Annotated in this window: 47 protein-coding genes and 1 pseudogene (2 of these 48 running past the window's edge); 26 read left to right on the forward strand and 22 right to left on the reverse strand. The window is 59.0% G+C overall.

Annotated elements, in window-relative coordinates:
• The 6 genes from JH25_RS08885 to JH25_RS08860 form a co-directional block, all read left to right on the forward strand.
• A protein-coding gene (locus JH25_RS08885) for a heme acquisition protein HasA (protein WP_032879376.1) crosses the window boundary here: on the forward strand, positions 1-107 show its end. 514 nt of this gene lie to the left of the window's left edge; only the last 107 of its 621 coding nucleotides appear in the window; the start codon falls outside the window, past its left edge; it ends in the stop codon at positions 105-107.
• 170 nt (positions 108-277) lie between these two features.
• Positions 278-2,026, forward strand: coding sequence for a type I secretion system permease/ATPase (locus JH25_RS08880; RefSeq protein ID WP_032879377.1), 1,749 nt, complete (start codon positions 278-280; stop codon positions 2,024-2,026).
• Entirely contained in the window at positions 2,023-3,348 is a 1,326-nt protein-coding gene (locus tag JH25_RS08875; protein WP_032879379.1) for an HlyD family type I secretion periplasmic adaptor subunit, read from the forward strand. Before JH25_RS08880 ends, JH25_RS08875 begins: the two co-directional genes overlap by 4 nt.
• Positions 3,345-4,673: a TolC family outer membrane protein gene (locus tag JH25_RS08870; RefSeq protein ID WP_032879381.1), complete on the forward strand. Its 1,329-nt coding sequence runs from the start codon at positions 3,345-3,347 to the stop codon at positions 4,671-4,673. Before JH25_RS08875 ends, JH25_RS08870 begins: the two co-directional genes overlap by 4 nt.
• A 135-nt stretch (positions 4,674-4,808) precedes the next feature.
• Positions 4,809-5,237, forward strand: a complete 429-nt coding sequence (locus JH25_RS08865; protein WP_032879383.1) for a DUF4160 domain-containing protein — start codon at positions 4,809-4,811, stop codon at positions 5,235-5,237.
• On the forward strand, positions 5,234-5,689 hold the full coding sequence (locus JH25_RS08860) for a DUF2442 domain-containing protein (protein ID WP_032879384.1): 456 nt from the start codon (positions 5,234-5,236) through the stop codon (positions 5,687-5,689). The genes JH25_RS08865 and JH25_RS08860 overlap by 4 nt, the downstream gene beginning before the upstream one ends.
• Positions 5,690-5,759: 70 nt before the next feature.
• On the opposite strand, the gene trmA is transcribed toward JH25_RS08860, so the two are convergent.
• Together trmA and JH25_RS08850 are read right to left on the reverse strand one after the other, a co-directional pair.
• A complete protein-coding gene (trmA, locus tag JH25_RS08855) occupies positions 5,760-6,839 on the reverse strand; it encodes a tRNA (uridine(54)-C5)-methyltransferase TrmA (protein ID WP_032879385.1) in 1,080 nt (359 codons plus the stop codon).
• Positions 6,836-8,131 (reverse strand): NCS2 family permease, encoded by a 1,296-nt coding sequence (locus JH25_RS08850; RefSeq protein WP_005791636.1) that lies wholly within the window; start codon positions 8,129-8,131, stop codon positions 6,836-6,838. The genes trmA and JH25_RS08850 overlap by 4 nt, the downstream gene beginning before the upstream one ends.
• A 188-nt stretch (positions 8,132-8,319) precedes the next feature.
• On the opposite strand from JH25_RS08850, the gene JH25_RS08845 reads away from it, so the two are divergent.
• From JH25_RS08845 to JH25_RS08830, 4 genes are all read left to right on the forward strand, one after another.
• The gene (locus JH25_RS08845) at positions 8,320-8,766 is read left to right on the forward strand and encodes a DUF4879 domain-containing protein (RefSeq protein ID WP_032881207.1); all 447 of its coding nucleotides are present in this window, start codon (positions 8,320-8,322) and stop codon (positions 8,764-8,766) included.
• Between the two features lie 96 nt (positions 8,767-8,862).
• Positions 8,863-9,387: a (2Fe-2S)-binding protein gene (locus JH25_RS08840; RefSeq protein WP_005791634.1), complete on the forward strand. Its 525-nt coding sequence runs from the start codon at positions 8,863-8,865 to the stop codon at positions 9,385-9,387.
• Complete coding sequence (locus JH25_RS08835) at positions 9,384-10,373, forward strand: FAD binding domain-containing protein (protein ID WP_032879387.1); 990 nt, start codon at positions 9,384-9,386, stop codon at positions 10,371-10,373. Before JH25_RS08840 ends, JH25_RS08835 begins: the two co-directional genes overlap by 4 nt.
• A complete protein-coding gene (locus JH25_RS08830; protein ID WP_032879389.1) occupies positions 10,370-12,553 on the forward strand; it encodes a xanthine dehydrogenase family protein molybdopterin-binding subunit in 2,184 nt (727 codons plus the stop codon). Before JH25_RS08835 ends, JH25_RS08830 begins: the two co-directional genes overlap by 4 nt.
• Before the next feature lie 137 nt (positions 12,554-12,690).
• On the opposite strand, the gene JH25_RS08825 is transcribed toward JH25_RS08830, so the two are convergent.
• Positions 12,691-13,929 carry an MFS transporter gene (locus JH25_RS08825; protein WP_005791631.1) on the reverse strand — a complete coding sequence of 413 codons (1,239 nt, stop codon included), beginning with the start codon at positions 13,927-13,929 and terminating at the stop codon, positions 12,691-12,693.
• Positions 13,930-14,245: 316 nt separating this feature from the next.
• Between JH25_RS08825 and JH25_RS08820 the strand changes: the two genes are divergently transcribed.
• Genes JH25_RS08820 through JH25_RS28205 form a run of 3 tightly spaced genes read left to right on the forward strand, consistent with a single transcriptional unit; the run spans position 14,246 to position 16,874 of the window.
• A complete protein-coding gene (locus JH25_RS08820; RefSeq protein ID WP_005791629.1) occupies positions 14,246-15,685 on the forward strand; it encodes a cytochrome ubiquinol oxidase subunit I in 1,440 nt (479 codons plus the stop codon).
• 1 nt (position 15,686) lies between these two features.
• A complete protein-coding gene (cydB, locus tag JH25_RS08815; protein ID WP_005791627.1) occupies positions 15,687-16,694 on the forward strand; it encodes a cytochrome d ubiquinol oxidase subunit II in 1,008 nt (335 codons plus the stop codon).
• A gap of 12 nt (positions 16,695-16,706) precedes the next feature.
• Positions 16,707-16,874, forward strand: coding sequence for a DUF2474 domain-containing protein (locus JH25_RS28205; RefSeq protein ID WP_078822377.1), 168 nt, complete (start codon positions 16,707-16,709; stop codon positions 16,872-16,874).
• 66 nt (positions 16,875-16,940) lie between these two features.
• Here JH25_RS28205 and JH25_RS08810 read toward each other — a convergent pair whose 3' ends face one another.
• Together JH25_RS08810 and JH25_RS08805 are read right to left on the reverse strand one after the other, a co-directional pair.
• A complete protein-coding gene (locus tag JH25_RS08810) occupies positions 16,941-18,065 on the reverse strand; it encodes a methyltransferase (RefSeq protein ID WP_032879391.1) in 1,125 nt (374 codons plus the stop codon).
• Between the two features lie 143 nt (positions 18,066-18,208).
• On the reverse strand, positions 18,209-18,919 hold the full coding sequence (locus JH25_RS08805; RefSeq protein ID WP_032879393.1) for a helix-turn-helix transcriptional regulator: 711 nt from the start codon (positions 18,917-18,919) through the stop codon (positions 18,209-18,211).
• Between the two features lie 458 nt (positions 18,920-19,377).
• On the opposite strand from JH25_RS08805, the gene JH25_RS08800 reads away from it, so the two are divergent.
• Positions 19,378-20,154 carry a ferredoxin--NADP reductase gene (locus tag JH25_RS08800; RefSeq protein ID WP_032879395.1) on the forward strand — a complete coding sequence of 259 codons (777 nt, stop codon included), beginning with the start codon at positions 19,378-19,380 and terminating at the stop codon, positions 20,152-20,154.
• Between the two features lie 40 nt (positions 20,155-20,194).
• Here JH25_RS08800 and mscL read toward each other — a convergent pair whose 3' ends face one another.
• Positions 20,195-20,614, reverse strand: a complete 420-nt coding sequence (gene mscL / locus JH25_RS08795) for a large-conductance mechanosensitive channel protein MscL (RefSeq protein ID WP_005791618.1) — start codon at positions 20,612-20,614, stop codon at positions 20,195-20,197.
• Between the two features lie 287 nt (positions 20,615-20,901).
• On the opposite strand from mscL, the gene katB reads away from it, so the two are divergent.
• Genes katB through radA form a run of 3 tightly spaced genes read left to right on the forward strand, consistent with a single transcriptional unit; the run spans position 20,902 to position 24,443 of the window.
• The gene (gene katB / locus JH25_RS08790) at positions 20,902-22,443 is read left to right on the forward strand and encodes a catalase KatB (protein ID WP_032879397.1); all 1,542 of its coding nucleotides are present in this window, start codon (positions 20,902-20,904) and stop codon (positions 22,441-22,443) included.
• 57 nt (positions 22,444-22,500) lie between these two features.
• Positions 22,501-23,040 (forward strand): ankyrin repeat domain-containing protein, encoded by a 540-nt coding sequence (locus JH25_RS08785; RefSeq protein WP_032879399.1) that lies wholly within the window; start codon positions 22,501-22,503, stop codon positions 23,038-23,040.
• A gap of 35 nt (positions 23,041-23,075) precedes the next feature.
• Positions 23,076-24,443 carry a DNA repair protein RadA gene (gene radA / locus JH25_RS08780; RefSeq protein WP_005791613.1) on the forward strand — a complete coding sequence of 456 codons (1,368 nt, stop codon included), beginning with the start codon at positions 23,076-23,078 and terminating at the stop codon, positions 24,441-24,443.
• An 82-nt stretch (positions 24,444-24,525) separates the two neighbouring features.
• On the opposite strand, the gene JH25_RS08775 is transcribed toward radA, so the two are convergent.
• A complete protein-coding gene (locus JH25_RS08775) occupies positions 24,526-24,894 on the reverse strand; it encodes a PilZ domain-containing protein (RefSeq protein ID WP_032879401.1) in 369 nt (122 codons plus the stop codon).
• 173 nt (positions 24,895-25,067) lie between these two features.
• On the opposite strand from JH25_RS08775, the gene JH25_RS08770 reads away from it, so the two are divergent.
• From JH25_RS08770 to yjiA, 3 genes are all read left to right on the forward strand, one after another.
• The gene (locus JH25_RS08770; protein WP_005791609.1) at positions 25,068-27,134 is read left to right on the forward strand and encodes a carbon starvation CstA family protein; all 2,067 of its coding nucleotides are present in this window, start codon (positions 25,068-25,070) and stop codon (positions 27,132-27,134) included.
• 15 nt (positions 27,135-27,149) lie between these two features.
• Complete coding sequence (locus JH25_RS08765) at positions 27,150-27,347, forward strand: YbdD/YjiX family protein (protein ID WP_003194308.1); 198 nt, start codon at positions 27,150-27,152, stop codon at positions 27,345-27,347.
• A 189-nt stretch (positions 27,348-27,536) separates the two neighbouring features.
• Positions 27,537-28,496, forward strand: a complete 960-nt coding sequence (yjiA, locus tag JH25_RS08760) for a GTPase (protein WP_032879403.1) — start codon at positions 27,537-27,539, stop codon at positions 28,494-28,496.
• A gap of 177 nt (positions 28,497-28,673) precedes the next feature.
• Here the strand turns inward: yjiA and glyA are convergent, their stop codons facing one another.
• Both glyA and JH25_RS08750 read right to left on the reverse strand, forming a co-directional pair.
• Positions 28,674-29,927, reverse strand: a complete 1,254-nt coding sequence (gene glyA, locus JH25_RS08755) for a serine hydroxymethyltransferase (protein WP_005791605.1) — start codon at positions 29,925-29,927, stop codon at positions 28,674-28,676.
• A 230-nt stretch (positions 29,928-30,157) separates the two neighbouring features.
• The gene (locus JH25_RS08750) at positions 30,158-34,009 is read right to left on the reverse strand and encodes a sensor domain-containing protein (RefSeq protein WP_032881208.1); all 3,852 of its coding nucleotides are present in this window, start codon (positions 34,007-34,009) and stop codon (positions 30,158-30,160) included.
• Positions 34,010-34,293: 284 nt separating this feature from the next.
• Between JH25_RS08750 and ettA the strand changes: the two genes are divergently transcribed.
• Positions 34,294-35,958 (forward strand): energy-dependent translational throttle protein EttA, encoded by a 1,665-nt coding sequence (ettA, locus tag JH25_RS08745; RefSeq protein ID WP_005791601.1) that lies wholly within the window; start codon positions 34,294-34,296, stop codon positions 35,956-35,958.
• Positions 35,959-36,306: 348 nt separating this feature from the next.
• A complete protein-coding gene (gene gdhA, locus JH25_RS08740; RefSeq protein ID WP_032879406.1) occupies positions 36,307-37,644 on the forward strand; it encodes an NADP-specific glutamate dehydrogenase in 1,338 nt (445 codons plus the stop codon).
• On the opposite strand, the gene JH25_RS08735 is transcribed toward gdhA, so the two are convergent.
• From JH25_RS08735 to JH25_RS08715, 5 genes are all read right to left on the reverse strand, one after another.
• The gene (locus tag JH25_RS08735; protein WP_032879409.1) at positions 37,641-38,138 is read right to left on the reverse strand and encodes a GreA/GreB family elongation factor; all 498 of its coding nucleotides are present in this window, start codon (positions 38,136-38,138) and stop codon (positions 37,641-37,643) included. The genes gdhA and JH25_RS08735 overlap by 4 nt on opposite strands.
• A gap of 70 nt (positions 38,139-38,208) precedes the next feature.
• The gene (locus tag JH25_RS08730; protein ID WP_032879410.1) at positions 38,209-38,565 is read right to left on the reverse strand and encodes a hypothetical protein; all 357 of its coding nucleotides are present in this window, start codon (positions 38,563-38,565) and stop codon (positions 38,209-38,211) included.
• A gap of 92 nt (positions 38,566-38,657) precedes the next feature.
• The gene (locus JH25_RS08725; protein WP_032879411.1) at positions 38,658-38,963 is read right to left on the reverse strand and encodes a chorismate mutase; all 306 of its coding nucleotides are present in this window, start codon (positions 38,961-38,963) and stop codon (positions 38,658-38,660) included.
• 169 nt (positions 38,964-39,132) lie between these two features.
• Positions 39,133-40,986 (reverse strand): Lnb N-terminal periplasmic domain-containing protein, encoded by a 1,854-nt coding sequence (locus tag JH25_RS08720; RefSeq protein ID WP_032879412.1) that lies wholly within the window; start codon positions 40,984-40,986, stop codon positions 39,133-39,135.
• A 92-nt stretch (positions 40,987-41,078) separates the two neighbouring features.
• Positions 41,079-41,567, reverse strand: a complete 489-nt coding sequence (locus JH25_RS08715; protein WP_003194274.1) for a DUF3015 domain-containing protein — start codon at positions 41,565-41,567, stop codon at positions 41,079-41,081.
• A 265-nt stretch (positions 41,568-41,832) separates the two neighbouring features.
• Between JH25_RS08715 and JH25_RS08710 the strand changes: the two genes are divergently transcribed.
• Positions 41,833-44,271, forward strand: coding sequence for a Lon protease family protein (locus JH25_RS08710; RefSeq protein ID WP_032879413.1), 2,439 nt, complete (start codon positions 41,833-41,835; stop codon positions 44,269-44,271).
• A gap of 314 nt (positions 44,272-44,585) precedes the next feature.
• A complete protein-coding gene (locus tag JH25_RS08705) occupies positions 44,586-44,903 on the forward strand; it encodes a PA4575 family protein (RefSeq protein WP_005791586.1) in 318 nt (105 codons plus the stop codon).
• Positions 44,904-44,909: 6 nt separating this feature from the next.
• Here the strand turns inward: JH25_RS08705 and JH25_RS08700 are convergent, their stop codons facing one another.
• Entirely contained in the window at positions 44,910-46,733 is a 1,824-nt protein-coding gene (locus tag JH25_RS08700; protein WP_081883321.1) for a hypothetical protein, read from the reverse strand.
• Between the two features lie 162 nt (positions 46,734-46,895).
• Between JH25_RS08700 and JH25_RS08695 the strand changes: the two genes are divergently transcribed.
• Positions 46,896-47,384: a TIGR00645 family protein gene (locus JH25_RS08695; protein ID WP_005791582.1), complete on the forward strand. Its 489-nt coding sequence runs from the start codon at positions 46,896-46,898 to the stop codon at positions 47,382-47,384.
• A gap of 15 nt (positions 47,385-47,399) precedes the next feature.
• Here the strand turns inward: JH25_RS08695 and JH25_RS08690 are convergent, their stop codons facing one another.
• From JH25_RS08690 to JH25_RS08675, 4 genes are all read right to left on the reverse strand, one after another.
• Entirely contained in the window at positions 47,400-48,833 is a 1,434-nt protein-coding gene (locus JH25_RS08690) for an ArnT family glycosyltransferase (RefSeq protein WP_032879414.1), read from the reverse strand.
• A 116-nt stretch (positions 48,834-48,949) separates the two neighbouring features.
• Positions 48,950-49,975 (reverse strand): hypothetical protein, encoded by a 1,026-nt coding sequence (locus JH25_RS08685; RefSeq protein WP_032879415.1) that lies wholly within the window; start codon positions 49,973-49,975, stop codon positions 48,950-48,952.
• 106 nt (positions 49,976-50,081) lie between these two features.
• Positions 50,082-50,336, reverse strand: coding sequence for a DUF6124 family protein (locus JH25_RS08680; RefSeq protein ID WP_032879416.1), 255 nt, complete (start codon positions 50,334-50,336; stop codon positions 50,082-50,084).
• 348 nt (positions 50,337-50,684) lie between these two features.
• Positions 50,685-51,203 carry an isochorismatase family protein gene (locus JH25_RS08675; protein ID WP_032879417.1) on the reverse strand — a complete coding sequence of 173 codons (519 nt, stop codon included), beginning with the start codon at positions 51,201-51,203 and terminating at the stop codon, positions 50,685-50,687.
• A 378-nt stretch (positions 51,204-51,581) separates the two neighbouring features.
• Here JH25_RS08675 and JH25_RS08670 point away from each other — a divergent pair, with 378 nt between their 5' ends.
• Positions 51,582-52,385, forward strand: a complete 804-nt coding sequence (locus JH25_RS08670) for an HNH endonuclease (protein ID WP_032879418.1) — start codon at positions 51,582-51,584, stop codon at positions 52,383-52,385.
• Positions 52,386-52,797: 412 nt separating this feature from the next.
• Here the strand turns inward: JH25_RS08670 and JH25_RS08665 are convergent.
• From JH25_RS08665 to JH25_RS0127275, 3 genes and pseudogenes are all read right to left on the reverse strand, one after another.
• Positions 52,798-53,939, reverse strand: a protein-coding gene (locus JH25_RS08665) for an IS3 family transposase (RefSeq protein ID WP_164699530.1) whose coding sequence is annotated in 2 segments (ribosomal slippage) — positions 52,798-53,690 and positions 53,690-53,939 — 1,143 coding nt in all. Because the reading frame shifts where the segments join, the coding sequence is not laid out codon by codon here.
• 131 nt (positions 53,940-54,070) lie between these two features.
• Entirely contained in the window at positions 54,071-57,220 is a 3,150-nt protein-coding gene (locus tag JH25_RS08655) for a type ISP restriction/modification enzyme (RefSeq protein WP_081883322.1), read from the reverse strand.
• A gap of 169 nt (positions 57,221-57,389) precedes the next feature.
• Positions 57,390-57,671, reverse strand: a pseudogene (locus JH25_RS0127275) (integrase domain-containing protein) (it continues 952 nt past the right edge of the window).

Genomic DNA, 57,671 nt, shown 5'->3' on the forward strand with positions numbered 1-57,671 from the left:
TGGCCGCCGCCGGTGTGGCGCATCAGGATTCGGCTGCGTTCGCCGCTGCCGATGTGGGCCTGGTCGGGATTCAGGACGCGCCGCAAGACTTCGCCCTGGCCGCCTGATGCAAAAAAGCCGATGAAAGCTCACGCCTTCACCGGCCTGGTTGAAACCCCGTCGCCGCCCGAGTTTTCGAAGGCCAGTGCGGCGGCGGGGGCAAATTCTGTGGGTGCGCCGCAGGTGCTGTCAACGCACCGGGCGAGCCCTTGCTTGACTCTTCAATGGGACAACCTCCATGACTCGGCCCGGTGCCAAGCGCGCGAATGAGATGCTGGCTGCACTCACGGCCTATAAAAGCGCCTTCTTCAACATCGGCCTGTTCTCAGCGGTGATCAACCTGCTGATGCTGGCCCCGGCGCTGTACATGCTGCAGGTGTACGACCGGGTATTGGCTTCCGGCAACCAGATGACCCTGCTGATGCTGACGCTGATGATCCTCGGCCTGTTCGCCTTGATGGGGGCGTTGGAGTGGGTGCGCAGCCAAGTGGTGATTCGCCTCGGCACGCAGATGGACATGCGTTTGAACCAGCGGGTGTTCGACGCCGCTTATGAAGCGCAACTCAAGGGCGGCAGCCAGGCCGCGGGCCAGGCCCTGCACGACCTGACCACCTTGCGCCAGTTCGCCACCGGCCAGGCGCTGTTCGCCTTTTTCGATGCGCCGTGGTTTCCGGTGTACCTGCTGGTGATCTTCCTGTTCCACCCTTGGCTGGGCCTGCTGGCGCTGGGTGGTGCGCTGCTGCTGATCGCGCTGGCGTGGGCCAACCACCATGTCAGCCAGGCGCCGATGGCCCTGGCCAGCCAACTGTCGATCAGTGCCAGTCAGCAGGCCACGGCCAACCTGCGCAATGCCGACACCATCGAGGCCATGGGTATGCTCGCCACACTGCGCGGGCGCTGGTTCAGCCAGCACCAGGCGTTTCTGGTGCAGCAGAACCTGGCCAGTGAAAAGACTGCGGTGGTCACAGCCTGGTCCAAGGGCGTACGCCTGGCCCTGCAATCGCTGGTGCTGGGTTTGGGCGCCTGGTTGGCGGTCAACGGCGACATTACGCCGGGGATGATGATTGCCGGGTCGATCCTGATGGGGCGCGTGCTCAGCCCCATCGACCAGTTGATCGGCGTGTGGAAGCAGTGGGGTTCGGCGCGCCTGGCCTATGAGCGTTTGTCGTTGATGCTGCAGGATAACCCGGCGCGACCGGCACGCATGAGCCTGCCAGTGCCCAAGGGCCAGGTAAGCCTGGAGCAGATCAGCGCCTGCGCCCCCGGGAGCCGCCGGCCCGCGCTGGCCAACCTGGGCTTCAGCCTGCCGGCGGGTGACGTGCTCGGTGTGATCGGCCCCTCGGGCTGCGGCAAGTCCACCCTGGCGCGGGTGCTGGTGGGGGCCTGGGCACCGCTGGCCGGCAAGGTGCGCCTGGATGGCGCCGACCTGGCCGTGTGGGACAAACAGCAACTGGGCCCGCATATCGGTTACTTGCCCCAGGACATCCAGCTGTTCGCGGGCAGCATTGCGCAAAACATCGCGCGTTTTGAAACGGTGGAGGCCGACAAAGTCCTCGCTGCGGCGCAAATGGCCGGCGTGCACGAGCTGATCCTGCAACTGCCGCAAGGCTACGACACGCAACTGGGCGAGGGCGGCGCAGGCTTGTCCGGCGGGCAAAAACAACGGGTGGCCCTGGCGCGTGCGCTGTACGGCCTGCCGGCGCTGATTGTGCTGGATGAGCCCAATGCCAACCTCGACGAAGTGGGCGAGCAGGCACTGCTGCAAGCCATCGCCCTGCTCAAGCAACAGCGCCGCACCCTGATTCTGATCACCCACAAACCCAATGTGCTGAGCCTGACCGACCAGTTGCTGATCCTCAAGGACGGCCAGATGCAGGCGTTCGGCCCGACGGCGCGGGTGTTGGAGGCGCGGCAAAAACCTGTGGCCAGCAAGCCGGTGTCGAGCATGAGCATGAGCTACCGCTTCGGTGAAGGAAAACCCGCATGAGCCAGAGCAAAGCTGCATGGGTCAGCGACCAGCCACACAACGTGCTGGCGCTGGATGACAAAAAATATTCGCGCCTGGGGTGGTGGCTGGTGCTTGGAGGCTTTGCCGGCTTTCTTGGCTGGGCGGCGCTGGCACCGTTGGACAAGGGCGTGGCGGTGCCGGGCAAGGTCATGGTGTCGGGGCATCGCAAGACGGTGCAACACCCGGCGGGCGGGATCGTCGAGCGTATCGAAGTGCGTGACGGTGACCGGGTACGCGCAGGCCAGGTGTTGTTGCGCCTGAAAGAAACACCGTTGCGCGGGCAGATGCAGTCACTGCGCAGCCAATACCTGGCGTCGCTGGCCAGCGAAGCGCGCTTGAGTGCCGAGAGCGAAGGCTTGCCGGCCATTGCATTTGGCCCCGAGTTGCTGGCCGATCCCGACGTCGCAAACACCCTGACCCTGCAACGCCAGTTATTCCAGAGCCGTGCCCAGGCCCTGGCCACCGAACAGGCGGGCCTGCGCGAAACCATCGCCGGCTTTGAGGCGCAGTTGCGCGGCACGCGGGCCTCCCAAGCGAGCAAAGTGCAACAGCGGGCGGCGTTGAATGAGCAGCTTCAGGGCCTGCGCGAACTGGCACGCGACGGCTACATCCCTCGCAATCGCCTGCTCGACAGCGAGCGGCTGTATGCGCAGATCGACGGCGCCATCGCCGAGGATTTCGGGCGTATCGGCCAGTTGCAGCGCCAGGTGTTGGAGTTGCGTTTGCGCATCCGCCAGTTGGGCGAAGACTTCCAGAAAGACCTGCGCACCCAGTTAGCCGAGACCCGCACCCGCAGCGAGGACTTGCGCAATCGCCTGGACTCCGCCGAGTTCGAACTGGCCAACAGCCTGGTGCGTGCACCGGCATCCGGCGTGGTGGTGGGGTTGCAGGTGTACACCGAGGGCGGCGTGATCAAGCCCGGTGAGGCCCTGATGGACATCGTGCCCCAGGACGAGCCGTTGTGGGTGGAGGCGCGGGTGCCGGTACAGATGATCGATAAGGTGCACCCGGGCTTGCCGGTCGAGTTGATGTTTTCGGCATTCAACCAATCCACCACGCCACGGGTGGCGGGCGAGGTCACGTTGGTCTCGGCCGACCGTCAGGTCGATGAGCGCACCGATGAGCCGTATTACACGCTGCGGGCCCAGGTCAGCGCAGCGGGTATGCAGCAACTGGACGGCGTGCAGATCCGTCCGGGGATGCCGGTGGAAACCTTCGTCAAGACCGGCGAGCGCTCGATGCTCAACTACCTGTTCAAACCCTTGCTGGACCGTACCCATATGGCCCTGGTGGAAGAATGAAGGCGTTGTTGTTCACCCTCTGTTTAAGTTGCACGCCAGCGGCAAACGCCCTGGGTTTGTTGGATGTGTATGATTTGGCGCTACGCAACGACCCGACCTTTCAGGCGGCGATCCAGGAGCGTGAGGCCGGTGAAGAAAACCGCGTGATTGGTCGAGCCGCGTTGCTGCCGAACCTGTCATGGAGCTACAACAACTCGCGCAATGAGTCCGAAGTCACCCAGAGTACGGCGGTGGGTAATGTCACCAGCGACCGCAATTACCGCAGCTATGCCTCGGCCCTGACCTTGCAGCAACCGCTGCTCGATTACGAAGCCTATGCGCGTTTTCGCCAAGGTACTGCCCAGGCGTTGATGGCCGACGAGCGCTTTCGCGGCAAGAGCCAGGAGCTGGCCGTGCGGGTACTGGGCGCCTACAGCCAGGCATTGCTGGCACAAGAGCGCATCGAGTTGAGCCGTGCGCAGAAGCGTACGTTTGCCGAGCGCCTGCAACTCAATGACCGCCTGCTCAAAGGCGGTGAGGGCACGCGTACCGATGTGCTTGAAACCCAGGCGCGCCTGAGCCTGGCCCAGGCCGAAGAGATCGAAGCCGTGGATGCCCAGGACAGCGCTTTGCGTGAGTTGGAAGCCATTGTCGGCCAGCCGCTGCACATCGAAGAACTGGCACCCCTGGCCCGCTCATTCGAGATCGCGCCGCTTGAGCCCAACCGTTTCGAAACCTGGCGTGAACTGGCCATGGCCAACAACCCCGAACTCAAGTCCCAGCACCACGCGCTCGACGTGGCCTCTTATGAAGTGGAGCGCAAGCGCGCCGGGCATTTGCCCAAGGTCAGCCTGTACGCGACCAGTCGCAAGACCAGTTCCGACTCAGAAAGCAGTTACAACCAGAAGTACGACACCAACAGCGTCGGCATTCAGATCAGCCTGCCGCTGTTTGCCGGTGGCTCGGTCTCAGCCTCTACCCGTCAGGCGGCCAACCAATTGTCCCAGGCTCAATACGAGCTGGACGCGCAAACCGCCGCAACCTTGGTGGAGTTGCGCAAGCAATTCAACCTCAACACCAGCGGCGCGGCCAAGGTGCGGGCCTATGAAATGGCAGTGAGTTCCGCCACGGCGCTGGTGAGCGCCACGAAGAAAAGCGTCAGTGGCGGCGAGCGGGTCAACCTTGATGTACTCGACGCCGAACAACAACTGTTCACCGCCCGCCGTGACCTGGCCAATGCACGCCACGCGTACCTGCTGGCGCGCATTCAGTTGAAGTATTACGCGGGGTTGCTGAGCGAGCAGGACTTGCGGGCGTTGGCCGGGTATTTCCGGCCCTCGGCATGAGTGGTTACAACCCGGCATTCGCCGGGTTTTTTGTGGTTACTAGTCTGTGAAACAGCTTCGGGAATCAGGAGCCGGTTGTCGGGTGGCAGAGGGAAATTGTTACCTGGCGGAAAATAACCTAACGGATGGGTTACGATGAGAGTAGGTGCTTACAAAGGCTACGTGATTTCAGTGTTTATCAGGGATGAGCATTGCCCGCCCCATGTGCATGTCAGGGGCAAGGGATGGGATGCACGCTTTCGCTTCAGTTTTTTGGGTGGGGATGTTGAGTTGTGGGACGTAGAGCCTGAACGGAGGCGGCCACCCATGTCGGTACTGAAGGAAATACGCGAGGCGATCATGCAGCGGCACTACTTGGCGCGGGCACGCAGGATTTGGTGGGAAAAACTGCAGACGGTTTGTCTGGAGAATCATTCCTGGGATTGGGACGCTGGTGAGTTGGTTCCAGGGTTGGTCATTCGACCGGGCGTCTACGTCATCGCAAGCGCCCGGCACGACGTTGTCGAGCAACGGACTATTTTGAATCTGGTAAGAGCGCCAGATTGCGTGGGGATTAATTTATGAAGATCGTAAAAGCTAAGGTCAAACCTTATGTACCTCTCACTGAGGCCGACGTTGACAAGGCAATCGCCCGAGGGCGCAGGTTGAAGCGCCTGTACGCCAACGCCAGCAATGTGCGTTATGAAAACGACTGCCTCTCCATCGGCTTCAGCGATGGCAGCCGCGTGGTGTTGCCGGTGGCTGGCCTTCCGGAGTTCGAGGGGTTTTCAGAGAAAGACTTTCAGCAACTGGAAGTGACGTTCGGTGGCAAGGCCATCAGCTGTGAAGCTCAGGACCTGGATGTTTCGATTACCGGCCTGATCGCTACGAGCCAGCCGCTGATGGATCTGGCAAGCAGCCTGGTGGCATCGCGCAATGGTCGCAAAAGCAGCGCGGCCAAATCCGCCGCCGCCCGTGCCAATGGCAAGAAGGGCGGGCGGCCACGCAAGGATGTACCAGAAACACCAGACACATGAAGAACCCGTGTGGGAGGGGGCTCGCCACAGCAAGCCCTCTCCCACATTATTGGGTCGATGCCCCGCGGTTTTATCGGCGGGTCAGCAACACACCCGATTCCATATGGTGCGTCCACGGGAACTGGTCGAACATCGCACATTGGGTAATCCGGTGCGTGTCATGCAGTTGCGCGATGTTGGCGGCCAACGTCTCCGGGTTGCAGGAGATGTACAGGATATTGTCGAAACGCCGGGTCAGTTCGCAGGTGTCCGGGTCCATGCCGGCGCGGGGCGGGTCGACGAATACGCTGCCAAACTCATAGCTTTTCAGGTCGATGCCGTGCAAGCGGCGGAATGGGCGCACTTCATTGAGCGCCTCGGTGAGTTCCTCGGCGGAGAGGCGCACCAACTTGACGTTACCGATCGCGTTTTCATCGAGGTTGCTCAAGGCCGCGTTCACCGAGGTCTTGCTGATCTCGGTGGCCAGCACGTTACGCACGCGGGTGGCCAGCGGCAGGGTGAAGTTGCCGTTGCCGCAGTAGAGTTCGAGCAAATCGTCCGGGCGGTCGCCCAAGGCTTCAAATGCCCAGTTGAGCATCTTCTGGTTCACCGTACCGTTGGGCTGGGTGAAGGCGCCTTCGGGCTGGCGGTAGCTGAAGGTGCGGCCACCGACCTCGAGTTTCTCCACTACGTAGTCCTGGCCGATCACATCGCGCTTGCCCTTGGAGCGGCCGATGATGCTCACATTCAGCTCAGCCGCCAGCTTGTTCGCGGCGGTGTGCCAATGCTCGTCCAGCGGGCGGTGATAGCACAGGGTGATCATCGCGTTGCCTGCCAGGGTGGTGAGGAACTCCACCTGAAACAGCTTGTGGCTCAGGGCGGCGCTGGCTTGCCAGGCGGCCTTGAGTTGCGGCATCAACTGGTTGATGCGCTGGCTGGCAATCGGAAACGCTTCGATCAGGATCGGCGTGCGCTTGTCGTCCTGGGAAAACATTGCGTAATGGCGATCACCGCCTTCGCGCCACAGGCGGAACTCCGCGCGCAGGCGGAAGTTTTGCAAGGGCGAATCGAAGACCTGCGGTTCGGGCGCGTCGAAGGGTGCCAGCAGGTCACGCAAACGCGTGACCTTGTCTTGCAGTTGAGCGGTGTAGCTTGCGGCGTCAAAAGTCATGCGTTGAACCAGCCCAGCTTGATCACAAACAGAATCGACAGGATTACCAGTGCCGGGTTCAGCTCACGGTAGCGGCCCGAAAGCAGCTTGATGGCGGTCCAGGCGATGAAACCGAAGGCGATGCCGTTGGCGATGGAGTAAGTGAAGGGCATTGCCAGGGCAGTGATCACCACCGGCGCTGCAACCGTAATGTCATCCCAGTCGATTTCGGCCAGGCCCTGGCTCATCAGCACCGCTACAAACAGCAGGGCTGGCGCGGTGGCATACGCGGGCACGCTGGCGGCCAGCGGCGAGAAGAACAGCGCCAGCAGGAACAGGATCGCGACCACGATGGCGGTCAAGCCGGTGCGGCCACCGGCGCTCACGCCTGCGGCCGATTCGATGTAGCTGGTGGTGGTGGAAGTACCCAGCAGCGAGCCAGCCATGGCGGCGGTGCTGTCGGCGATCAGCGCACGGCCCATTTTCGGCATATGGCCGTCCTTGCCCATCAGGCCGGCGCGCTTGGCGACGCCGATCAGGGTGCCGGAGTTATCGAACAGGTCGACGAACAGGAAGGCGAAGATCACGCTGACCAGGCCGATATCCAGCGCGCCCTTGATATCCAGCTGCAGGAACGTCGGAGCCAGCGAAGGTGGCACCGAGGTCACCCCGATGAAGGGCGTGAAGCCCAATACGATGGAGGCGATGGTCACCGCCAGGATACCGATCAGCACCGCACCGCGTACGGCCAGGGCTTCGAGCGCGACGATCAGGACGAAACCCAGCGTCGCCAGGATTGGCGCCGGTTGTTTCAAGTCGCCCAGGCCCACCAGGGTGGCCGGGTTGGCGACCACGATCCCGGCGTTATGCAGGGCAATCAGCGCCAGGAACAGGCCGATACCGGCAGCAATTGCCGAGCGCAGAGGCAGTGGGATGGCGTTGATGATCCACTCGCGGATGCGGAAGATCGACAGCAGGAAGAACAGCACCGCCGAAATGAACACCGCGCCCAGTGCCACCTGCCAGGTGTGGCCCATGTGCAGGACCACGGTGTAGGTGAAGAACGCGTTGAGGCCCATGCCCGGCGCCAGCGCAATCGGGTAGTTGGCGATCAGGCCCATCACGGTGGAACCGATGGCCGCCGCCAGGCAGGTCGCGACAAATACCGCACCTTTGTCCATGCCGGTCTCGCCGAGGATGCTCGGGTTCACGAACAGGATGTAGGCCATGGCCAGGAAGGTGGTGATCCCCGCAAGAATCTCGGTGCGCACATTGGTGTTGTGGGCTTTGAGTTGAAACAGCTTTTCCAGCATGCCGGCTCCCTGTGACGCTATTGTGCGTCGTTATTTGTTGACCTCTAAGTCAAAGCACAAACTGCGCCAAGCGCCTGTGGTTTCAGAGAGGATCGGAAAAAGCGGCGCATCATACCAGCAGCCGAGGCTGTGTGGCGCATGGCCTTGAGGCATACTGCGCCGACGTTCAATACCGGGTCATTGCCAGCATGAAAAAAGCCAACGCGTGGAGTCTAGCTCTGATCGCCAGTATCAGCCTGTGGCTGGGCGAAGCACCGGCGTGGGGCGCGGCTGCACCGGCGTTGAGCGAGGTGCGGGTGTTCAAGGTGGAATCGGCAAAATGCAGCGAAACCATCCCCGAACGGGTGAACACCACCCAGATGTGCGAACACCGTGGGCCCACCCAGGTGTCGGTCATGGAAGTCGGCCTGGGCAACAGCCCGATGGGCCGCTTCAATGGCGCAGAGTTGAACGGGCAACGCACGGCGGTGTGCCAGGTGGGCAACATCAGTGAGGCGTGCAACGGCGTGGGCACCTTGATGGGCTACATCTATGTGTTCGACCTGAATGTCCAGGCCCAGGGCTGGTTCGAATTCACCAATACCTCGATCAACCCCCCGCAAAACACCTTGAAAGCCCAGCTCAATATCCGCTGATCAATCATCTTGAACGCTCAAAATCCCGGGAAGTCGTACCCCTAAGACGGCGATTTTCCTGAACGCCGCGGATGTACTTCAACCCGTGAGGTGTTTATGAGCGCAAACCCCAATGGCGCGGCGGCCCAGCCGTTTGCCCGCCACCCGATACGCATGACACTCAACGGCCAGCCGCGCCAACTGGATGTGCTGCCCTGGACCACCTTGCTCGACCTGCTGCGCGAACAGCTGGACCTGGTCGGCAGCAAAAAGGGCTGCGACCACGGTCAGTGCGGTGCCTGCACCGTATTGCGTGACGGCAAGCGCGTAAATGCCTGCCTGACCCTGGCCGTGATGTGCGACGGCGCCGAGTTGACCACCATCGAAGGGCTGGCCGAAGGCGACCAGTTGCACCCCATGCAGCAAGCCTTCATCAAGCATGACGCCTTCCAGTGCGGCTATTGCACCCCCGGCCAGATCTGTTCCGCCGTGGGCCTGGCCAATGAAGGCCGCGCCCACGACCGTGCGCAGATCCAGGAACTGATGAGCGGCAACCTGTGCCGCTGCGGTGCCTACAGCAATATCCGTGACGCGATTGAAGAGGCGCTGCCGGCGTGCCACCGCTCGGGAGGTGAACAATGAACCCCTTCCACTACAGCAAGCCTGCCGATGTTCAAGAGGCGGTGCACCTGAGCAACGCGGCCTCGCGCTTCATTGCCGGTGGTACCAACCTGCTGGACTTGATGAAAGAAAACATCAGCCGCCCGGAACACTTGATCGATATCACCGGCTTGCCCTTGCACGAGGTTGAAGAAACCGCCGACGGCGGCGTGCGGATCGGCGCGCTGGTGAGCAATGCCGATCTGGCCTGGCACCCGCTGATCGAACAGCGTTACCCATTGTTGTCCCAAGCGATCCTGGCGGGGGCCTCGCCGCAATTGCGCAACATGGCCAGTACCGGTGGCAACCTGTTGCAGCGCACCCGCTGCTACTACTTCTATGACGCTACGGTGCCGTGCAACAAGCGCGAGCCCGGTAGCGGCTGCCCGGCGCGTACGGGGTTGAATCGCATCCATGCGATCCTTGGCGCCAGTGAGCAGTGCGTGGCCACGCATCCCTCGGACATGTGCGTGGCCCTGGCGGCGCTCCAGGCACGGGTGCATGTAGAAGGGCGTGGGGGGGTACGTGTCATCGAGTTCGCCGATTTCCACCGTCTGCCCGGCGATGCGCCACAGCGCGACAACCAATTGGCCGATGACGAACTGATCACCGCGATCGAACTGCCTGCCGACCATCTGGCCCGGCACAGCCACTACCTGAAAATCCGCGACCGGGCCTCGTATGCCTTTGCTTTGGTGTCGGTGGCTGCGGCGCTGGAACTGGACGGCGACACCATCATCGATGCGCGCCTGGCCCTTGGCGGGGTGGCGCACAAACCCTGGCGCGACCGCGCAGTGGAAGCGGCATTGGTCGGTCAGACCGTCAGCCGCGAAACCTTCAGCAACGCTGCCGATGCCCTATTGCAAGACGCCGAGCCGCTGGAGCACAACGGCTTCAAGATCAAACTGGCACGACGCGCAATCATCCGTGCCTTGAGCGACGCCGCTGTCGCAGGAGAACAGCCATGAGTGCCATCGGCAAACCCCTGGACCGTGTCGACGGTCTGCTCAAGGTCACAGGCCAGGCGCGCTATGCCGGTGAGTTCCCTGAGGATGGCCTGCTGCATGGCAGTGTCGTCTCCAGCACCATCGCCAAAGGCCGCGTTATCAAGATCGATGCCTCCAGGGCCCTGGCCTTGCCCGGCGTGGTCGAGGTCATTGATCACCTCAATCGCCCCAGAATCGCCAGCTATGACGACGCCTTCCAGGATGATGATGCCGCCGACGGCTCACCCTTTCGCCCGCTGTACAACGACCGCGTGCTTTACAGCGGCCAGCCCCTGGCCTTGGTGATTGCCGATAACCTGGAACTGGCCCGGCACGCCGGTTCACTGGTGCACATCGAATACGCGCCTGAAGATTTCGAAACGGACCTGCTCACCCAGCAGGAAGGGGCCTACCCTTCACCGCAGACACCGCCCAAACCACGCGGTAACTTTCAGGCCGAGTGGGCCGGTGCGGCGATCAGCCTCGATCTGCATTACAGCACCCCCATCGAACACCACAACCCCATGGAGCCCCATGCCAGCACCGTGCTGTATCAGCCGGACGGCACGTTGCATATCCACGACAAAACCCAGGGCCCGCAGAACTGCCAAGCGTACGTGCAAAAAGTGTTCGGCCTGGATAAAAGCCAGGTGCGCATTTTTGCTGCCTTTGTCGGTGGCGCCTTCGGTTCGGGCCTGCGCCCGCAGTACCAATTGCCATTGGCCGTGATGGCGTCCCTGGCGCTCAAGCGGTCGGTGCGCGTGACCCTGACTCGCCAGCAGATGTTCACCTTCGGCTATCGCCCACGCACTTTGCAGCGTTTGCAGATGGGGGCCGCCGCCAATGGGCGCTTGCTGGCCCTGGGGCATACCGCGATTGGCCAGACCTCGCGCTTCGAGGATTTCAGCGAGCACGTGGTGGAGTGGAGCGGCATGCTCTATCACTGCGACAACGTGCAACTGACCTACAAGCTGGTGCCGCTGGATGTATTCACTCCGCTGGACATGCGCGCCCCCGGTGCTGCGCTGGGCGTGATCGGCCTGGAATGTGCCATGGATGAACTGGCCTGTGCCTTGGCCATCGACCCGGTGCAACTGCGGCTGATCAACTACGCCGAGCGTAACCAGAACGAAGACAAACCCTGGTCGAGCAAAGCCCTGCGCGAATGCTACAGCGAAGGTGCCGAACGTTTCGGCTGGAGCCAGCGCAACCCGGAACCGCGCAGTATGCGCGACGGTCGCCAGTTGATCGGCTGGGGAATGGCCGGTGGGGTGTGGGAAGCCATGCAGATGAAGGCCAGCGCCAAGGCACGCATCGATAGCCGCGGCAAACTCACCGTCAGCAGTGCCACCACCGACATTGGCACGGGCACCTACACGGTGATGACCCAGATTGCCTCTCAGGCCAGTGGCGTGGCGATGGCCGATATCAGCTTTCTGCTGGGTGATTCGTCATTGCCCACGGCGCCGTTGCAGGGCGGTTCGTTTACCGTGTCTTCCGTCGGCACCGCCGTACAGCAAGCGTGCGAAGCGCTGAATGCCAAATTGCTGGAGATCGCCCGGCAGACTTACCCGGTATTCAAGGATGCCGATTCGGTTCGGTTTGAAGACGGCCAGCTACACAGCGGTGACGTGAGCGTGTCGTTGGCGCAACTGGTCAAGGACAGCGGTGAAGACGCCTTGCAGGTACAGGTCGACAGCGAGCCCGACAAGAAGCGCGAGGGTTATGCCAGCGCTACGCACTCGGCGGTGTTCGTCGAAGTGCGGGTGGATGAAGACTTGGGCACCATCAAGGTCAGCCGTGTGGTCAGCGCGATTGCTGCGGGGCGCGTGGTCAACCCGAAGATGGCCCGCAGCCAGATCCTTGGCGGCGTGGTGTGGGGCATTGGCATGGCGCTGCATGAAGAGACCCAGGTCGACCATCAATTGGGACGCTACATGAACCACAGCCTGGCCGAGTACCACATCCCGGTGAACGCCGATATCGGCGAGATTGACGTGCTGTTTGTCGAAGAACACGACGATGTGGTCAACGCACTCGGGTCCAAGGGCGTGGGGGAGATCGGCATTGTCGGCGTGGCGGCGGCGGTGGCGAATGCGATTTACCATGCCACCGGCAAGCGGGTGCGGGAGTTTCCGATCACCTTGGATAAAGTGCTCTAGCACCGGTGTTCCAAACACCGAAGCTCCAACTGTGGGAGCTGGCTTGCCTGCGATAGCGGTGCCTCAGCCACCAGAGAGTTGCCTGATACACTGTTATCGCGGGCAAGCCCGGCTCCCACAGGGTACAACGCTTAAGCTTATGGCTTGGTTTCTTCCACCGGCACATGCATACGATCGCGATTGGCCAGGGTCGGGAACAACTTGATCCATACCCCGGTCACCACCAAGGTGCCGATCCCGCCCATTACCACCGCCGGCACGGTGCCGAACCAATGGGCGGTTATCCCGGATTCGAACTCGCCCAGTTGATTGGATGCACCGATAAACAGGCCATTGACCGCGCTGACTCGCCCACGCATCTCATCCGGTGTTTCCAGTTGCACGAACGACGCGCGGATCACCATGCTGATCATGTCCGCCGCGCCGAGCACTACCAGCACCGCCAGGGAGAACCAGAACGAGGTCGAGAGGCCGAAGGCAATGGTCGCCACGCCGAATACGCCGACGGCGGTGAACATCACGCGTCCTACCTTGCGGTCTACCGAGAACCGCGCCAGCCACAGTGACATCAGCAAGGCGCCCACCGCCGGTGCCGAACGCAGCAGGCCCAGGCCCCAGGCGCCGGTCAGCAGGATGTCCTTGGCGAACACCGGCAGCAACGCGGTGGCGCCGCCCAGCAGTACGGCAAACAGGTCCAGGGAGATGGCGCCGAGGATGTCCGGGCGGCTGCGGATAAACCGGATGCCGGCCAGCAGCGAGTCCATCGTGGCCTTGGCTTTGTTGAGCGGCGTCTGGCGGGCGGGAAGGTTCAAGGTCAGGACGCAGGCAATCAGGTACAGCGCCACGGTCGGCCCGTACACCCACACGCTACCAAACGCGTAGAGCAAACCGCCAACGGCGGGTGCGACGATGGTCGCCAGTTGCTGGGCCGATTGCGATGCCGCCACGGCCCGTGGGAACAACGCGCTGGGCACGATGCTCGGCAGCAGCGCCTGGGTGGTGGGCATTTCAAATGAGCGCGCAGCGCCCAGCAGGAAGGCGAGGATAAAGATCATCTCGCGGGTCACGTTGCCGGTCAGGCCGCCGATGGCCAGGGACAAGGCAATCAGCGCCTGTAACGTCTGGCAAATGGCGGCGACCCTGCGTCGCTCATAGCGATCGGCTACATGCCCGGTGTGCAGCATGAACAGCACGCGCGGTACGAATTCCACCAGGCCAACCAGCCCCAGGTCCAGCACGTTGCCGGTCAGTTGGTAGAGGTTCCAGCCGATCGCCACGGTGAGCATCTGGAAACCGCTGGCGGTAAAGATCCGCGCCAGCCAGAACGCGATGAAAGGGCGGTGGTGACGTAACAGCAACGCGGGTTCACTGGGCATCGGCAATCAGGTCGGCAACGGGGGAATGGCGAGATTAGCATCAAGCTGTAACAAATAGTTGCAAGAACAGGGCTGAGGCAAGCTGTCACGCGGCAAAAGACCACACAGTCCTACAGCAAAAATGGGACTACTCTTTCAACGATGCTTGATCCAGATCAAAACCTGCCCCGGAATTGCTCTGGCGGCCGCAAGGCCAGAATCCCCACGAGATGGGTAAAAAAAGAAACGAATTGAAATTCGCCACACTCCATATCCGTGGGGGCAGTGGGTGCAGGCTCCCAGCCAGCAGCCGGTATTACCTGACAGAGGAAGACTTATGTTCGGTTTGGAGGCGCTAGATCTCGCCCGAATTCAATTCGCGTTCACCATCTCGTTTCACATCCTGTTCCCGGCGATCACCATCGGCCTGGCCAGTTACCTTGCGGTGCTGGAGGGCTTGTGGCTCAAGACTCATAACGATACCTACCGTGACCTCTACCATTTCTGGTCGAAGATCTTTGCCGTCAACTTCGGCATGGGTGTGGTCTCCGGCTTGGTCATGGCCTATCAGTTCGGCACCAACTGGAGCCGTTTCTCCGACTTCGCCGGTGCTGTCACCGGGCCATTGCTGACGTACGAAGTGCTCACGGCCTTCTTCCTTGAGGCCGGTTTCCTCGGTGTGATGCTGTTCGGCTGGAACAAGGTGGGGCGCAAGCTGCACTTTTTCTCCACGGTGATGGTGGCCGTGGGGACGTTGATCTCCACGTTCTGGATTCTCGCCTCCAACAGCTGGATGCAAACGCCACAGGGCTTTGAAATCATTGATGGTCGGGTGATTCCCACCGATTGGCTGGCGGTGATCTTCAACCCTTCGTTCCCCTATCGCCTGATGCACATGGCCACGGCTGCATTTGTTGCCACGGCATTCTTCGTCGGCTCGTCGGCGGCCTGGCATTTGCTGCGCGGCAAGGACAACCCGGCGATCCGCAAAATGCTCTCCATGGCGATGTGGATGGCGCTGATTGTCGCGCCCATCCAGGCGGTGATCGGTGACTTCCATGGCCTCAATACCCTCAAGCATCAACCGGCAAAAATCGCTGCGATTGAAGGCCACTGGGAAAACATCGGCAACGAGCCGACGCCATTGATCCTGTTCGGCTGGCCGGACATGAAAGCCGAGAAGACCAAATACGCGGTCGAGATCCCGTACCTGGGCAGTCTGATCCTGACCCACTCCCTGGACAAGCAGGTGCCGGCCCTCAAGGAGTTCCCGCCTGAGGACCGCCCCAACTCGACCATCGTGTTCTGGTCGTTCCGGGTCATGGTTGGCTTGGGTTTCCTGATGATCTTCACCGGTCTGTTCAGCCTGTGGCTGCGCCGTGGCGACAAGATGTACACATCCAAGCCGTTCCTGTACCTGGCGCTGTGGATGGGCCCGTCGGGCTTGATTGCGATTCTTGCTGGTTGGTTCACCACTGAAATCGGCCGCCAGCCTTGGGTGGTCTACGGGCTGATGCGCACCGCAGATGCCTCGTCCGGGCATAGCCTGGCGCAGATGACCATTACCCTGGTGTTGTTCGTGGTGGTGTACTTCGCGCTGTTCGGCGCAGGCCTGGGTTACATGATGCGCCTGGTGCGCAAGGGCCCTGTGACTCACGACAGTACCGAACCGGCCCATGGTGGCCCTGGTCAGAAACGCACCCCGGCGCGTCCGTTGTCTGCCGCCGACGATGGCAGCGATAACGACCACGACCACATCCAGCACAAGGGGAATTGAGATGGGTATTGATCTTCCGCTGATCTGGGCCGTGATTATCATCTTCGGCATCATGATGTATGTGGTCATGGACGGCTTCGACCTGGGTATCGGCATCCTCTTTCCGTTTATCCCCGGCAAAGTCGACCGTGACGTGATGATGAACACCGTGGCCCCTGTATGGGACGGCAACGAAACCTGGCTGGTACTCGGCGGCGCGGCGTTGTTTGGCGCGTTCCCGCTGGCGTATTCGGTGGTGTTGTCGGCGTTGTATCTGCCGCTGATCCTGATGCTGATCGGGCTGATCTTCCGCGGCGTGGCCTTTGAGTTCCGCTTCAAGGCCAAGGACCACAAGCGTCACCTGTGGGACAAGGCGTTTATCGGTGGCTCGCTGGCAGCAACCTTCTTCCAGGGCGTGGCGTTGGGCGCCTTTATCGATGGCATCCCGGTGGTGGACCGCCAGTTTGCCGGTGGTTCACTGGACTGGCTCACACCGTTCACGATGTTCTGCGGCGTGGCGCTGATCGTGGCCTATGCCTTGCTCGGCTGCACCTGGCTGATCATGAAGACCGAGGGCAAGTTGCAGGAGCAGATGCATAACCTGGCGCGGCCGTTGGCTTTCGTGGTGTTGGCGGTGATCGGTATCGTCAGTATCTGGACGCCGCTGACCCACCCGGAAATCGCTTCGCGCTGGTTCACCTTGCCGAACCTGTTCTGGTTCCTGCCGGTGCCGGTTCTGGTATTGGTCACGATGTACGGACTGTTCCGCGCCGTGGCCCGTCATGCGCACTACACGCCGTTCCTGCTGACACTGGTGTTGATCTTCCTGGGCTACAGCGGCCTGGGCATCAGCCTGTGGCCCAATATCATCCCGCCGTCCGTGTCGATCTGGGACGCTGCGGCACCGCCGCAAAGCCAGGGCTTCATGCTGGTGGGCACGTTGTTCATCATCCCGTTCATCCTGGGTTATACCTTCTGGAGCTACTACGTGTTCCGCGGCAAGGTCACCCACGAAGACGGCTACCACTAGGAGGGTTGAAACATGTCCGGTAAACCTTCACTGCACGAGATTGAACAGGCCGAGAAGCAGCCATTGTGGCGGCGCCTGGGATGGCTGGCGGGGATCTGGGTGGGCAGCGTGCTGGCCCTGTTCGTGGTGGCCAGCCTGATGCGCATGTTCATGAATGCGGCGGGCCTGACCACGCACTGACATACCGAACCGGCCTGCCAGCGTGAGAGGCAAGCCCTGCTCTTCTATTGGAAGGGCAGGGCTTTTTTATTTGCGCGCTTTGAGGATGACGAACTTTGGTGTGGTCGCCACTTGTTCGACGCCACGGAACAATCGCGCCAACTTGCTGTGGTAGCCCAGGTGGCGATTACCCACGATATACAACGCGCCGCCCACTACCAGGGCTTCGCGTGCCTGCTGGAACATGCGCCAGGCGAGGAAGTCACCCACCACTTGTTGTTGATGAAACGGTGGGTTGCACAGCACCACGTCCAACGATTGCGCCTCCTGACCGGCCAGGCCGTCATCGGCACGTACAATAACGTCGCGATTGCCCAGAGCGGCTTGCCAGTTTTCAGCCGCCGATTGCACGGCCATATAGGACTCATCCACCAACGTGTACTGCGCGTCGGGGTTTTGCAGAGCGCTGGCAATCGCCAATACGCCATTGCCGCAGCCCAGGTCTGCCACGCGGGCGCTGCCAAGGTTTTTCGGCAGGTGCGGCAGGAAGGCGCGGGTGCCGATGTCCAGGCCCTCGCGGCAGAAAACGTTGGCGTGGTTGAGCAACTCGATCGCTGGCGCGTCCAGCCTGTAGCGGGTGGGATAGGGCGAGACGGCGACAGGACGATCTGCCACGGTGGCGATCAGCAATCGCGCCTTTTTGACCGCAAGCGTCGCGTGCATCGGCCCGATGTAACGCTCCAGCAGTTCACCGGCGGCGCGGGGCAAGTGCTTGACCATCGCCCCGGCGATCACCTCGGCGCCCGGCGCCAATTGCCCTTGCAGGCGGATCAACTGTTCTTCCAGCAGCGCCAGGGTTTTTGGCACACGGATCAGCACCCGATCGAAGGGCCCCACCGGCGCGGTACTGGCGGGTACGAATGGCACGGCATCAAACGCCTTGCCGTTGCGCACCAGGTTTTTCTCCAGGGCTTGGGCGGCGAGGAACGAGTCGCCGCTGGAGGTCACCAACATCTGGCCCGCAAGGCTGGCCGCGAGGGCACCGAAGCTGTCATTGAGTACCAGCACGCGGGTCAGCGCATTGGGTTGCTGTGCGCCAAGGTGGTTGAGCAGGTACTCGTCGGCGGCATCGAAGGCTTGCAGCGGATCATTGTGTTGCTCTGGCTGACGAATCAGATCGAGCTGGGCGAAGGGGCTGTCAAGCAGGGGCATGGGGGAAGAATGCTCTGGGTAATCGACGGAACCGTCTGAGTGAACGGCGACGCGACCCACTGAAGGGGGCGGCATCAACACTCAGAGTTGGCCGTAAATGTTACGTTTTTTTTACGCAATGACATGGGGTGTTTAATTGACGATTACAGCATTCCGGCTTTGGCGAGGCAGAGCACAGCTTGGATCTTACTGGTGACCTTCAATTTGCTGAGTACTCTGCCGACATGAAAACCCACCGTGCGCTCGGACAGGCACAGAATGCGAGCGATCTCCGCGGCAGTCTTGCCCATGGCGCACCATCTGAGAATCTCCGTTTCGCGGGCCGTTAACTTGAATGGCGCCTCGTCGATGGGCTCGCCGGTGTATTGAAGCGCGACGACCGCATGCATCGCATGGCAGAGCCACAATACTTGACCGGCTTTTTCGTAAAGCTCTTCAGGGCTGACCTCACCCTTGTCACGCACCAGGGTCAGCATACTGAATACACCCTTGAAATCATGCACCGCCTGGGACCAGCCCCTATGCACCCCAAATGACTGAGCCAAGTCCCACAATTCAGGTGCGTTACTGAAGGCTTGCTTCTCCCAGAGGATGGGCAGTACAGAGTGCTTGCAGTGAACTACAGCCGGATCTTTGTCGAAGAAACCTGCTTGTTGATAGATTTTGTTCCATTCATTTGGGTAGTTGTTGCAGTTGAAAGGCTTTGCTTGGGTATTTTCGGATTGAGTACTCATTGTGAACGAGCAATATTTGAACCCCATTTCCTGAGTGCGGTTGATCACCATTTCATACACGGTGGTGATTTCGCTCTCGCCTTCCAGCTTGGGCAGCCGTGAATTGTGCCAATTGACCATCGGTAACTCTCCATGGGTTTCTTTGTGACTTGGGTACTTCCTGATCCCCAATCCAACACGAAAACAAGTGTAGGACACGTCGTACAAGCTAGTCTGAAAAAAAATTCATCAAGTGGTTGGTCTTCGGGTTTCAGATATGTACAAGCGTTATTGGTTTGTATGAAAAAACCGATGGGACATTTTTTTTGCACTGGTTTTAATGACTTGCAGGTGATATCAAAATGACGTCTTCGGACGGCGTAGTTTCATCTTGTGGCGCATTCCGGTTGGGTTAATAGCCAAATGATTAGTATGAGTGTGCGGCGCGTTGTTTGCTGCGGATTGCGGGTGAACCGCTGGCTCACTTGCGTCAATGACAGGCGGTGCGCGATGGGTAAATGCAATGCCAGTACAAATCAACGGTGTTTGCGTCATCTGCTTTGAGAGACACTAGCGGCCTGTGCAAAACGGAGCCTCCCATGACGGCCAGTGCTGAGAAATTTACCCGCCAGACCTTGCTCGACGTGCAATCGCTGACCCCCAGCCTCTTCACCCTGCGCACCACTCGCGACCCAGGCTTTCGCTTTACCGCCGGCCAGTTCGTGCGCCTGGGTGTGACCAAGGCCGATGGCAGCACCGTGTGGCGTGCCTATTCTGTGGTGTCATCGCCTTTTGATGAGCATCTCGACTTTTTTTCCATCGTTGTCCCTGGCGGGGAGTTCACCAGCGAACTCAGCCGGCTGCGGGTTGGCGACACCTTGTTGGTAGAGCGCCAGGCCACCGGCTTCCTGACCCTTAATCGCTTTGTCGACGGGCGCGACCTGTGGCTGCTGGGCACCGGCACAGGGGTTGCGCCGTTCCTGTCGATCCTGCAGGACTTTGAGGTCTGGGAAAAATTCGAACGCATCATTCTGGTGTACAGCGCGCGGGAAGCGAAAGAGCTGGCTTACCAGGCGCTGATCAAGGAACTGGGGGAGCGCGAGTACTTGGCCGAGTACGCGCATAAACTCACCTACATCCCCATCGTCACTCGCGAGCAATATCCGGGTGCGCTCAACGGGCGCATTACCACGCTGATCGAAAATGGCGAACTGGAGCGTGCGGCCGGCCTTGAGTTAACGCCGGAACACTCCCGCGTATTGATTTGCGGTAATCCGCAGATGGTCGATGACACCCGCCAGCTACTCAAGCAACGGGACATGCAACTGAGCCTGAGTCGACGCCCTGGTCAGGTTGCAGTAGAAAATTACTGGTAGAAAAAAGGCGCCTCACGAGGCGCCTTTTTGCAACCGCTGATTAAAGCGGTTTGTTGTTATTTTGAGCCTTGAGCAGATCGCGGATCTCGCCCAGCAGCACTTCTTCCTTGGTCGGCGTCGGTGGCAAGCTAGGGGCTACGGCCTCTTCTCGCTTCAGGCGGTTGATGGCCTTCACACCCATGAAGATCGCAAAAGCAACGATCACGAAGTCGATGATGCTCTGGATGAACTTGCCATAAGCCAGCACCACCGCCGGTACGTCACCCTGCGCGGCCTTGAGCGTTATCGCCAGGTCGGCAAAGTCCACACCCCCGATCAGCAGACCGATAGGCGGCATAATCACGTCGCCTACAAACGAGGAAACAATTTTGCCGAAGGCGGCGCCGATGATGATACCGACGGCCATGTCGACCACATTACCTTTGACCGCGAAGGCCTTGAACTCACTGATCACGCCCATAGGTTATTCCTTGTTACAGTTGAGAAGGGTGGAGGTCAGTGTAATTCAGTCGTACAAGGCTTGCTCGACACAACTGTTAACACTGTCGATTTTTATCGACACATTAAAACGCAAATAGTTTGCAAAGTGCCACCAGTCGCGCGCGAATTACCCGTCATTTCAGCCAGTTACCAGATTATTTTATTAATCGGGCCTGTGGCGTTTTTCTATTTATCTTCTGACTCGCAGGTCTCTAGCCTCTGACAAGCACAACAGAATGTGCGCTAAAAAAACCAGAGGAAACCTCGATGAACATTCCAATCCGCCGCAGGCCCGTGTCCGCGCGTCACGCGCTGGCACTGGTGACCGCAAGCCTGCTGTCCCTCTCCGTGCAAGCCGCCAACCTGACCCGCGATAACGGGGCCAACGTCGGTGATAACCAGAACTCGCAAACGGCCGGAGCGAACGGCCCGGTATTGTTGCAGGACGTTCAGCTGATCCAGAAGTTGCAGCGCTTTGACCGCGAACGCATCCCCGAGCGTGTGGTACATGCCCGCGGTACTGGCGCCCATGGCACCTTCACGGTGACCGACAACCTCAGCGACCTGACCAAGGCCAAGGTGTTCGCCGCCGGTGAAACCACGCCAGTGTTCGTACGCTTTTCGGCGGTCGTCCACGGTAACCATTCCCCTGAAACCCTGCGTGACCCAAGGGGTTTTGCCACCAAGTTCTACACCGCCGAAGGTAACTGGGACCTGGTTGGCAATAACTTCCCGACCTTCTTTATCCGCGATGCCATCAAGTTCCCGGATATGGTCCATGCCTTTAAACCCGACCCACGCACTAACCTGGATGACGACTCGCGCCGTTTCGACTTCTTCTCCCATGTTCCCGAAGCCACGCGTACTTTGACCGAGTTGTACTCGGACTCCGGTACCCCGGCCAGTTACCGCGAGATGGACGGTAATGGCGTACATGCCTACAAGTTGATCAACGCCAAGGGCGAAGTGCACTACGTCAAGTTCCACTGGAAGAGCCTGCAAGGCATCAAGAACCTGGATCCCAAGCAAGTCACCGAAGTACAGGGTCGTGACTACAGTCATATGACCAACGACTTGGTCACCCATATCAACAAGGGCGACTTCCCCAAGTGGGACTTGTATGTGCAAGTGCTCAAGCCCGAGGACTTGGCCAAGTTTGATTTCGACCCCCTGGATGCCACCAAGATCTGGCCGGATGTACCGGAGCGTAAAGTCGGGCAGATGGTGCTCAATCGCAACCCGGCCAATGTCTTCCAGGAAACCGAGCAAGTCGCGATGGCGCCTGCCAACCTGGTGCCGGGCATCGAGCCGTCGGAAGACCGTCTGCTGCAAGGCCGGGTGTTCTCCTATGCCGATACGCAAATGTACCGCCTGGGTGCGAACGCCCTGCAACTGCCGATCAACGCTCCACGGGTCACCGTCAACAACGGTAACCAGGACGGTGCGATGAACTTCGGCAAGACCACCACCGGCGTGAACTACCAGCCAAGCCGGCTGTTGCCACGCGAAGAGCCGCAAACCGCGCGCTACAGCCAGTCGCCGCTGTCGGGCAGCACCCAGCAGGCGAAGATCCAGCGCGAGCAGAACTTCAAACAGGCCGGTGACCTGTACCGCTCCTACACCAAGAAAGAGCGTCAGGACTTGATCGACAATTTCGGCGGCTCGCTGGCCACCACCGATGACGAGAGCAAGCACATCATCCTGTCGTTCCTTTACAAGGCTGATCCGGAATACGGCACCGGCGTGACCAAGGTGGCCAAAGGTGATCTGGCTCGCGTGAAGGCGCTGGCGGAAAAACTGACTGACTGATTCGTTGGTTGCGGTCGGCGCCTCTACGGGCGTCGACCTTTGGCAGGAGAAGCCCCTATGCGTATCTCTATCGGTTTACTGATGGCCATGCTGGCCTTTGTCGCCCATGCGGAGTCTCCCGACCCGGTGGCGCTCAAAGCCCAGTTGCAGGATTACTACTTCGACGCCGCTCGCCGTGGCGACCTCGACATGCTCAATACCTTTATCGACTCCGGCTACAGCCTCAACACCCAGGATGACAAAGGCTACACGGCACTGATTCTCGCCGCTTATCACGGCCAGGGCTCGTACGTGGAGCGTCTGCTCGACGCGGGTGCCAACGCCTGCGTACAGGACAAACGCGGCAACACGGCGCTGATGGGCGCGATCTTCAAGGGTGAGCTGAAAATCGCCCAGCGCCTGCTGGCCACCGACTGCAACCCGGACCAACGCAATGGCGCGGGACAGACTGCCGCCATGTACGCCGGGATGTTCAAACGCGTCGAGTTGCTGGGTGAACTGCAAGCCAAAGGCGCAGACCTGAACGCCGAGGACCCCGTCGGTAACAGTGCTTCACGTTTGGCCAGTGGCGAAATCCGGACCCCGGCGTCGCGCTGAGCTATCATCGCGGTTTTTCGGTTGGAGGTTCTCACATGGCAAAGGCCAAGCGCATGTACGGCTGCACGGAGTGCGGCGCGACCTTTCCCAAATGGGCGGGCCAGTGCTCCGAATGCGGTGCGTGGAACACCCTGACTGAAACCATGATTGAAAGCGGTGGTGCCGCAGCCCCCACCGGCCGCGCCGGCTGGACCGGGCAACAGGCACAGATCAAGACCCTGGCCGAGGTCAGCGTCGAAGAGATCCCGCGTTTCTCCACCGCGTCCGGCGAACTGGACCGCGTACTTGGCGGTGGCCTGGTCGATGGATCGGTGGTGCTGATCGGCGGTGACCCGGGCATCGGCAAGTCGACCATCCTCTTGCAAACCCTGTGCAGCATCGCCAGCCGTATGCCGGCGCTGTACGTCACCGGTGAAGAATCCCAACAGCAAGTGGCCATGCGCGCCCGCCGCTTGGGCCTGCCCCAGGACCAGCTGCGGGTCATGACCGAAACCTGCATCGAAAGCATCATCGCCACGGCGCGGATCGAAAAGCCCAAGGTCATGGTGATTGACTCGATCCAGACGATTTTCACCGAGCAACTGCAATCGGCGCCGGGCGGCGTGTCCCAGGTGCGCGAAAGTGCGGCGCTGTTGGTGCGCTACGCCAAGCAGAGCGGCACGGCGATCTTCCTGGTCGGCCACGTGACCAAGGAAGGCGCGCTGGCCGGGCCACGGGTGTTGGAGCACATGGTGGATACCGTGCTGTATTTCGAAGGTGAGTCCGATGGCCGCCTGCGTTTGCTGCGGGCGGTAAAAAACCGCTTTGGCGCCGTGAACGAGTTGGGTGTGTTCGCCATGACTGACCGTGGGCTGAAAGAAGTCTCCAACCCCTCGGCGATTTTTCTCACCCGTGCCCAGGAAGAAGTCCCGGGCAGTGTGGTGATGGCGACGTGGGAGGGTACCCGGCCCATGCTGGTGGAAGTCCAGGCGCTGGTGGATGACAGCCATTTGGCCAACCCGCGGCGGGTCACGCTTGGCCTGGACCAGAACCGTCTGGCGATGTTGCTGGCGGTATTGCACCGTCACGGCGGCATTCCGACCCATGATCAGGATGTTTTCCTTAACGTAGTGGGCGGCGTCAAGGTGCTGGAGACCGCCTCCGACCTGGCGCTGATGGCGGCGGTGATGTCCAGCCTGCGCAATCGGCCGCTGCCCCATGATCTGCTGGTGTTTGGTGAGGTCGGCCTGTCGGGTGAAGTCCGCCCGGTGCCCAGTGGGCAGGAGCGGTTGAAGGAGGCGGCCAAGCATGGGTTCAAGCGGGCGATCGTGCCCAAGGGCAATGCGCCGAAGGAAATGCCGGCAGGTTTGCAGGTGATTGGGGTGACGCGCCTGGAGCAGGCGCTGGATGCACTGTTCGAATAATCACCAGCATTGCAAATCCAATGTGGGAGGGAGCAAGTCGAATCGTCGCACCGCCCCTCCCACATTTGAGTTGTGTTGGCTTCTAGATTTCCAGCAATGCCGCCAGCTCTCTGTGTAGCTCTTCCTCATCACCCAGGTTCAATTCAATCAAGCGCCGCAAATGGCTGATCGAATCCAGGTCGATATGTTGGCACACGAAGCCCAACTGCCCCTGATCCTCGTGGCTCAGCTTCACTTGCATCTTTATATGCGCTTTCGGATCCAGGCGTATGTCTACGTCGAACGGCAGCGCCTTGTTCCCCTTCCAGTCTTCGGGGCGCACGACTAGTAGACCCTTTAGCGAGAGATCCACCAGTTTCACCGGAAAATCCCATCCGTTTTGCCGAATTTCGGTTTTGGCATCAAAAGCAATCCGGCGAAAACGGCGGCGATCAGACGGTTGCTCAGTCATGGTGAAGCCCTCGGTGGATAGGAGGATTGTAGCCTTGCGCCATCATTTGGCATTTATTTCGTTTTTTTGCCGCATAGAAGGCTCTAGACCAACGTAGGGGGCTGGTCTTTGAGGCCAACAGCGCTAAACTCGGGCTGGCTGTCCTTTCTGTCCACCCTGGCTGGAATACAAAAATGAAAAATAATAATAGCCTGCTACGCCACCTACCCTGGCTGGTGCTGGCAATCGTAGGAGCGTGCGCCCTGGGCGTAGTGGCCTTGCGCCGCGGCGAGGCGATCAACGCCTTGTGGATTGTGGTCGCTGCTGTGGCCATCTATCTGGTTGCGTACCGTTACTACAGTCTGTTCATCGCCAATAACGTGATGCAACTCGACCCTCGGCGGGCCACCCCCGCAGTGGTCAATAACGACGGTCTGGACTACGTGCCGACCAACAAACATATCCTTTTCGGTCACCACTTTGCGGCGATTGCCGGTGCAGGCCCGTTGGTCGGTCCGGTGCTGGCGGCGCAGATGGGCTACCTGCCCGGCACCCTGTGGCTGATTGCCGGTGTGGTGCTGGCGGGTGCGGTGCAGGACTTCATGATCCTGTTCCTGTCCACTCGTCGCAACGGGCGTTCCCTGGGTGACATGGTTCGCGAAGAGATGGGCCGCATTCCCGGGACCATCGCCCTGTTTGGCTGCTTCCTGATCATGATCATCATCCTCGCGGTGCTGGCACTGATCGTGGTCAAGGCCCTGGCCGAGAGCCCGTGGGGCATCTTTACGGTGATGGCGACCATCCCGATTGCGATGTTCATGGGCATCTACATGCGCTACATCCGCCCGGGCCGCATTGGTGAAATTTCGATCATCGGCGTGCTGTTGCTGCTGGGTTCGATCTGGCTGGGCGGGCAGATTGCCGCTGACCCGGTCTGGGCCAAAGCCTTCACCTTCACCGGGATCCAGATCACCTGGATGCTGATCGGCTACGGCTTCGTTGCCGCTGTTCTGCCGGTATGGCTGATCCTGGCGCCGCGTGACTACCTGTCTACCTTCCTGAAAATCGGCACCATCATCGCTCTGGCGATTGGCATCCTGGTCACCATGCCTGACCTGAAAATGCCGGCACTGACCCAGTTCATCGACGGCACTGGCCCGGTGTGGAAGGGCGGCCTGTTCCCGTTCCTGTTCATCACCATTGCCTGTGGCGCGGTCTCGGGCTTCCACGCGCTGATCTCTTCGGGCACCACGCCCAAGTTGCTCGCCAGTGAAAGCCACGCCCGTTACATCGGTTATGGCGGCATGTTGATGGAGTCGTTCGTGGCCATCATGGCGATGGTTGCCGCTTCGGTGATCGAGCCTGGCGTGTACTTCGCCATGAACAGCCCGGCGGCGATTGTCGGTACTGACGTGGTCACCGTGGCGCAAACCGTCAGCAGTTGGGGCTTTGCAATTACCCCTGAAGCGCTGTCGGCTGTTGCCCACGATATCGGTGAAACCACCATCCTGGCGCGTGCCGGCGGTGCGCCGACGCTGGCGGTCGGTATCGCACAGATCCTGCACAGTGTGCTGCCAGGTGAAAACACCATGGCGTTCTGGTACCACTTTGCGATCCTGTTCGAAGCGCTGTTCATCCTCACGGCGGTCGATGCCGGTACCCGTGCCGGTCGCTTCATGCTGCAGGACCTGCTGGGTTCGTTCGTGCCTGCGCTCAAACGCACCGAGTCCTGGACCGCCAACCTGATTGCTACCGCAGGCTGCGTGGCGATGTGGGGTTACTTGCTGTACCAGGGCGTAATCGACCCGCTGGGTGGTATCAACACCTTGTGGCCGCTGTTCGGTATCTCCAACCAGATGCTGGCGGGTATCGCGCTGATGCTGGCGACCGTTGTGCTGATCAAGATGAAGCGCCAGCGCTACATCTGGGTGACCATGTTGCCGGCCGTCTGGCTGCTGATCTGCACCACCACCGCAGGCTTCATCAAGCTGTTCGACGCCAACCCGGCGATCGGCTTCCTGTCGCTGGCCAAGAAATACAGCGATGCCCTGGCCAACGGTCAGATCCTCGCCCCGGCCAAGAGCATCGACCAGATGCAGCATGTGATCTGGAACGCCTACACCAACGCAACGCTGACGGCGCTGTTCCTGTTCGTGGTATTCAGCATCCTGTTCTATGCGCTCAAAGTCGGCGTAGCCGCCTGGGGCAACAAAGAGCGTACGGATAAAGAAGCGCCATTCCAGGCCGTACCGGACGCATAAGCGAGGATTGCCACTATGTTCAATGACATCAGTCGCCTCGGTAAATACCTCGGTCAGGCCGCGCGCCTGATGGTCGGCATGCCCGACTACGACACCTACGTCGAGCATATGCAAACCAAACACCCGGACAAGCCGGTGATGGACTACAAGGCGTTCTTCCGCGAACGCCAGGAGGCCCGTTACGGCGGCAAGGGTGGTCCGAAGTGCTGTTGACCCGGTAACGCGGGCCAATGCGATACCCCTGTGGGAGCAGGGCTTTCTGTGGGAGCTGGCTTGCCTGCGATAGCATCACCTCGGTCTGACTGAAGCACCGAGTTGTCTGCATCGCAGGCAAGCCAGCTCCCACAGGGGCCTTTGCTCCCACATTTGTTTTGTGTTTATTCAGTTATCAGGAGAATAGTTTTGTCCTCTCCCATCCCCGTCACCATCCTCAGCGGCTTCCTCGGTGCCGGCAAGACCACCTTGCTGCGCCATCTGCTCAAGGCCGAGCACGGCTTGAAAATCGCCGTGATCGAAAACGAATTCAGTGACGCCGGCATCGACACCCAGCTCTTGGGCGACGAGCCGGTACAAGTCATGACCCTGTCCAACGGCTGCGTGTGCTGCACCATCCACACCGACCTGACCAAGGCCCTGTACCTGCTGCTTGAGCGTCTGGACAGTGGCGAAATCGCCTTCGACCGCCTGGTGATCGAATGCACCGGCCTTGCCGACCCGGCACCAGTGGCCCAGACTTTTTTCATCGACGAAGAACTGCGCGAGCGCTACATCCTCGACGGCATCATTACCCTGGTGGACGCCGCCCACGCCGAGCATCACCTGACCCAGACCATCGCCCAGGCCCAGATCGGCTTTGCCGACCGCCTGCTGGTGAGTAAGCGCGACCTGGTGGACAACGCCACCTTCGACGCCCTCAGTCAGCGCCTGACCCGTATCAACCGGCGTGCGCCGATCCGTGTGGTGGATCACGGCAAGATCGACTTGGCTGAGTTGCTGGATGTGCGCGGCTTCAACCTCAATGCCGGCATGAGCCTGCGCCCGGTCAGCGCTGCGCCATCGGTCGACCGTATTTCCAGCCTGGTGCTGCGCACCGACCAACCGCTGGATATCGACCGCCTCAGTGAGTTCATGAACGAACTGCTGGAAGACCACGGCAAGCAGCTGCTGCGCTACAAGGGCGTGCTGAATATTGCCGGGGAGGATCGACGCATGGTGTTCCAGGGCGTGCTGAAACTCTATGGTTTTGACTGGGACACCGAATGGGCCGAGGGCGAGGCGCGGGAGAGTGTGATTGTGTTTATTGCCGATGAGCTGCCGGAGGACAAGATCCGCGAAGGTTTTGCCAAGGTCTACCAAGCCTGACTTGAAATGCGATCAACTGTGGGAGGGGGCTTGCTCCCGATTGCGGTGGGTCAGTAAACATATAAGTGACTGACACACTGCTATCGGGAACAAGCCCCCTCCCACAATTGAATGCATTTCAAATTGAAATAAAAAAGCCCGGCTCAAGAGCCGGGCTTTTCATTCAAGCAACTGCAATCAAGCGCCGTAAACCGGCAGCTTCTTGCAGATGGCCTTGACCTTCTCACGTACCGCGTCGATCACGGCTTCGTTGTTCAGGTCAGCCAGGATGTCGCAGATCCAGCCGGCCAGTTCCTTGCACTCTGCTTCCTTGAAGCCACGGGTGGTCACAGCCGGGGTGCCGAAGCGCAGGCCGGAGGTGACGAACGGCGAACGTGGGTCGTTCGGCACGGAGTTCTTGTTCACGGTGATGAAGGCTTTGCCCAGGGCGGCGTCAGCGTCTTTACCGGAAATGTCCTGTTTGATCAGCGACAGCAGGAACAGGTGGTTTTCAGTACCGCCGGACACCACGTCAAAACCGCGCTCGATGAACACAGCGGCCATGGCCTGGGCGTTCTTCACCACTTGTTGCTGGTAGGTCTTGAACTCAGGCTGCAGTGCTTCCTTGAAGCAGATCGCCTTGGCGGCAATCACGTGCTCCAGCGGGCCACCCTGGGCGCCGGGGAATACCGCGGAGTTGAGCTTCTTCTCGATCTCGGCGTTGGCGCGAGCCAGGATCAGGCCGCCACGTGGACCGCGCAGGGTCTTGTGGGTAGTGGTGGTCACCACGTCAGCGTAAGGCACTGGGTTCGGGTACACGCCCGCTGCCACCAGACCGGCCACGTGGGCCATGTCGACGAACAGGTAGGCACCGACCTTGTCGGCGATTTCACGGAAGCGTGGGAAATCCAGGATCTGCGAGTAGGCAGAGAACCCAGCCACGATCATTTTTGGCTTGTGCTCGACCGCCAGGCGCTCGACTTCGTCGTAGTCGATCAGGCCGTTGGCATCGATACCGTACTGGACGGCGTTGTACAGCTTGCCGGAGGAAGAAACGCTGGCGCCGTGGGTCAGGTGACCGCCGTGGGCCAGGCTCATGCCCAGGATGGTGTCGCCGCCTTGCAGCAGGGCCAGGTACACGGCGCTGTTGGCCTGGGAGCCGGCGTGTGGCTGGACGTTGGCGTAATCGGCGCCGAACAGCTCCTTGGCACGGTCGATGGCCAACTGCTCAACCACGTCGACGTACTCGCAACCACCGTAGTAGCGCTTGCCCGGGTAGCCTTCGGCGTACTTGTTGGTCAAAACCGAACCTTGAGCCTCCATCACCGCAGGGCTGGTGTAGTTTTCCGAAGCGATCAGCTCAATGTGCTCTTCCTGGCGCACGGCTTCTTGCTCCATGGCGGCGAAGAGATCGGCGTCGTACTTGGCAATAGTCAAATCACGGCTGAACATGGCGGTCCTCAAGGATCGGGGGCAGAAAAGGAGGGCATTCTAACCCAATGGGTTTTAGATGGCATATGAAAGGACATCATGTCGCGGACAAGTGGGGCTCATCTGGGGATGGGCGGTGTCGGCACTGGCCCCATCGCAGGCAAGCCAGCTCCCACACTTGATCGGGCTCACACAGTCAAATGTGGGAGCTGGCTTGCCTGCGATGAGGCCATAAGCTCCACTGCAGCACTTCAGTCGAACATGAAGAGAGCATCATTGCTGAACTGCGCCTCGAACCGATTCGCCGGCATCGGCCGCCCGAACAGGTAACCCTGGACCTCATCACAGCCATGCTCGCGCAAAAAGTCCAATTGCTCGTGGGTTTCCACACCTTCGGCGATCACCGCCAGGTTCAGGCTGTGGGCCATGGCAATGATCGCCCGGGCGATCTGTGCGTCCTGCTCACCGGAGGGCAGGCCATCGACGAAGGTGCGGTCGATCTTCAGCACGTCGATGGGGAATTGCTTGAGGTAGTTAAGCGATGAATAGCCAGTGCCAAAGTCATCCACCGCGATGCTCAGGCCCAGGTTCTTCAAGCTGGCGAGGATTTGCAGCGCTTCGTTGACTTCACGCATCAGGATACTTTCGGTCAACTCCAGCTCCAGGCACGCTGGCGGCAGGCCAGTGTCCTTGAGGATGGTGGCGATGCGCGTGCCCAGCTGGCCGTCGGAGAACTGTCGCGCCGAGATGTTCACCGAGACTTTGGGCACCCGCACCTTGTTCTGGTGCCAGGTCTTGAGTTGGCGACAGGCTTCGCTGATCACCCAATCGCCCACGTCCACCACCAGCCCGAGTTCTTCCAATACCGGAATGAAATCCCCCGGCGGCACCAGCCCGCGACGCGGGTGGCGCCAGCGCAGCAGGGCCTCGGCACCGGTCAGGCGTTTGCCGTCGCCGCTGAATTGCGGTTGGTAATACAGCACGAATTCGTTCTGGTCCAGGGCGTGGCGCAGGTCGCTCTCCAACTCCAGACGCTCCAGGGCGCTGGCGTTCATGTCGGCCTGGTAGAACTGGAAGTTGTTCTTGCCGCGTTCTTTGGCGTGGTACATCGCCGTATCCGCGTTTTTCATCAGTTGGCTCAGCTCGTTGCCGTCTTGGGGGCTGAGGGCGATGCCGATACTGGCGGTCACGAAAAACTCGCGGCCTTCGAGCACGAATGGCTTCACCAGGCTGGCCAGAATCTGCTCGGCCACATGAATCGCGCGGTTCAGCGCCATTTCGCGGCTGACCCGTGGTTGCAACAGCAGGGTGAACTCGTCGCCGCCCATGCGCGCCACGGTGTCGTCTTCGGCCACGCAACCGAGCAGGCGCGTCGCCATTTCCTTAAGCATACGGTCGCCGGCGGCGTGGCCGAGGGAGTCGTTGATCGGCTTGAAGCGGTCGAGGTCGAGGAACATCAACACCACCCACGACTTCTGCCGTTCTGCCGACTGCAACGCCGTGTGCAGACGGTCCTGGAACAGCGTGCGGTTGGGCAGGTGGGTCAGGGCGTCGTAGTAGGCCAGGCGGTGGATGCGCTGTTCGCTGGCCTTACGCTCGCTGATATCGCTGAAGAAACACACATAGCTGGCCAGGTCGCCTTCGTCGTCGAACACCGCCGTAATGCCGACCCAGGCCGGGTAATGCTCGCCGTTGCGGCGCTTGAGCCACACTTCGCCTTCCCAGGTACTGTGCTGGTGCAGTTGCTTGAGCACATAACGCAGGTGGGCTTCCTGCTGCTCGTCGACGGTGAGCATGTTCGGCAATTGGTCGAGCACGTCCGCCACTTCATACCCGCTGACCCGGCTGAACGCCTCGTTGGCTTGCACGATATAGCCGGCCGGATCGGTGATCAGGATCGCCGAGGTTGAGTGCTCGAAGACCGTGGCCGCCATGCGCAGGTCTTTTTCGGCGCGGCGTTGCTGGCTGATATCGCGGCCCACGCCGAGGATGCCCTCAAAGGCGCCATGTTCATCCCACACCAGCACCAGGCGTAGTTCGATCGGTACTTTGCGCCCGTCGGCGCGCAGGCAGTCGAACAGGAACAGTTGGGTCTGGACTTCATCGCGCAAGGTGTTCAACGCCTCGGGGTTGCCGAGGGCGCGACTGACCTGTTCCATAAGGCTATAAATGCCGGTCAACTGTTGCGGGTTGGCAACGATCGACTGCCAGCCATGCTTGAACACCCAATCCACGTCATAGCCCAGCACGGTGTTGACCGATGGGCTGATGTAATTCAGAGCCAGTTGGCTGTCGGTAGAGCAGATCACGTCGCTGATGCTTTCAGCCAACATGCGGTAGCGCTGCTCGCTGTCGCGCAGGGATTCGCTGGCTTCGATCTGGTCGGTAATGTCCTTGGCCACACCGATGATCCGAGTGACCACCGTGGACGTATCCCGGGCCAGGGCCTGTTCGCGAATATCGAAGCGGCGCCATTGGTTATTGCGGTGGCGAAAGCGCAGTTGGCAGTGCAACTGGGTCGTGTAAGCGGCCTGGCGTTGCTGCTCACGCGAGTCGTGGTAGTGCTCGGCGTCTTCGGGGTGCAGCAGGATTTCCCAGAAGTACTCACCCATTTGCTGCAGTTCGGCTTTGTTGTAGCCCAGGGTGTGGCCCAGATGATGGTTGCTGAAAATCATGCGCTGGCTGATCACGTCCTGCACATACAGGTGATCGGGCACCGTACGCACCACATCCGACCAGAAGCTCTCGCGCTCCACCAGCGACAACTCGATCAGCTTGCGGCTGGTGATGTCGCTGATGCTGAGGATTACGGCCTTGACGTCATCCTGCTGCTCCGGCAAACGCATCACCAGCCACAGGTACTGTTCGTTGCCGGCCACGTCGTTGAGCTGGATTTCCAGCTCCAGCTGTTTTTGCCGGGTCAGTACAGCTTCCAGCACCTGATAGCCGATGGACGTGGCATTGCTCGGGCAATCATCGATCAGGCGTTCCCATGCCTGCTCGCAGGACGCGACGTTGAGCAGGCGCACGGCCATCTGGTTGACCTCGGTGACGCGCAACTCCTTGAGCAGTTGCTTGCGCTCGGCGGGGTTGGCCTGCAACCAGGCGTGCAACTGTTCGCGGCTTTGTACCTGGGTCTTGTTGCAAAACGCCTTGAGCCCCGCCAGGTCAAGCACGCACAAGGCCACGCCTGTGCCTTCGAAGATGTCCTGATAGCGTCGCCGGCCTTCATGCACCTGGCGTTGGCGGCGGCGCATGTTGAGCAGCACGATCACCGGGACAAGCGAAAATGCCAGGCCCAGCAGGCACTTGCCGATAAAGGCAGGCAGCAGTTGTTCCAGCACCGCGCTGCGGTCAAACAGGCCGCGCAGTTGCCAGTCGCTTTTGCTCAAGGGCGTGACCAGCACACTGCGGTTCAATTCTTCCGGCGTCAGGGCGCTGGGCCACTGCGCGGGCATCCCGCTGTCACGGCTGACCACACGATGGTTCAGGCTGTTCTCGATCGCCCACATCGGGCGCTGGCCCTGAATGTCCTGCCGTGTGAGGTTGGCCAGGTAATTGGGGGCCAGGCGCAAGGCCCAGTACACCTTGGAGCCACCGCTGGGTTGGTGCAGCAACAGATAGATGACCGTGCCGTCATTGTCGTTGCTCAGGTAGTAAGACTGGGCGTGACTGCGCTTGACCAGGTCTTCGAGCAGGGCATTGTCTTGGCTGCCTTCGGCAGTGTCGCTGATCAGTGCGCCGTTGGGGGTGAGCAGGGCGAAGCTGCGTAGGTCCGGCAACGAGCGCTGCAACGTGCGCATCAAGGCCTGCTGCTGTTCGGCATTGCGCGGCGGCTCGACAATGGGCAGCAGGTTCAGGGCGATCTGCGCGCTCAGTGCCATGCTCTGGCTGATCTGCTCGGCCAAGTCAGCACTGTAGTCGATGGTGTATTGCTGCTGGTTTTTCTGGTTTTGCTGCAACTGGTCAAGCAGTTGCCAGAACAATAACGCGAGCAACATCAGCACAAGCGTCGCCAATGCGCCCTTCAAGGTACCGTGCAGGGGCGCTCCCGGCGCAATATGAGCGGCGCGCAAGGGAGTGGGCGGCGTGACTTTGGACAAGCTGTGATCCTGCGGTTGGCTGGACTGGCGCGCGACGTGCACTATAAGCCGGACGCCCGGAGGGCGGCTAGCATGCCTTGAGTTGTGGCAAAGTGCCAGTCCTCCCTGGCTGGACTGCCCCAGCGCATTCAGGTAGCTTTGCCGGTTACGCGGGGGCGTTCCAGCCCCAGACATTCAGGCTTTTTCCCCACGCAGGCATTGATGATAGTCAAAGGCCCGCGCGGCGCATGGCCTGGCACGGGCTTCGTCCGCTTAATTCATCAGTCACTGACGCTAGGTTCACCATGGCTCAATACGTCTTCACCATGCATCGGCTGGGAAAAGTTGTTCCGCCGAAGCGGGAAATCCTGAAAAACATTTCGTTGTCCTTCTTCCCAGGCGCCAAGATCGGCGTGCTCGGCCTCAACGGCTCGGGTAAATCCACGCTGCTGAAAATCATGGCCGGCGTCGATACCGAGTTCGAAGGCGAAGCCCGCCCGATGCCGGACCTGAATATCGGTTACCTGCCGCAAGAGCCGATCCTGGACCCGACCAAGACCGTGCGCGAAGTGGTTGAAGAGGCCGTCAGCGTGATCAAGGACGCCCAAGCGCGCCTCGACGAGGTGTATGCCGCCTACGCCGAACCGGATGCCGACTTCGACAAGCTGGCCGCCGAGCAGGCCAAGCTCGAAGCCATCCTGCAGGCTGGCGACGGTCACAACCTGGAGCGCCAACTGGAAGTCGCCGCCGATGCGCTGCGCCTGCCGGCGTGGGACGCCAAGGTCGAGCACCTGTCTGGTGGTGAAAAACGTCGTGTGGCCCTGTGCCGCCTGCTGCTGTCGGCTCCCGATATGCTGCTGCTCGACGAACCGACCAACCACCTGGACGCCGATTCCGTCGCCTGGCTGGAGCACTTCCTGCACGATTTCCCGGGCACCGTGGTTGCGATCACGCACGACCGGTACTTCCTGGACAACGTTGCCGGCTGGATCCTCGAACTCGACCGCGGCGCCGGTATCCCTTACGAGGGCAACTACTCCGGTTGGCTGGAAGCCAAGTCCGACCGTCTGGCCGCCGAATCCAAGCAGCAATCGGCCCACGAAAAAGCCATGAAGGAAGAGCTGGAGTGGGTGCGCAAAGGCGCCAAGGCCCGCCAGTCCAAATCCAAGGCCCGTCTGCAACGCTTTGAAGAGATGCAGTCGCAGGAATTCCAGAAGCGCAGCGAAACCAACGAGATCTACATCCCGGCCGGTCCGCGCCTGGGTGACAAGGTCATCGAGTTCAAGAACGTATCCAAGGGCTATGGCGACCGCGTGCTGATCGACAACCTGTCGTTCTCCATGCCAAAAGGCGCGATCGTCGGCGTCATTGGTGGTAACGGTGCGGGTAAGTCCACGCTGTTCCGCATGTTGATGGGCAAGGAGACTCCGGACTCCGGCAGCATCGAGATCGGCGACACCGTGCAACTGGCCTGTGTAGACCAGAGCCGCGACGACCTCGACGGCAGCAAGACCGTGTTCCAGCAGATCTCCGACGGCTCCGACCAGATCCGCATCGGCAACTATGAAATCCCGTCGCGCACCTATGTCGGCCGTTTCAACTTCAAGGGCGGCGATCAGCAGAAGTTCGTCAAGGACCTGTCCGGCGGTGAGCGTGGTCGCTTGCACCTGGCCCTGACCTTGAAAGAGGGCGGCAACGTGTTGCTGCTCGACGAACCGTCCAACGACCTCGACGTTGAAACCCTGCGTTCCCTGGAAGAAGCCCTGCTGGACTTCCCGGGCGCCGCCATTGTGATCTCTCACGATCGGTGGTTCCTTGACCGCGTCGCGACCCACATCCTGGCGTACGAAGATGACTCCCAGGCGGTGTTCTTCGAAGGTAACTACACCGAGTACGAAGCAGACCGTAAAAAGCGCTTGGGCGAAGCAGCTGCCCAGCCGCACCGTGTGCGTCACAAAAAACTGGCCTGATTCGGGCTGGTTTGAAAAAAGCGGAGCCTTCGGGCTCCGTTTTTTTTGGGGCGCTGTTCAGGTGGACCGAGGCGACTTCATCGCAGGCAAGCCAGCTCCCACATTAGATCGAGTACCTCTGCTACGACACGGTCCAATGTGGGAGCTGGCTTGCCTGCGATAGCGGTTTAACTATTGGTGCATATCTCGCGTTGAAATCCCTGTTAGAGGGCAAAAATCCTGATTATTTATATCCAATGCACCATTTAAATTCACAAAAGCGACATTTTGCCCTGTCACGGTGCGAAATGAATTGATAAAGTCCGGCTCATTCTCTGTTTAACAACAATCAATTTGCCGAGACTTTTCATGATCGAATCCGTCGAATCCTTCCTGGCCCGCCTCAAGAAACGAGACCCCGACCAGCCGGAATTCCACCAGGCTGTAGAAGAAGTCCTGCGCAGCCTGTGGCCCTTTCTTGAAGCCAACCCCCACTACCTGACCTCGGGCATTCTGGAGCGCATTTGCGAACCGGAACGCGCCATCACCTTCCGGGTATCGTGGGTGGATGATCACGGCAAGGTTCAGGTCAATCGCGGTTTCCGTATCCAGATGAACAGCGCCATTGGCCCGTACAAAGGTGGCTTGCGCTTTCACCCTTCGGTCAACCTGGGCGTGCTGAAATTCCTCGCCTTCGAGCAGACCTTCAAAAACTCCCTGACCTCGCTGCCCATGGGCGGCGGTAAAGGCGGCTCGGACTTCGACCCCAAGGGCAAGAGCGATGCCGAAGTGATGCGCTTCTGCCAGGCGTTCATGAGCGAGTTGTACCGCCACATCGGTGCGGACGTCGACGTGCCGGCCGGCGATATCGGTGTGGGCGCACGGGAAATCGGCTTTCTGTTCGGCCAGTACAAGCGCCTGAGCAATCAATTCACTTCAGTGCTGACCGGCAAAGGCATGACTTATGGCGGCAGCCTGATTCGTCCGGAAGCCACCGGTTTCGGCTGTGTGTATTTCGCCGAGGAAATGCTCAAGCGCCAAGGTCAGCGGGTCGAAGGCAAGCGGGTGGCGGTGTCCGGCTCCGGCAACGTGGCGCAATACGCGGCGCGCAAGGTCATGGACCTGGGCGGCAAGGTGGTTTCCCTGTCGGACTCCGAAGGCACCCTGTACGCCGAAAGTGGTTTGACCGAAGAACAATGGTCGGCCCTGCTGGAGCTGAAAAATGTACAGCGCGGGCGTATCAGTGAACTGGCTGAACGTTTCGGCCTGGAATTCCGCAAAGGCCAAACCCCTTGGGAGCTGGCGTGCGATATCGCGCTGCCATGCGCCACCCAGAACGAACTCGACGCCCAAGCCGCACGCACGCTGTTGCGCAACGGCTGCATCTGCGTGGCCGAAGGCGCCAACATGCCGACCACCCTGGAGGCTGTGGATATCTTCATCGACGCGGGCATCCTGTTTGCGCCTGGCAAGGCGTCCAACGCCGGCGGTGTGGCAGTGAGCGGCCTGGAAATGTCGCAGAACGCCATGCGCCTGCTGTGGACCGCCGGGGAAGTGGACAGCAAACTGCACAACATCATGCAGTCGATCCACCATGCCTGCGTGCATTACGGTGAAGAAAACGGCCGGGTCAACTACGTCAAGGGCGCCAACATCGCAGGCTTCGTTAAAGTGGCTGACGCGATGCTGGCCCAAGGTATCGTCTAAACCTCGGGCTCGATGCTCAGCACTTCGATCAACTGATCGCCGACGGGGCGCTTCCACAGCACCTCGTCGCCCACCTGGGCCCCCAACAAGGCGCGGCCCAGAGGCGAGCCCCAGTTGATCAAACCGGCGTTGGCGTCGGCTTGATCCTCACCTACCAATTGAATGCGCTGTTGCTCGTCCTGCTCATTGGCGAACGTGACCCAGCTGCCGATCTGCACCTTGTCGGTGGCTGTCGCCGGCGCGACCACCTGAGCGCTTTGCACCCGCTGGTTGAAGTAACGCAGGTCCCGCTCAAGATCCGCCTGGCGCTGCTTATCGGCCTGCTCACCTTTGGCGGACTCGGCGCTGTACTCAAGCTGCAATTGCGCCACCTTGGCTTGCAACTGCGCCAACCCTTGCGCGGTCAGGCGGTTGGGCTGTTCGCTGACCTGACGCTCCACCGGCTGGTCGGCCTGGGCGGCGGCGTTGTCTTCATTTACAAAAGCTCGGCTCATGGTGTTCTCCCTCTATGGCATTTGGGCCATGTTTGCCGTGCTTTAGTTTCGATGGATCTCTGCAAACGACCTATTGCGAGCGATACGCCTTGGCCGCATCGCGGTCTTTTTCCTGCTGCCACTCGCGCTCGCGGTCGTTGTTGCGGTTTTCCTGGTAGTCGCGCAGCTCTTCGTTCTCACGCATGGCTTTGCACTGGCGAAACCCGTCTTCCCAGCCTTCGGCGTATTGCCGGTCTTTCAAATAGCGTGGAACGTTCTTGCGAAACTCCCCGGTAATCACCCCAGCGGCCTGGCGACCGCTGCTGCAACCGTCGTCAAAGCCATCGGCAAAGGCGGGTGGATAACCCTTGGCCAGCAACTCTTGGTGAGTGGATTGGCAGCCTGACAAACACACCATTGCACACAGCATTACCGCATACCGCCACATGGCGTACTCCCTGGCCGATTCACGGCTGATAAGGGGAGTCTAGTCAGTGATTTGTGGGGGCGGTGTGAAAGGGCGGTGAGAAATGTGTTGGGTTAAAAGGCCTCGTTGACCGTCAGAGCGGCATGTTCAGCCAACTCCTGCTGGATAAACGCCGCAATCATCGCGCGATACACCTGCTCAGTTACCTCTGGGTTAGCGCCTACTACCTCGGACAACCCCCGCACCTTGGCGATCACCTGCTCAACTCGTTGCGGCGCCTTGACGCTATCCGAATCTTTTTTGAAGCGCGCTGCTTGAGATACGTAGTGGCCTCGCTCGGCGAGCAGGGTGACGATTTGTTGGTCAAGGTGGTCGATGTTTTCGCGGACTTCTTCGAGGGTGGTGCAATTAACGGCCATGTTGATAGAGCTCCTATTGGACAGGCAACGCGATGGTTTTGAAAGCATGCGGTCAAGTGTGGGAGCGGGCTTGCCCGCGATAGCGTTGTTTCAGCCTCGTATTCGGTGACTGACACTCTGCCATCGGGAGCAAGCCCCCTCCCACATTTTGATCTTCGCCAGGCCTATGTCAGTAGTGGTACCACTTCACTTCAAGCATCACTTCATTCACGGGCGTGGATAAGTGGCTGTATTCACGCTGCGCACTCAGGCGCAGGCCCAGGTTGCGCGACAGTTCCCACTGCTGGTTGAGGCTGATGCTGCGCCGCACTTCACCATTGGTAAAGAAATCCCCCTTGGCTTCCAGGCTCAGGTTGCCCAGTGGGTTTTTCCACAGCACGCCGGTGTTGAAGCCGGCGGCGGGCGAGATGGCTTCGCTGAAATCGTTGTTGTGTTCCACGCGCACGGTGCCAAGGGCGAAGCCGAGCATGTCGTCGCTCAGTTGCCAGGTGCCGCCGGCGCCGCCGTTGACGTGGGCGACCAGGGTTTCGTCGTCGTGCTTGCCCGGTACCCGTTCCAGGCCGCCAGTCACTTGCCATGACCAGGGTTGCAGCAGCGCGTTACGCGGCGTCAGCGAGCGGATGGTGGCCAGGTCCAGTTGCTGCAACTGCCAGTGATTGCCTTCGTACTGGCGCAGTTTCATTTGCAGGATTTCGATCTGGGCGCCGAGGGGGAAGCCTTCGGCGTTGTCGTTAAGGTCGTGATAGGCCATGCGCAGGCCATATTCACCAAAGGCTTTGTCGCCACGGGTGCCGATGCCGGCTTGCCAGGTGCGTGACTGGTGGCCGTTTTCCGGCAAACCAGGCGGCGTGATCTTGAGGTCTGGCGCAGGGTTCTGGTTGATCGCCCGCAGCAGTTCGAAGCTGCGTTGGGAGCGTTCGGTGTCGCGTTCCAGCCCATTGGCGCGGTAGCGGCCGAGGCGGTAGGCGGCATCGATGATCAGCGCCTGGCGCTCGCGAGGCAGGGCCTTGAATGCGGGCTCTTGCAGTTGCTTCTGGTCATCGCTGACTTTCAACACCCACTGTTGCTCATCGCTGTCCAGCGGCTTGGCGCGTTCGAGCAGTTCGCGTTCACGCGAGGGGCGATAGTCGATCTTCTCCACCAAGCCCGCTTCCTTGACGGCCTTGACCGTGTCGGTAGGGATCGCAGTGAGGGGGAATTGCTCGGTCAGGCGCAGGCCGGGGCGGGCCACTTGCAGCAGTTCCAGCAGGCGATAGGAGCAGTTTTCGTCGAAGAAGAAATAGTCGAACTGGATCTGCTTGAGCTCCCACACGTGCTCGACCATGCGCTTGGTCTCGACCTCGGTGAGGTTCAGGCGGTATTCCCATAGGTCGCGGTTTTCCAGGCTGCGGTATTCGGAGAGTTTCTCCTGATAGGGCACCAGGGCGAACAGGCCGGGGTAGCCGCCCATCAGGCCCTTCCAGGCATACAGGATGCTGTTGTCGGAGCCTTCGATATAGGCGCCGAAGTTGATCGCGTAGCTGAGCAGCGCAGTGTTGTTGCTTTGCACATCTGCCTGGTCGATCCGCAGCAAAGTGTGGCCGAACATCGACGACGGGCTGTTGAGATAGGCCGCGGGGAAGATCATCACCGCGCTATGGGGCGCGACGTCCTTGAACCATTGGGTGAATTCCTTGCAGTCCAGGGCGGGCAGGTCAGTCAGGTGCAACTGATCCTTGAGCCAGCGGGTACGTGCGGGGTACACACACTGGGCGTGCTTCTCACCCAGGCTGGCCGGTGCATACAGCGCTTGCACGGTGGCCTTGAGTTCGGCGTCCGGGTGATGGGCGCCGTCGGCGGCGAGGAAGAATTTCTTGTCGCTGACATAGCTGCGCCAGCCACTGATCTTGCCGGCTTCGTAATGCCCCAGCGACAGCCAGAACGGATCATTGGCCAGTTGCTGCAAACGTTGATCGTCGAGGTGCGGTGCCGCATGCAGCGGGGCGCAGGCGAAGAGAGCCAGGCAAGCGAGGCGTTTGAGCATGGGGGCTACTTAAGTCGGACTGAAAAAAAGACCCAAGGGGGGCAGGTCGAAAAAATAAAACCCGCGCCTCGAAAGACGCGGGCGGGTCGAGCTTAAGCCTGGGTAGCGTATTTCGCCAGACGGGCATCGCTTTTCAGTACAGCAATGGTGTTGTTGTGCACGTCGTCAGCGGTCACGTCAGCCTTGCTGAAGATCTGCTGGAAGTGCTCGTGGGTCACGGCCGCGAAGTGATCGCGATCTTCCGGGGCAACACCCAGTACCACGGCATAGGTGGTCAGTGCTTCGCCGTTGCCTTTGGCCATGTCTTCGGACAGCTCGTTCATCATGCCATTCATGGCAATCCAGGACTTGCCGCCGTAGGTCAGGGCGCTGTTGGTGCTGCAACCGTTGGTGCCCGAGGTCATGCCGAAGGTGGCGTTACCCGAGGTACCGTTGGTGGTGGAAGCGAGGAAGTGAGCCGGAGTACCGCGCTGGCCTTCGAACAACATGTTGCCCCAACCGCAGTTCGGGCCACCTGGTGCTTCTGCCATTGCATTGAGGGAGACGACGGTGAAGAGAGTACCAAGAAGGATCCGTTTCATAGCTTTGTTCTCTTTGTGTGCAAACCAATGGACAAGGGTTCAGGTGCTTCTCAGCACCCTAGGGGCCAGTTATTAGTCCAACCCGCGCAGTTTGGAGTTTAGGCACGTTCCTAGGGTTCCGTGTTTTTTTATAAACATTAAGTCTCAGGCGATTTTTTTGTAGGACGCGTGCGGTGGCTATGCTTTCCCGAAAGCGCGCCTTGCCAGAGCGCTCAACCCGGAGCCAGAATGCCCCCATCTGCCCCGCCTGATGTAAGGAAGCCCGATGCCTGATCCTGTTGCTGCCAGCTTGCGTCTAGCGCCCGAAGCGCTGACTCGCCCTTTCTCCGCTGAACAGTTCAGCTTCTCGACCACCAATGATTTGGAGCCCTTTCGCGGTGTGCTTGGCCAGGAACGTGCGGTTGAAGCCTTGCAGTTCGGCGTGGCCATGCCACGCCCCGGTTACAACGTGTTTGTGATGGGCGAGCCCGGCACCGGCCGCTTTTCGTTCGTCAAACGCTACCTCAAAGCCGAAGGCAAACGCCTGCAGACCCCGGCGGACTGGGTCTATGTGAATAATTTCGATGAGCCACGCGAGCCCCGCGCCCTGGAATTGCCAGGGGGCGGCGCCGCGGCGTTTATCGCCGATATCAACGGGTTGGTCGACAACCTGGTGGCCACCTTTCCGGCAGTGTTTGAACACCCCACTTATCAACAGCGCAAAAGCGCCATCGACCGGGCCTTCAACCAGCGCTACGACAAGGCGCTGGATGTGATCGAACGCCTGGCCCTGGAAAAGGACGTGGCGTTGTACCGCGACAGCTCCAACATCGCCTTTACGCCGATGCTCGACGGCAAGGCGCTGGACGAAGCCGAGTTTTCGCAACTGCCGGAAGCCGATCGCGAGCGTTTCCACAACGATATTTCCGAGCTGGAAGAGCGCCTCAACGAAGAGTTGGCCAGCCTGCCGCAGTGGAAGCGCGAGTCCAACAACCAGCTGCGCCAGTTCAACGAAGAAACCATCACCCTGGCCCTGCAGCCGTTGCTGGCACCGTTGTCGGAAAAGTATGCGGAAAACGCCGGCGTTTGCGGCTATCTGCAAGCGATGCAGGTGTACCTGCTTAAAACCGTGGTCGAGCAACTGGTGGACGACGCCAAGACCGACGCCCAGGCGCGCAAGCTGCTTGAAGAGCAGTACTGCCCGAGCCTGGTGGTGGGTCACCCGGTCAACGGTGGTGCGCCAGTGGTGTTTGAACCGCACCCGACCTACGACAACCTGTTCGGCCGTATCGAATACAGCACCGACCAGGGCGCGCTTTACACCACCTATCGTCAGTTGCGTCCGGGCGCCTTGCACCGCGCCAATGGCGGCTTCCTGATTCTGGAAGCCGAAAAAATGCTCAGCGAGCCGTTTGTATGGGATGCCCTCAAGCGTTCCCTGCAATCGCGCAAGCTGAAGATGGAGTCGCCCCTGGGCGAACTGGGCCGCCTGGCCACCGTGACCCTCAACCCGCAAATGATCCCCTTGCAGGTGAAGGTGATCATCATCGGCTCGCGCCAGTTGTATTACGCGCTGCAAGACGCCGACCCGGACTTCCAGGAGATGTTCCGCGTACTGGTGGACTTCGACGAAGACATCCCGATGGTCGACGAGAGCCTGGAGCAGTTCGCCCAGTTGCTCAAAACTCGTACTTCGGAAGAAGGCATGGCGCCGCTGACCTCGGATGCGGTCGCGCGCCTGGCGACTTACAGCGCACGCCTGGCGGAACATCAGGGCCGCTTGTCGGCGCGTATTGGCGACCTGTTCCAGTTGGTCAGCGAGGCGGACTTCATTCGCCACCTGGCCGGCGACGAAATGACCGATGCCGGGCATATCGAGCGCGCCCTCAAGGCCAAGGCCACGCGTACCGGCCGCGTGTCGGCGCGGATTCTCGACGACATGCTCGCCGGCGTCATCCTGATCGACACCGCCGGCGCCGCTGTGGGCAAGTGCAACGGCCTGACGGTGCTGGAGGTCGGCGACTCGGCATTCGGCGTACCGGCGCGGATTTCCGCCACGGTGTACCCAGGGGGCAGCGGTATTGTCGACATCGAGCGTGAAGTCAACCTCGGTCAGCCGATTCACTCCAAGGGCGTGATGATCCTCACCGGTTACCTGGGCAGCCGTTATGCCCAGGAATTCCCGCTGGCGATCTCTGCGAGTATCGCCCTGGAGCAGTCCTACGGTTATGTGGACGGCGACAGTGCCTCCCTGGGCGAGGCGTGCACCTTGATTTCGGCCTTGTCGAAGACGCCACTCAAGCAGTGCTTTGCCATCACCGGCTCGATCAACCAGTTTGGTGAAGTGCAGGCGGTGGGCGGGGTCAACGAGAAGATCGAAGGCTTCTTCCGCCTCTGCGAAGCACGCGGGCTGACCGGTGAGCAGGGTGCGATCATCCCTCAGGCCAACGTCGCGACGTTGATGCTCGACGAGAAGGTGCTGCAGGCCGTGCGCGCCGGGCAATTCCACATCTATGCGGTACGCCAGGCCGATGAGGCGCTGAGCCTGTTGGTGGGCGAGGATGCCGGTGAGCCGGACGCCGAGGGGCAATTTCCGGAAGGCACCGTGAATGCGCGGGTGGTGGAGCGTTTGCGCGCGATTGCCGAGATGATCAGCGAGGAAGATCTGAAGGAGGCGGAGAAAGAGCTGGCGCAGCAGGCGTTGGCAGAAGCCAAGCCAAGCTGATTGCTGTCATCACTCGGTTAAGGTGGGAGCTGGCTTGCCTGCGATAGCGGTGTATCAGCCAACTGAGAGGTTGGCTATGAGTCCGTCATCGCAGGCAAGCCAGCTCCCACACTGGTCCGTGATGTCTTTAGGGACGTTTAGCGTGCCACAAAATTGACTCCATTCTCGGGGACCGACGCCCGTTGGTCCCTACAACCTTGGTTTGTGGTGTTTTTCTTCTATTCTCAGAGTCAGGGATATCCACAGGAGTCGCAGGATAGAAACAGCCTAGCCTTGCGCTGGGGCTGAACACCGATCTACCGAGGGGCGCCGCCATGTCGCGCAACCTTTGCCTTACCCGCCAGTGCCTGGGCCTGGTCACCCGTATTGAATGCTCCATTCGCCCCCTCGCCGGGGATAACGGCATGTGGACGCTATTGTTTGCCGCCGGGATGTCGGGCGAGCAGCCTTCCACCATCAAATCCCAAGGGCCGTTCCATGGTCCCTTCGTGGCCGAAAGAATGCTGGGCACCATCGTTGATAGCCTGACCTTGCATGGCTACGAGCAAATGGACGAGCCGCAGATCTGGTGCCTGCACCTGCAAGCCCATCTGCGCCAACTCAATGGCGGCCAGGAGCAGTTGGCCCTTTAGCGCCGGCTATTTGCTCTCTGGTTTGTCCAGCTTGACCTCGAAGCCGTACTGCACGGTGCTCAGGTCGGTGCGCTGGTAACTCTCCAGCGTAGTCGGCTGGCCGTAGAAGTAATGCACGTCGAACAGCGCGGTGCCGTACTCCTCGGCGCGGTGGCTGACATTGAGGATTTCCTTGAGGTAATTGCCGCTGGCGTCCTTGGCGTAGAAGCGCCAGCTGTCGGAGGGGAAGTCCTTTTGATCGACGATCAGCGCGTTGTCCTTCAGCGACAGGCCCTTGGGCAGCTTGGCGACATCAATCACGGCTTTCTCGATAGTTGCCAGGAACAGCGGCACCGAGCCCACCACAAACGCCGGGGTCTCCGGGAACAGATTAAGGTCGTAAGTCAGTGTGCCGTTTACTGCGTTCAGCTCGAAAGCCTCGGTCGGCAGCTCGATGGGCTCGCCGCGCTCGCCCTTGTCATCGGCGGTGAAGAAGGTGATAGGCGCATCACTGTTGTTACGCTCGGCGCCGACCAGGTCGTCGTTGAAGGTGAAAGGGTGGTCAAAGATGATTTTCGCGGCGCTGGCGTCTTCGGTCGATTGGCTGATGGTCACGCTGCTTTTGAGTTGGTCCTCGGTCATCGAGGCATCTTTGAGCCAGCTGGCGGCGTCGTCGTCATACACCGTGACCGGCATCGGCAGGGCCTGCACCGTGGTTTGCAGGCTGTTCCTGTCGAAGCGTAATACCGGCAGATCCAGGTCTTTGTGGGTAACCGTGGCCTGGGAGAAATCCAGGACATTGACCTGCAGGTTGTCGATCAGCCCGTTGAAATACACCTTGGCGTAATGGCTGGTTTGCTTGTGTTCGAAGGCTTTTTGCTCATCGGTGAGCTGTTTCTCGAAGGCGTCGGACCAGGCTTTTTGCTTGTGCATTTCAGCCAGTTGCTTCTCGTAGAACGCCACTTGCGCGGCACTCTCGTTGATCGAGCCCGAGCGGGTCAGAAATTGCCCGGTAGTGTCCCGCGCTTGCACCAGCAAAGGGTTCGGTGATTCGTCGCCCACGTCTGCGGCCAGGGGGGCGCTGTTGGTCAGTTCGATCTCGGCGTAGTTCTTTTCCAGCGTCAGCAGGTTGAGGGTGATGTTGCCGTCGGTGCGTTTATGGCCCACGTCTTGTTTCGTCAGGTTGAAGGTCAGCACCTTGCCCGGTGTGATCACTTCAACTGCGCCCTTGAGGCTGACGGGCTGCGGCTGGCTCTTGTTTTCGGTCTCGATGCCTTCGATAAACGGGTAGGTCACCGTCAGGTCATCGGGGTTGGTGAGGTTGGAGCTGCTGGGGCTCAATTGGATGCCCGGGTCGGTTTCCGACCATTCCGGCTGGAAGGGAATGACTTTGTTGTTGCTCAGTGTCACCGACTGCCATTCCAGGCCATGGGGGAAGGGGAACTGGTCAGGGGCGTTGAAATTGAACGGGAAGACCGGCTGCAAATCCGTCAGATAGTCCGAATGAGAGCTTTTGCGCAGCACGAACAGGCCATTGATATAGGTATCCACCAAGGCCTGGGGCGTGGGGTAGTGCTTGAGCAAGGCCAGGGTGTCTTCGCCGTACTCGGCCTCGATGGGCTTGGTGGCGAGCTTGAGGCGCGCACGTTCCAGTAACAGCAGCGAGCCGCCCAGATCCGCGATGGCATCGCGCAGCTTGGGGTCCTGGATGGTGTCCAGGGACTGTTCGAACTTCGCGGTTTTCTCTTCGAGGGTCGCCTGCTTCTGCTCTTCTTTGGGGGAGCAGCCGCTGGCCATCAGCAACGCCGCACACAGGCCGAGAGTGGCCAAAGGGGATCGCACATCCATCATCTGAGTTTTCCTGTCCGACATCATCGAGCCGAGTTAATGGCCTCGACACTAGCAGAAAAATTCTTTTACAGATGCCACTTGGGTCAGTTTTCTCGCGGTGACAGGGGCCGGGTGGCGGCTGGTATACTCGGCGCCATTTTTAGCCAAGCTGTGTGAGATTCAATGGAACGCTTTATCGAAAATACGATGTACGCCTCGCGTTGGCTGCTGGCGCCGATCTACCTGGGGCTGTCCCTGGGCTTGCTGATCCTGGCGCTGAAATTCTTCCAGGAAATCATTCACGTGATTCCCAACATCTTCACCATGTTGGAAGCGGAAGTGATCCTGCTGCTGCTGTCGTTGATCGACATGGCCCTGGTTGGCGGCTTGCTGGTGATGGTGATGATTTCCGGCTACGAGAACTTCGTCTCGCAGCTGGATATCGATGAAAACAAGGAAAAGCTCAACTGGCTGGGCACCATGGACTCTTCGTCGCTGAAGATGAAAGTGGCGGCTTCCATCGTGGCGATTTCCTCCATCCACCTGCTGCGCATCTTCATGGACGCCAAGAACGTCGATCCGCAACACCTGATGTGGTACGTGATCATTCACATGACCTTCGTGGTCTCGGCGTTCGCCATGGGCTACCTGGACAAGCTCACCAAGCACTGATGCCCCGCGCCGGCCTTACTGCTTGACGAAGTAGTAAGGCTGGCGGTTGATCGCCATTTGCTTGATCACCGTGACCGGCTCTTTCAGTCGGTCGGTGTGGTCCGTCAGCGCAACGTTACCGGGCTTGGCGGTGAGGAAGGCGCGCAGTTCGGCTTCGGTCTGCAGGATCGGCAAGTAGGCCTGCAGATAGAACACGCTGGCGCCGGCGATTCGTTCGTTGGGCTGGAACATCGCCACCGTTCGGCCTTCGTCTTGCAGGGTCTGGACCTGGCTGATCACCGGCACGAAGGAGTGGCGCACATCGGCTTTTGGTGCAAACCAGAACGCTGCGCTCAGGTAGCAGGCGATGGCCAGGGTGAAAACCCCGCCGATGATCTGGCGGTGGTAGCGGTACAGCGTCGGCTTGTGGTCTTTGGCCCACTCCAAGAGCACCCGCGCATATTCGGCGGCCAACACCGCCGCAGCTGGCGTCAGCGCCATCAAATACACCGTGCGTTTGCTGGAAGCCAGGGTCAGCAGGGTGAACTGCGCCACCAGCCACACGCTGAAAAACAGGCGATAGCGGTTGCGCACCAGGCTTTTGCGGAAATGCCACAGGCCCAGGTACACCAGAATATTCCAGGGCAGGAAGGCCTCGGGCAGTTTCGCGAGGTAATAGTAGAAAGGTTCGTAATGCCCGGCTTCGACAAACGAGCCGCTGAAGCGCCCGACGCTATTGGTCCACAACACCTCGCCCACCGCCTGCATCCCACCGCGCTGAAACAGAAACCCCAGCCAGATCAGCAACGGCACCAAGGCCAGCAGCGTGAACAGTGCCGGCTTGAGCCAGTCGCCGATGCGCAGGCGTTTATCCATCAGACTGGTACTGAGCAGGTACACAAAGATCACGATCCCCGGCAGCGCCAGGCCCAACACCCCCTTGCTCAGCGTGGCGATGACCATGCCAGCGGTAAACAACGCCCACGCCCACACACTGGAGCCGTCGCGCTCGGGCCGCACAGCCTGGTAGAACCCCAGCAATGCCATGGTCACACCGAGGCTGAGCAACGAATCCTCACCCACCCCCCGCACATTGCCCCAGTAACTGGCCATGGTCGCCAGAATCAACGCGGCACTGAACGCCAGCGTCTGCGGCCGCCCGAAGCGACGCAGCATCCCGTACAACAGCATCACGCTGAACAACCCGGCAAACGCCGACGCCAGACGCACCGCCCCGGTGCTGGCGCCGAACAAGCGAATCGCAGCGGCATCCAGCCACAGGCTCAGGGGCGGTTTTTCCAGGAAGGGTTCGCGAAACAAGCGCGGCACCACCCAGTCATTGTCCAAGTGCATCGCCATGGCGATCCCGGACACCCGGGCCTCGGTGGAGCCTTGCAGCTCGTGGTTGCCAAGGGCGAAGAAGAACAACAGACCAGCAAGCAGGAGCAGCAGGGGAGCGGGGCGCGTCATGGAATCTGGTTACCGGGGCATGAGACCGATCGGGCGACCGGTCATGGGTAGTCAGGGAGTATACGAGCGCGATTCTTAACCTTTGGTGAACGGCCGTGGGGTTTTTCTCCGGCGGATCAAGGCAGTTTCAAGCTGGGCACTGCCGCTTTGCCTTGTGCGGTCAGCACCGGCTCCAACTGCTCCCAGGTGAAGACCAAGTCGTTGTCGCAGCCGTCACCATTGGCAGGTGTCGAGAGTTGCAGGCCCTGGGTGTTGAAGCTGAGGTGAAAGTTGGAGTAATCGGTGATCGCGGGGCAGCCCTCGTCGGTGGTGGTTTGCTTGGCCAGCCAGGTACTGAAGGCGGCCGGCAGCTTCAAGTGGCCGGAATAGGCGTCATACCATTGCTGATGGCCGCCGAGCCAGGTCCATGGGTCAACCGATTCACCGGTTTGCAGGTTCCAGGAGTGCAGGCCCCAACTGATGCCCATGGCGCCTTGGCCTGCGGCCCAGCGGTAGAACCGCACAGTGAGAAATTGCGATGACCAATAGGCGGGCTCAACCTCGATCTCACTGGTATAGACCGAGCCGTTTCGACCCAGGTATTCACGCCGCTCATAAAAATAGTCGGTTAGATCTTCGTCATTGACGGCCAGAGCGGCGAGTTGCTGGTTGATCTTCTGCACCGCTAAGCTGTCTCCCTCCAGCTTGAGCGTGACGCGGGGGCCTTGGGTCTTGAGCAGGTAGGGATGGTTGTGGAAAGTCTTCTTCTCGGTCTTGATCGGCAGCGGCGCGGCTTCCATGGGCGCGTTATAGGCATCGCTGCCGCAGCCGTCCGTGCCAATGCGGCGTAAAGCCAGTGGCAGCGGCGTGCCGCCATCGGTTTTGCTCCAGGCACCAGAAAGGGTATCGCCCTGAGGTTTTTGCAGGGCCCAGAAACCGGTGTTTCCTTCCTCTACCCAAGGGGCGTTGTCGTTGGCCTGGGTCAGCTGAATCGGGGTACGGATGCGCTGGTAGTAATAACTGCCACGCTCCCCGTCGGCGCCGTTGAAACAGACGGTGATAGCGGATTTGCCCAAGGTGCCTTGCCAGACCCCGTCCAGCTCGGCAGCGGTGGCGAGTGAAGGGATGAAGGCGAGGGTGATGACGGCAAAGGGCTTGAGCACGAGTATCTGACTTCCGGTTGTCTGATAAAGGCCGTCAGGGTAATGGGAAGTGTGAGGGGATGCCAGCGGGCGAGATGCGCTGAGGCAGCTCGCCCGTTTTCGTGTTTTAGGGTTGTGGCGGATGGGTAGTGAATGGCTGGGTGTTCAAGACTCGTTCTACCAGTAGCTCACCCAGAACGATCAATTGCTGAGCAGCCAGCAACTTGTGGCGGTGTGCGCCTTCAAGTTCGAAAGCCAGGTCGGTGGTCATCGCGTTGAGGGAAGCGAGGGTTTCGCTGGCTTGGATTAGCAGGGTTTCGGGGTGGATGTCGTCGGCGAGGATGAAGAGGGTGGTTGGGGGATTGGGGGTGATCTTTTTCATGGCTGAAACTCCTTGATTGGTGGAGTCGCCAGACATCGCTGCTAAACGAAAAGGGTGGCGACCGTACGCGGGTTAGCAGACCAGGAATCAAGGAACCCGGCGCACCCGAAAGTGCCCCACGCACAGCCGCCATGACACGAACCAGCGGATGCTGAAAGCATCGCTCGAACGGATGGTGGCTTTGCAGGCCTTGATATTAACCGAGCTGCTAAACCCGGTCGCTGATTTTGCAGCGACAGGGGAAGGCTAGGCTTGTTGGTTGGAGTGCGCTAGTTCATCAACAGCGCGGTATCTTGCGGGAAAATTCCGAAGCCCAGCCCTGTTGACCTCCCCCATCTTCAGGCTCTGTTAAAAGCTCCAGTCCGCAGCCTGAACCATCTGGCAGAACGGCCCGTTGAGCGTGGCATTGTGATGAGCCACGATGGCCTCGGCTTTCATCAAGGGCGTGTCGGAACAGGTATGACCGTCGGTGATAAGCACCGCATCGAAGCCAAGGTCACGTGCGGCACGGCAGGTACTGTCGATGCAGTATTGCGTTTTCATCCCAGTGACCACCACGCCTGTAGCGCCGCAAGCGCGCAAACTGTCAGCCAGTTCGGTCATCGCAAAAGCACTGGGCCGGCGTTTTTCGAACACCACTTCCCCACCCAGCAACTTCAGCTCCTCTGCAACCAGCGTAAGCGGGCTGCCCGATTCGATTGGCGAGCCAGCAGGGCCGATATGTCGTGCGAGAAAAATCGGCGCGCCTGCGCTGCGTGCCTTGTCCATCAGGGTATTCAGCGTTTCCAACAGTTCGTCGCAGCGCCAGGGTTTCTCCGGGCCGTGGATGAGTCCGACTTGGATATCCAGTATCAACAGGGCGTACATAGGTGCATCTCCTTGCGTGTGAACCAGCAACACAAGGGCATAAAAAAGGCCCTGTCCATCGCTGGCGGGCCTTTGAAATTCGTTTGCTAGTGGCTCACGAAACCTCGCACGCTCCGCTTGAAGCGGTCGTGGTGGTGGTTGTTGAGGTGAGGCAATAGATAGTCATGGGGCGACACTAGCATCGTGGTTGATGGAATGCCAAGTACAAAAAAAGACGTCCTTGGGCGTCTTTTTTATTGATGCCAGGGGAAGCTGAAAAGCTTTCTCATCTTATTAATTTATATAAAGAATAAGAATCTTAAAAAGTTGAGTAGGAATATTTTGTAAGAGGTTTCCTCATTTTTGGTAGGCTTTTGCCATCAGTCGAGAGGAAATGGAATGCCCGCAGTCATCGTTGAAAACGACACATCGCAATGGCAAGACGAGACCGGTGCTGTCTATCACTTCCCCAAGCGGTACCAAGCCTGGCTTGCTGAAGGAACCGAAGTGATCTATTACAAAGGACGCATCAAGGACAAAACCTTTGCTTCTGTCCGCCTCAGCACCGATCCGCATTATTTTGGTATGGCACGCATCGGCAAGGTCTACGCAGACCGGAAGAGTGATAAGGGTGACCTTTTTGCTTTGATCGAAAACTTCACTCCGTTTGAAGGCGCTATCCCCTCGAAAATTAACGGAGCGTACCTGGAGACGATCCCCGTTACTCGCGTGAACAACTATTGGCGTGACGGGGTTCGGTCCATTTCCCAACTGGATTACGATGCAATCCTAAGTCATGCGAAGCTCCTGTCTTTCCAGGCTGACCAGGTCGCGCCAAATTCAGAAGGCGATCCATTGATCTTTGAGTCGGCCAATGAAGGCAGCAAATCAAGTTACTTCGGAACCCGTTACGAACGTCGGAAAGATCTGAGGGTGAAGGCCATTGCTATCCACGGGCTTGACTGCAAGGCATGTGGCTTTGATTTCGAACAGGCGTACGGCGAGCACGCGAAGGGGTTCATTCACGTTCACCATATAGTGCCGATTTCGCACTTTGGTGGTGAGAAAGCCGTGAATCCCGAGACTGACCTCGTTACGTTGTGCGCCAACTGTCACGCCGTGGTCCATCGCAAGCGGGATATGACGCTGAGCGTTGATGAGCTGAAAGGCATGTTGCGCGGGCGATGGGTAATCGAGTCTTAGTTTTCTACTGTGTTCAGCCTACGGTTTTTTTGTGAGGCTGAACCCTGGGTAGTGACATCCACCGGCGGGCCCATTAGCCGTTAAACCGGCAAGTCGGCTCTCAAGGTACTTTGCGGTCTCCTGATCGGTACAGTATAGGTAGCAGCCTTCTATCCCACTGGAAAATGGGACTGGAAGAAGGTGGATTTATTTTTCCCCGTATTTACTGGATTTCAGGCACAAAAAAGACGTCCATAGACGTCTTTTTTCGTTCGTTTGGTGGGCCGGGGGAAGTTGAATTTTAATCCCATATAATTGATTTATATACAGAATAATTTCTAATAGAATTCTCTGGAATACCAATAGGAATACCGTTTCGCGAAAAACGAATCGCTGAGGTCTTTTCAGGGTTTGTGAGTCGCCCCCGGATTCTCTAGACACCTTCCAAGCTCATTGCGTAACGCTTTTCAAACTCTACCGGTGACAGCTGATTGTTGAAACCATGACGGCGTTTTACGTTGTAGGACATCTCGATGTAATCGAACACATCACTACGAGCATCTTCCCGCGTGGTGTAAATTTTTCGCTTGATCCGTTCTCGTTTCAGAAGCTGGAAAAAGCTCTCGGCCACGGCGTTGTCATGGCAGTTGCCTCTGCGACTCATGCTGGCAACCAAATTGTTTGCCTTCAAAAAGCTGCGCCAATCGGAGCTGCTGTACTGGCTACCTTGGTCGGAGTGAACCATCACCTCCTGTTTCGGTTTTCGCCTCCAAACCGCCATCAATAACGCATCAATGGCCAAATCACTGGTCATCTGCGCCTTCATTGACCAGCCAACGACCTGGCGAGAAAACAGATCCAGCACCACTGCCAAATACAACCAACCTTCATAAGTACGAATGTAGGTGATGTCGGTGACCCAAACCTTGTTGGGTTTCACGACATCGAACTGGCGCTTCAGCAAATTGGGTGAGGCGACCGCTGGCTTACCGCCGTACTTTCCAGGGCGGCGTCGATAACCTGTCTGAGAGCGCAGACCTTCAAGACGCATCAGCCTCGCCACACGATGACGACCACAGACCTCGCGCAGATCGCCATGGATTTTGCGATAGCCATAAACACCGCCGCTCTCCAGCCAGGAATGCTTGATCAAAGCCAGCAGTCGTTGGTCGTCTTTGGCGCGTAAAGATTGCGGCTCAGACAGCCAGGCGTAATAACCGCTGGGATGGACTTTCAGCGTCAGGCAAAGCCGTCGAATCGAATAGTCGCCAGCGCGCTGCTGGATAAAGGCGTACTTCAGCCGCACTCCTTGGCAAAGTACGCGGCAGCCTTTTTTAAGATATCTCGCTCTTCAGTGACGCGTTTGAGTTCTGCTCGCAGACGACGCAGTTCAGCGTGTTGATCATCGTCTTGCTGTCGTTCTTCTAGAGGTTTGCTATAGCGCTTTATCCAGGCATAGAGGCTATGCGTCGACACACCAAGACGTGTTGCCACATCAGCAACAGGCAGCTTCTTTTCGGTCACTTGATTGACCGCTTGGATTTTGAATTCTTCGGGGTAACGCGGGTTGCTCATGGCACCTCCTAATTGGCCTCAGTTTAAGGCAAAGGGGTGTCTACGAAACCCGGGGCGATTCACAATATTGAATTGGTGAGCCACTCGCAGCTAATGCTGCGAGCTTTTCGTAGTTTTTACTCACTGAATTTTCAATGCATGGTTATCGTATCCATGATTCGGCTTGTCTCAGAAAGAACTTTGAGGATGCGCTGATAGTGTTTCACATCATCAAAACTAAGTTTGTAGCCTTTCCGGTCTTTTAGCCATTTGTAAGCCGGCTTGTATCCACCTATAAAGAAGTTCCAGACGCTTTCGGGAACAGTGTCAAAGTAATAGTTATCGCTGATCCATATTTTGTCGTCTCTGAACTCAGGCTTTTCTACCACTGCATCACCTTCGCCTCTGAATGTGTAGGGTGTTGCTCCAATCGCGGTGGGGTCCATTAAGTGTAAGTTTCGCAGTTGAGTTCCTTTGTTTGACACGTCCCAAAATTCTTTAGAACTTGCAGGCCAAGGGATGCGCGGGTAGTCAATTTTCAGTAGTTCGCCATATACCTCGCGATAGGCAGGGCAATGCAGAACGCCATAAATATAATCGAAAGCTTGCACCTCGTTTGGCATGCCTAACTTTTCGTCAATAGCGATTTGCTGAAGGCGCTGATACATAGGCAAGTCAAAATTAATTTGCCGCTGATTATCCAAGCCATAATCATCTGGATACAAATACAGTGGGAAATTCATCGCATTCGAACCAGTGGTTCCCGATAAAAATATAGCTTCAGTAATGCACTGTGTTACGAATACATGCGCAAAGCTACGATCCTTGATCGCTTTAGGAGCAAGCAATCCTAGATTCTTACCGCGTGAGTAATGTTGCATAACTTCACTTCGCGGCCTGCAATGGAACCCACGAGAGGTACCAGTGTAATAAGTCCATCCCATATCAAACGGTCGATAACAGATAGGTACAATGTTTTCAATCGACATTGTTGAGTTCAGGTCAGCTTGAGCGGATGCGACGCTCCAGTCTTGCACGTCTTTATTTAGGCCATACTTGGCGCGGGCTTCTTCTACTGGCAAGGCGGCAAAATCTTGCACTCGGTTCCAAAGCGTTTGTTTATTCTTATCAATTGTTAAAGCATCCCGCGATGTGACAATTCCGTTACTGTGGATCGGCATGAATTTGTCCAGCGCGAATCCCTGCTCGTAAATAGCTAGCTGTCCATAGTCTCGACGCGTTAATGCATAGTGCGGGGCTGGAGGAGTCAGCTCTTTCCAAAGTTCGCCAGTTAAACCTGATGATATTAACGCTTCATACTTACCGGCGCGGTCCCCCCAAAGATCTGCGTGGAATACGCGGGCGAGAGTAGCTTGTGCGGGTTTTTTTCCTATATGGAGTGCCCGTTTCTTTACGCCAATAAGGATCGCGACACCCTGTTGGATGTCAAATACGTTCTTGTCAGGAGTGCCATCGGGTGTAACCTCGTCTTTCTTGCTGTTGCCATGCAGATCAAGTACGTAAATTTTGTCAAATGTATTGAGCAGCTGCCAGCGCATCCCACGAAAAGTTGGATTATCCAAATAGCCGTGATTGGTTATGAAGCCCAATACACCCTCTCCATTTTTCTCGATGAGGTGCTCAGCGAGGCGAATGAATTTAACGTAATCGTCGTTAATCCATTTAGGATTACGCTCCTGGAGCTTCTGCTTTCCTCCCGGCTCTTTTTTGTACGCATCCATCAGGCCCATTATCCAGTCACCTTTGTTGGCACTTTCGCCAGCATAAGGAGGGTTGCCAATTACGCACATGATGGGTGTTTGGAGCTTAATCGTATTAGCCTCCCGTGCTTCACGCGTCAGCCATTGAGCCATGAAGAGGTCACGCACGTCACGTTCACCCTCTTCCAAACTGTTGGTCAAGTAGACACCCAGACGAGGAGGCGAACCGCTCGGGCGATACCCTAATTCTGTTAGGATCATATCTAGTTTCATATGACACATTGCATATGAAGCCATCAGAAGCTCGAACCCGTGTAGCCGTGGTATCAAATCTCGCTCTATATAGCTCGACCACATTCCTTCGGCAACATCTTTAATCTTTGGGGCAATGTGTTTTATCACTTCAGCAAGAAAGGTTCCGGTGCCAGTGGCGGGATCGAGAACTTGAACTCTATGCACCTCTTTCTTGATTATTATGTGCTTACCTTTTTTGTCTGCCTGCCCTGTGTCCCAATCAATTGTTACTTTGGAAGTGTCTGCAAGACCATCAGGCAAGCCGAAGTCATTTTGTAATACTTCATCAACCGCCCGAACGATGAATTTCACGACTGGTTCGGGCGTATACCACACACCCCGAGCTTTGCGCTTTGCAGGGTTGTAGGCAGCAAGAAAAGTTTCATAAAAATGAAGGAATGGATCACTTTGCCCCGTGAGCTTACCGAAACCGTGCATAATTTTATGCACGTTGGCAGCTTGGAATACATCAGCTAAATCATCAATAATCCATCGAATACGATCGTCTAAATCTGGACCTGCTAAGTAACCAAATAGGCTCCGTAAAAAGGGATTGGACTTAGGTAACAACTCTAGGGCTTCTTGTCTGCTAAAACTGTTGGGCGAAGTATCATGAAGCCGAGCAGCGAACATTCCATATGCGATCGTTTCCGCGTATATGTCGGCAAAATCTTCGGGCGTTATGTCGTGAATCAAATGCTCGCTGAAAGCCCTATACTGGCCTGATAATTCAGTGTGTAGATCTTCATCGGCTTTTAGCGCCTTGCGCAGAACATCCTTGATGAGACTAGCCTTGCCAGCCATCATTTCGGCCAATACTCGCGGTGAAGATATAGTTTGCAAGCGCTGAGTGATAAAGTCGCGCAACAGGTGTTCCAATACCGGGTATTGGTCTGGGCGAGGTTGAATCCCCATCAAATAGTCGCCGATGGTTATCGATGCGATTAATTCATCGTTGCGATAAAAATCCCAATCTAGGCAGTTGGTATAGATTAGGTTTGGCAACGCTTTTCGGTAGCGCTCTTGCTGCTTTTTGTTGGCGTCTTTCATGTGACGTAATCCAACGCCGATGTCTTTCGCCTCGATATGACCGATTACAATATCCCCACGCTGGATGATGAAATCGGGAGCCCCGCACGCTACACGCTTAGGCTCGTTAAGAGCTATGACATCATTCTCCAAGCTACCAAGGAGTGTCTCAAGAGCGGCGCGATAGGAATGTTCAGTAGCCGACCCGTTTTTATATACGGTAGTTACTTTTCTTACGAAATCTTCGATGATTTTCAAGCTCGTCTCTCAGGGAAAGTGCATCGTTGTAAGGCAATCGCTGTGATTACGCCGTCCGGGGTTCAGACTCAGCATGCGAATGATGGTGCTGGAATACGGCTAAATGTTATTTAGTCATGCGGCGCTCGATGGTCAAGATTACTGCCGTACGATAAGTCATATCTAGCACTCAATTCCCAGCACCAATGATTGCTGACATCGAAAGACTTCCGGTAGCTGCTTCCTGAATGTGTTCGCTCCACCACTGCATCATTGGGCGCCTGCGCTCGATATAGTCAGCCCGATTATAGGCGCTACGCACCTCGTCCTTATCGACATGAGCGAGTGCAACCTCGATCAACTCAGGGTCCCAGCCGTGCTCGTTCAGTATTGTGCTCGCCATTGAACGCATACCGTGGCTAACCAGACGTCCCGCAAATCCCATCCGCTTAAGCGCCATGTTGGCGGTCTG

It is taken from the genome of Pseudomonas sp. BRG-100 (assembly GCF_000737955.1).
GTDB lineage: Bacteria > Pseudomonadota > Gammaproteobacteria > Pseudomonadales > Pseudomonadaceae > Aquipseudomonas > Aquipseudomonas synxantha_A.

What these genes read in the sequence shown, in the direction of transcription:
- JH25_RS08880 (WP_032879377.1), top strand. Translation starts at nt 278, where the DNA reads ATGACTCGGCCCGGTGCCAAGCGCGCGAATGAGATGCTGGCTGCACTC.
- JH25_RS08875 (WP_032879379.1), top strand. Translation starts at nt 2,023, where the DNA reads ATGAGCCAGAGCAAAGCTGCATGGGTCAGCGACCAGCCACACAACGTG.
- JH25_RS08870 (WP_032879381.1), top strand. Translation starts at nt 3,345, where the DNA reads ATGAAGGCGTTGTTGTTCACCCTCTGTTTAAGTTGCACGCCAGCGGCA.
- JH25_RS08865 (WP_032879383.1), top strand. Translation starts at nt 4,809, where the DNA reads ATGAGAGTAGGTGCTTACAAAGGCTACGTGATTTCAGTGTTTATCAGG.
- JH25_RS08860 (WP_032879384.1), top strand. Translation starts at nt 5,234, where the DNA reads ATGAAGATCGTAAAAGCTAAGGTCAAACCTTATGTACCTCTCACTGAG.
- trmA (WP_032879385.1), bottom strand. Translation starts at nt 6,839, where the DNA reads ATGACTTTTGACGCCGCAAGCTACACCGCTCAACTGCAAGACAAGGTC.
- JH25_RS08850 (WP_005791636.1), bottom strand. Translation starts at nt 8,131, where the DNA reads ATGCTGGAAAAGCTGTTTCAACTCAAAGCCCACAACACCAATGTGCGC.
- JH25_RS08845 (WP_032881207.1), top strand. Translation starts at nt 8,320, where the DNA reads ATGAAAAAAGCCAACGCGTGGAGTCTAGCTCTGATCGCCAGTATCAGC.
- JH25_RS08840 (WP_005791634.1), top strand. Translation starts at nt 8,863, where the DNA reads ATGAGCGCAAACCCCAATGGCGCGGCGGCCCAGCCGTTTGCCCGCCAC.
- JH25_RS08835 (WP_032879387.1), top strand. Translation starts at nt 9,384, where the DNA reads ATGAACCCCTTCCACTACAGCAAGCCTGCCGATGTTCAAGAGGCGGTG.
- JH25_RS08830 (WP_032879389.1), top strand. Translation starts at nt 10,370, where the DNA reads ATGAGTGCCATCGGCAAACCCCTGGACCGTGTCGACGGTCTGCTCAAG.
- JH25_RS08825 (WP_005791631.1), bottom strand. Translation starts at nt 13,929, where the DNA reads ATGCCCAGTGAACCCGCGTTGCTGTTACGTCACCACCGCCCTTTCATC.
- JH25_RS08820 (WP_005791629.1), top strand. Translation starts at nt 14,246, where the DNA reads ATGTTCGGTTTGGAGGCGCTAGATCTCGCCCGAATTCAATTCGCGTTC.
- cydB (WP_005791627.1), top strand. Translation starts at nt 15,687, where the DNA reads ATGGGTATTGATCTTCCGCTGATCTGGGCCGTGATTATCATCTTCGGC.
- JH25_RS28205 (WP_078822377.1), top strand. Translation starts at nt 16,707, where the DNA reads ATGTCCGGTAAACCTTCACTGCACGAGATTGAACAGGCCGAGAAGCAG.
- JH25_RS08810 (WP_032879391.1), bottom strand. Translation starts at nt 18,065, where the DNA reads ATGCCCCTGCTTGACAGCCCCTTCGCCCAGCTCGATCTGATTCGTCAG.
- JH25_RS08805 (WP_032879393.1), bottom strand. Translation starts at nt 18,919, where the DNA reads ATGGTCAATTGGCACAATTCACGGCTGCCCAAGCTGGAAGGCGAGAGC.
- JH25_RS08800 (WP_032879395.1), top strand. Translation starts at nt 19,378, where the DNA reads ATGACGGCCAGTGCTGAGAAATTTACCCGCCAGACCTTGCTCGACGTG.
- mscL (WP_005791618.1), bottom strand. Translation starts at nt 20,614, where the DNA reads ATGGGCGTGATCAGTGAGTTCAAGGCCTTCGCGGTCAAAGGTAATGTG.
- katB (WP_032879397.1), top strand. Translation starts at nt 20,902, where the DNA reads ATGAACATTCCAATCCGCCGCAGGCCCGTGTCCGCGCGTCACGCGCTG.
- JH25_RS08785 (WP_032879399.1), top strand. Translation starts at nt 22,501, where the DNA reads ATGCGTATCTCTATCGGTTTACTGATGGCCATGCTGGCCTTTGTCGCC.
- radA (WP_005791613.1), top strand. Translation starts at nt 23,076, where the DNA reads ATGGCAAAGGCCAAGCGCATGTACGGCTGCACGGAGTGCGGCGCGACC.
- JH25_RS08775 (WP_032879401.1), bottom strand. Translation starts at nt 24,894, where the DNA reads ATGACTGAGCAACCGTCTGATCGCCGCCGTTTTCGCCGGATTGCTTTT.
- JH25_RS08770 (WP_005791609.1), top strand. Translation starts at nt 25,068, where the DNA reads ATGAAAAATAATAATAGCCTGCTACGCCACCTACCCTGGCTGGTGCTG.
- JH25_RS08765 (WP_003194308.1), top strand. Translation starts at nt 27,150, where the DNA reads ATGTTCAATGACATCAGTCGCCTCGGTAAATACCTCGGTCAGGCCGCG.
- glyA (WP_005791605.1), bottom strand. Translation starts at nt 29,927, where the DNA reads ATGTTCAGCCGTGATTTGACTATTGCCAAGTACGACGCCGATCTCTTC.
- ettA (WP_005791601.1), top strand. Translation starts at nt 34,294, where the DNA reads ATGGCTCAATACGTCTTCACCATGCATCGGCTGGGAAAAGTTGTTCCG.
- gdhA (WP_032879406.1), top strand. Translation starts at nt 36,307, where the DNA reads ATGATCGAATCCGTCGAATCCTTCCTGGCCCGCCTCAAGAAACGAGAC.
- JH25_RS08735 (WP_032879409.1), bottom strand. Translation starts at nt 38,138, where the DNA reads ATGAGCCGAGCTTTTGTAAATGAAGACAACGCCGCCGCCCAGGCCGAC.
- JH25_RS08730 (WP_032879410.1), bottom strand. Translation starts at nt 38,565, where the DNA reads ATGTGGCGGTATGCGGTAATGCTGTGTGCAATGGTGTGTTTGTCAGGC.
- JH25_RS08725 (WP_032879411.1), bottom strand. Translation starts at nt 38,963, where the DNA reads ATGGCCGTTAATTGCACCACCCTCGAAGAAGTCCGCGAAAACATCGAC.
- JH25_RS08720 (WP_032879412.1), bottom strand. Translation starts at nt 40,986, where the DNA reads ATGCTCAAACGCCTCGCTTGCCTGGCTCTCTTCGCCTGCGCCCCGCTG.
- JH25_RS08715 (WP_003194274.1), bottom strand. Translation starts at nt 41,567, where the DNA reads ATGAAACGGATCCTTCTTGGTACTCTCTTCACCGTCGTCTCCCTCAAT.
- JH25_RS08710 (WP_032879413.1), top strand. Translation starts at nt 41,833, where the DNA reads ATGCCTGATCCTGTTGCTGCCAGCTTGCGTCTAGCGCCCGAAGCGCTG.
- JH25_RS08705 (WP_005791586.1), top strand. Translation starts at nt 44,586, where the DNA reads ATGTCGCGCAACCTTTGCCTTACCCGCCAGTGCCTGGGCCTGGTCACC.
- JH25_RS08700 (WP_081883321.1), bottom strand. Translation starts at nt 46,733, where the DNA reads ATGATGGATGTGCGATCCCCTTTGGCCACTCTCGGCCTGTGTGCGGCG.
- JH25_RS08695 (WP_005791582.1), top strand. Translation starts at nt 46,896, where the DNA reads ATGGAACGCTTTATCGAAAATACGATGTACGCCTCGCGTTGGCTGCTG.
- JH25_RS08690 (WP_032879414.1), bottom strand. Translation starts at nt 48,833, where the DNA reads ATGACGCGCCCCGCTCCCCTGCTGCTCCTGCTTGCTGGTCTGTTGTTC.
- JH25_RS08680 (WP_032879416.1), bottom strand. Translation starts at nt 50,336, where the DNA reads ATGAAAAAGATCACCCCCAATCCCCCAACCACCCTCTTCATCCTCGCC.
- JH25_RS08675 (WP_032879417.1), bottom strand. Translation starts at nt 51,203, where the DNA reads ATGTACGCCCTGTTGATACTGGATATCCAAGTCGGACTCATCCACGGC.
- JH25_RS08670 (WP_032879418.1), top strand. Translation starts at nt 51,582, where the DNA reads ATGCCCGCAGTCATCGTTGAAAACGACACATCGCAATGGCAAGACGAG.